This window comes from Streptomyces sp. NPDC008086, assembly GCF_042957325.1.
In the GTDB taxonomy this organism is placed as follows: Bacteria; Actinomycetota; Actinomycetes; order Streptomycetales; family Streptomycetaceae; genus Streptomyces.
This window is the reverse complement of sequence record NZ_JBIBIA010000004.1, coordinates 160263-217235: the sequence shown is the minus strand read 5'-3', so window position 1 is coordinate 217235 and position 56973 is coordinate 160263. Positions and strand designations below refer to the sequence as shown.

Sequence of the window (56973 nt, the reverse complement as noted above, 5' to 3'; positions counted from 1 at the left end):
GCGCACCGCCTCCGCCTGCTCCTGCGCCTCCCCCTGCTCCCCCGCCGGAGGCAACCCGTACCGGCACCGCGTCCTCGCCCGCGCGCCGGGCGCGTTCGTGGAGGACGGCGGTGACGCCGCGTACGAAGGTGTCCGGCGCGGCGGCGACCGTGCGGCCGCCCAGCAGGACGAGGTCGACGTCGAGCAGCGCGACCAGGTTGCCGACGGCCGTGCCGAGCACGCGGGCCGCCTCCGCCAGGTCGCCGCGCGCCACGGCGGCCAGGCACAGCGCCTCGACGCAGCCGCGGTTGCCGCACTCGCAGGGCGGGCCGTCCAGCTGGACGACCTGGTGCCCGAACTCCCCGGCGCCCGTACGGGCCCCCCGGTGCACCGCTCCCCCGATCACGAGCCCTCCGCCGACGCCCGCGCCGAAGTGCAGATACGCGAAGGACGTGCCGGACGCGGTCTCCCCGCCGACCGCGAGCCCGAGGGCGGCGGCGTTGGTGTCCTTGTCGACGACGACCGGCAGCGAGAGGCGCCGCGCGAGCACGTCCCGCAGCGGGAAGCCGTTCCACTCCGGGAACCCCGTGACGCGGTGCAGCACCCCGCGCCGATGGTCGAGGGGCCCGGGCAGCGCGACGCCGACGCCGAGCACGGCGCCCGGCCGAGGCCCACCACCGGCCACTCCCGCCTCGTCTGCCGCCCGAGCTCCGCCTATCGCCCCAGCCCTGTCTACCGCCCCAGCCCCGTCTGCCGCCCCCGTCACCTCGGTCGCCCCAGCCGTCCTCGCCGCGTCGGCCGTCAGCTCCCCCACCGCCCGCACCGCCCGCTCCACGACCGTCTCCGCGCCCGCCCCCAGGTCCAGCGGGGCCCGGCGCCGAGCCACCACGGCCCCGGTCAAATCGCAGAGCACGGCCGTCAGCTCGTCCCGGTCCAGATGCACGCCGACCGCGTGCCCGGCCTCCGGCACCAGCCGCAGCACGGTGCGCGGCTTGCCGCCCGTGGACGCGCGGTGCCCCGCCTCCGCCGCGAGTCCGTCCTCCCGCAGCCGCGCGGTGATCTTGCTGACCGCCTGCGGGGTGAGGCCGGTGCGCTCGGCGAGTTCGAGCCGGCTGATGCCCTCGGGACCGGCCGTGCGCAGCAGGTCGAGCACGAGCGCGGTGTTGTGACTGCGCAGGGCGCCCAGCCGCATCGAGTCGCGGCTCCGCAGGGCTGCGCCACCGACTCCGGCCACGCCGCCCACGCTGTCCACGCTGTCCACGCCGTCCTTCGTCCTGTTCACGCCGTCCATTGTCCCCGGCGCTTGCACTTTGGCAACAGCGTTGCGAAAGTGGGCGGTATGAGTGCTACTCCCCTCCGCGTCGGCCTGGTCGGCTACGGCCTGGCCGGTTCCGTCTTCCACGCCCCGCTGATCGCCACCACCGAGGGGCTCGCCCTGGACACGGTGGTCACGTCGAACCCCGAGCGGCAGAAGCAGGCCACCGCCGAGCACCCGGACGTACGCGTCGTCGCCACGCCCGACGAGCTGCTCGCCCGCGCCGCCGACCTCGACCTGGTCGTCATCGCGTCCCCCAACAAGACGCACGTACCGCTCGCGACGGCCGCCCTGAAGGCGGGCCTCCCTGTCGTCGTCGACAAGCCGATCGCCGGCACGGCGGCCGAGGCACGTGAGCTGGCGGCACTCGCGCAGGAGCGCGGGCTGCTCCTGTCCGTCTTCCAGAACCGCCGTTGGGACAACGACTTCCTGACCCTGCGTCGACTCCTGGCCGAGGGCGAACTGGGCGACGTATGGCGCTTCGAGTCCCGTTTCGAACGCTGGCGTCCGCAGACCAAGGGCGGCTGGCGGGAGTCCGGCGACCCGGCAGAGATCGGAGGTCTGCTCTACGACCTCGGCAGCCATGTCGTCGACCAGGCCTTGGTGCTCTTCGGCCCGGTCACCCAGGTGTACGCGGAGGCGGCCGTCCGCCGGGCCGGGGCGGAGACGGACGACGACACGTTCATCGCGCTGACGCACGCGAACGGCGTCCGCTCCCATCTGTACGCCTCCGCGACGACCGCCCAGCTCGGCCCGCGTTTCCGGGTGCTGGGCTCGAAGGCGGGCTATGTGAAGTACGGCCTCGATCCGCAGGAGGCGGCGCTGCGGGAGGGGCTGCGGCCCGGCGCGGGCACGGAGTGGGGCACGGAACCCGAGTCGATGTGGGGCCGGGTGGGCGCCGGCGAGTCCCCGCTGACGGGCGGCGGCCGCGCCGAACCCACCCTCCCCGGCGACTACCCCGCCTACTATGCGGCCGTGGCGGAGGCACTGCTGGCCGGCGGCCCCAACCCGGTGTCCGCCCTGGAGGCGGCCGCCGCCCTCGACGTGCTGGAGGCGGCGCGTCGTTCGGCCCACGACGGAGTGGCGGTGACCCTGTGACGACGCACAAGACGAGCAAGCCGGGCAAGACCCACAGCCCGGAACTCACCCCGAAGTTCCACCCGGAGCTCACCCCGCCCCTGGAGGAGCTGGAGGCGCAGGAACGCCGGCTGGTCTTCGGCCGGTTCACCCACGACGACGCCTGGGCCCTGGGCTCCCTGCTGGTCGAGCTGGCCCGCGAGCGCCAGGCCCCGGTCGCCATCGACATCCACCGTGCCGGCCAGCAGCTCTTCCACGCTGCCCTGCCCGGGTCCACCCCGGACAACGACGCCTGGATCGCCCGCAAGCGCCGGGTCGTGGAGCGCTACGGCGCCTCGTCCTACGTCGTCGGCGCCCGCTTCCGTGCCAAGGGCACGACGTTCGAGGACTCCTCCCGTCTGGACCCCGACGTCTACGCGGCGCACGGGGGTTCGTTCCCGATCAACGTGGAGGGCGTCGGGGTCGTCGGGTCGGTCACGGTGAGCGGGTTGCCGCAGTTGGAGGACCACCGGCTCGTCGTGGAGGCCCTCGAGGAGTTCCTGAAGCGCTGACGGGAAGAACCGGCGGCGCCCTCCGGTTGGTACCCCCGTACGGGAACCGACCGGAGGGACAGCGTCGTGAGTGACCGGATAGTGGCCGACAGCCCGGTGAACGACAGCCGCGTGACCGACAGCCCGGCCGATGGCGCCTTGCAGAGGTCCGTCGGACGCCACGGCATCTGGAGCGTCGGCCTGCGCTCGGAGGACCCGGCCCGACGTGGCGAACTCGCCGAGGCGGCCGCCGAGTTGGAGCAGCTGGGCTACGGCGCCGTCTGGCTGGGCGGCAGCAGCGCCGCCCGTCACGCCGTGCCGCTCCTGGAGGCCACGTCGACGCTCGCCGTCGGCACCAGCATCCAGAGCATCTGGCAGTACGACGCCGCCGCGAGCGCGGCCGGCTTCGCCGAGGTGGAGGCGGCGTATCCGGGCCGGTTCGTGCTCGGCCTCGGCGTCAGCCACGCGAAGTTCGCCGAGCAGTACCGGCGCCCCTACTCGGCGCTCGTCGCCTATCTCGACGAGCTGGACGAGGCCGGCGTCCCCTCGGACCGCCGCCTCCTGGCGGCCCTGGGTCCCAGGACGCTGGACCTGGCCCGCGATCGGGCGGCCGGTTCGATCCCGTACCTGGTCACCCCCGAGCACACCGCCCGGGCCCGCGAGATTCTGGGCGAAGTCCCGCTCCTGGCACCGGAGTTGAAGGTGATCCTGGAAACGGATCCGGACCGGGCCCGGACCCTTGCCCGCGACTCCCTGGCCATCTACCTCACCCTGCCGAACTACACCGACAACTTCCTGCGGCACGGCTTCACCGAGGACGACCTGCGGGACGGCGGCAGCGACCGTCTCATCGACGCGGTGTTCGCGTGGGGCGACGAGGCCGCGATCCGGAAGCGGATCGACTCCTTCGTCGCGGCGGGGGCGGACCACGTGGCCCTGCAGGTGGTGGACGGAGGTTCGCGCGAGGCACTTCCGCGGGAGGCTTGGCGCCGGATCACTTCACTGCTGACGTGACCGGCCGCCCCGGCGGGCTGACGCACGCAGGAGGTGCAGGGTTGATGCACCGGGGGCGCAGGGTTGATGCACCGGGAAGCGCGGGGCTGATGCACCGGGAGGCGCAGGGCTGGGCCGGCGTACGGCTCCGCGCCTCTCGGGGCATGGGCGCGGAGCCGGCGCGGACGCGGACGGCGGACGGCGGACGGCGGACGGCGGACGGCGGACGGCGGACGGCGGATACTGGGCCCGGCTCGACACCGGGCGCAGACTCCCGACTTCCCGGCCCCCAGCCCCCCCGGCTCTCCCAGCGGAGCGCCTACGCGTCCTTGAACTCCTGCCGCTGCCGCCCGAGCCCCTCGATCTCCAGCTCCACGACGTCCCCGGCCCGCAGGAACGGCTTCGGCTCGGGCTGGCCGAGGGCCACCCCCGCCGGCGTACCGGTGTTGATGACGTCACCGGGGTACAGCGTCATGAACTGGCTGACGTAGCGCACGACCTCCGCGACCGGGAAGATCTGCTCGGCCGTGGTGCCGTCCTGCTTCAACTCCCCGTTGACCCACAGCCGCAGCGCGAGGTTCTGCGGGTCCGGCACCTCGTCCGCCGTCACCAGCCACGGCCCGAGCGGGTTGAACGTCTCGCAGTTCTTCCCCTTGTCCCAGGTCCCGCCCCGCTCGATCTGGAACTCCCGCTCGGACACGTCGTGCGCCACCGCGTACCCGGCGACATGCGCGAGCGCCTCCTCGGCGGACTCCAGATAGCGGGCCGTACGTCCGATGACGACCGCGAGCTCGACCTCCCAGTCGGTCTTCGTCGACCGCCGCGGCACGAGCACCGTGTCGTCCGGGCCCACGACGGTGTCCGCGGCCTTGAAGAAGACGACCGGCTCGGCGGGCGGCTCGGCGCCGGTCTCGCGGGCGTGGTCGTGGTAGTTCAGCCCGATGCACACGACCTTGCCGATCCGGGCGAGCGGCGGCCCGATCCGCAGCCCGGCCGCGTCCAGCGCGGGCAGCTCCCCGGCCTCCGCGGCGGCCCGGATCCGGCCGAGCGCCGCGTCGTCGGCGAGCAGCGGCCCGTCGATGTCCGGCACCACACCGGAGAGGTCCCGCAGAACCCCCTCGGCGTCGAGCAACGCAGGCGTCTCCGCTCCCGCCGTACCGACTCGCAGCAGCTTCATGATCACAATCTCCCTCGATCGCGTGCGCCCATCCGACGGGTGCAGCCATCGGAGGACTGGTCGATCCTCCAAGGTCGACGGCCACTCCGCAATACCCGGTTCACGTACTGGACCGTAGGCCGGAGGACCGTGGGCCCGGAGGACCGTAGGCCCGGGACCGTAGGGCACGTGCCCGCGGCTCAGCGATAGAGGGCGGCCCGTTCCACCGCGCTCCACGTCGTACTGGTCACCACGTACAGCGCGGCCGCCAGCGGCACCACCGCCACGGTGAAGAGCGTGAAGAAGGACATGAACGGCATGACCTTGCTCATGGCCCCCATCCCCGGCACCGGCTGCTGCCCATCGGCCACGGGCACGGCCGGGTTCGCGGCCATCATCCGCTTCGTCCGGCGGTAGTTGAACACGGCGACGCAGGCGACGACCACGAAGAGCCCGAGGTACACGAGCCCCGCTCCCCCGAGCACCCCGCCGTCGCCGAGCGCGTCGGCCCACCGGTCCCCGAGGGGCGCGGCGAACAGCTGGTGGCTGAGCAGTTCGTTCGCCTTTCCACCGATCGTCGTGTTCGAGAAGAGGTGGTAGAGGAGGAAGAAGGCCGGCAGCTGGAACAGCCCCGGCAGGCATCCGGCCAGCGGCGACACCTTTTCCTCGGCGTGCAGCTCCAGTACGGCCCGCTGGAGCTTCTCGGGGTTCTTGGCGTGCTTCTTGCGCAGCTCGGCGATCTTCGGCTGCAACTCGGTCCGCGCCTTCTGGCCGCGCGCGGAGGCCCGGGACAGCGGATGCACGAGCAGTCGTACGAACGCGGTGAACAGGACGATCGCGGCGGCGGCCGCGGACGCGCCGAACAGCGGCTGGAGCAGATCGGCGAGCCGCTGAACAAGGTCGGCGAAAACGGACATGGGTGAGCCCTCCGAGGGTCTCGTCGTGCCGGAACGGACCATGCCGGAAGCGGCATGGCGGAATGGCGGCATGACGACCCGCGCGGGTCACAGGCTGGGGTGCTGTCGCTGATACGCCGTGGGTGGCACGCTGCTACTGGCGCGCTGTAGCCGACGCGCTGCTACTGGCGCGCTGTAGCCGACGCGCTGCTCCTGGTCGCTGGTTGCTGGTTACTGCTTCTGTGCGTGCTTGCGTGCCCTGCCTGCCCTACGCGACGGTCGCCGGGAGGGCGTGTCCGGGCGCCCTGGGCCGTGGCCGGCCCGAGGCGTCGGGGTCGCGTTGGGGCAGGAATGCCGTACGGCGGGCCCGGTCGCGGATGGCCGTACGCACCCGGGTCGGCGCCACGGCGGGCGCGGCGCGCGAGGCGAGCAGCGAGCAGACGGCGAACGCCGAACTCGCGGCCGCGGTCGCCGCGAGCGCGACGGTCGCGGAGAGGCTGCCCGAGTCGAGCAGCACGACCTCGAGGAAGAGGAGCACCAGCGCGGCGGCGGGACGCAGACCGGCCCGACTGCGGATCATCGGCTGCCCCTCCCGTCCGTACCGTGTTCAGCTCGTCCTGATGTTCGTACGTTACACGCACCTCAGCGTGGCCTCATGGAGACCAGCTTGCCCCACACCACCAGCCGGTACTTCGACGTGTACTCGGGGGTGCAGGTGGTGAGGGTGAGGTAGTAGCCGGGGTCGCGGTAGCCGTGGCCCGGCCGGGCGGTGGAGCGCGGCACGGCCCGCAGGACGCTCCCGTCGTGCGCGGTGGTCTGCGGCAGGACCTTGTCGACGGCGTACGTGTACGTCGCACTCCGCGTCTCGACCCGCACGGTGTCCTTGGGCGCGAGCCGGTTGAGGTACCGGAAGGGCTCGCCGTGGGTGTTGCGGTGCCCGGCGAGGGCGAAGTTGCCTGGCTGGCCGGGCTGTTGGGTGCCGGGGTAGTGGCCGACGTAGCCCTTGTTGAGGACCTGGCTCTTGCTGACGCCCTCGGCGACGGGGACGCGGAGGTGGAGGCGGGGGATGGTGAGGATGGCGTAGGCCCGGGACCAGTCGGGCGAGGGCGTGGCGGCACCGGTGGAGCGGTCGGGCGAGCCGGCGGCCGGGGCCGTGGGCGCGGAGGTGGCCGTAGCCGTGGCCCCAGCCGAATCGGGCGGCGCCGCACCGGCCGTAGGGAAGTCGCCGCCCGCGCCACCCCCGCCGTCCCAGGTCCGCTCCAGCGCCCGGACCTCGCGCTCGGCCCCCTCCCTGGCCTCCCGGTTGGTCCACCACACCTGGTGCACGACCAGCAGCAGAAGCACCACCCCGACGGTGACGAGCGCCTCCCCGCCACTCCACAGCACCCGCCGCCGCAGCGCACGCCGCCGAAGCCCGCTGTGCCGCACGACGCGAACCCGCACCATCCGTGAGCCTCCTCCACCGGGGCGACGGGGCCGCCCGCACGATAGGCGCTGGGGCGCAAGCTCTCCAGACCCGTGCGCGGCCGGCGCGCGTCTGGGTCCGCGCCGGGCCGCCGTCCGGTACCCCGAACACTTCCTCCACAGGTTGGAGAAAGGGCTGTTGAAACCCTCGACAACCTCACCTGCCACACCCGATGCTGCCTGTCGGCATCAGCGGGACAGGCCACGACGCCGGTTCGACGACGACCGGCCGTTGAGCGAAAGCGGAGAAGTCATGATCCGACGCAGAACTCTGCTGGCGGCGACCGGTGGCGCCCTCGTCGGCGGCGCCCTGGCGACAGGCACCGCACACGCGGACGCGACCATCGCCGTCAACCCCGGCACGTCGTACGGCACCTGGGAGGGCTGGGGCACCTCCCTGGCCTGGTGGGCCAACGTCTTCGGCAACCGGAACGACTTCGCCGACCTCTTCTTCACCACCAACTCGGTGACCTACAACGGCACCACCCTCCCCGGCCTCGGCCTCAACATCGCCCGCTACAACCTCGGCGCGTGCAGTTGGAACTCGGTGAACGGCGAGTCGATGGTCGCCTCGCCCAACATCCCCGGCTTCAAGCAGATCGAGGGCTTCTGGCAGGACTGGAACAACGAGGACCCCACCTCCTCGGCCTGGGACTGGACGGCCGACGCCAACCAGCGCGCGATGCTCCAGAAGGCGACGGCGCGCGGCGCGACCACGGAACTCTTCGCCAACTCCCCCATGTGGTGGATGTGCTCCAACCACAACCCCTCCGGCGCCGCAGGCGGCGGCAACAACCTCCAGACCTGGAACTACCGCCAGCACGCCTCGCACCTGGCGGCGACGGCCCTGTACGCGCGGTCGAACTGGGGCGTGAACTTCGCGACGGTCGACCCCTTCAACGAGCCGGCCTCCACCTGGTGGACAGCCACCGGCACCCAGGAGGGCTGCCACATGGACCCGGCGGTCCAGGCGGCCGTACTCCCGTACATGCGCAGCGAGCTGGACAAGCGGGGCCTGACGGGCGTACGCATCGCGGCGTCGGACGAGACGAACATCGACACGGCCCGCTCGACCTGGTCGTCCTTCAACTCCGCCACCAAGTCCCTGGTCAGCCAGGTCAACGTGCACGGCTACCAGGGCTCGGGCGGCCGCCGCGACCTCCTCTACACGGACGTCGTCACGACCTCCGGCAAGAAGCTGTGGAACTCGGAGACGGGCGACAGCGACGGCACGGGCCTGACGCTGGCGTCGAACCTCTGCTACGACTTCCGCTGGCTGCACCCGACGGCCTGGTGCTACTGGCAGGTCATGGACCCGTCGACGGGCTGGGCGATGATCGCCTACGACGCGAACACGCTCCAGCCGACCACCATCCAGACCAAGTACTACGTGATGGCCCAGTTCAGCCGCCACATCCGCCCCGGCATGCGCATCCTCGACACGGGCGTGAGCTACGCGGCGGCGGCCTACGACGCGGCGGCGCGCCGCCTGGTGATCGTCGCGGTGAACACGTCGACGTCGGCCCAGACCCTGACCTTCGACCTCTCCCGCTTCACCACGGTGAGCGGCGGCTCGGGCGGCCTGGTCCCCCGCTGGAACACGGTGACGACGGGCGGCGACCAGTACCGGTCGTACTCGAACACGTTCCTGAGCGGGAAGTCGGTGGCGGTGCCGTTCGCGGCGAAGGCGGTGCAGACGTTGCAGATCGACGGGGTGGTGATCTGAGAGTGGTGATCTGAGGGTGGTGATCTGAGGGTGCGGGTGCGGGTCGGAGGGTGCGGGTGTGACGCAACCGGAGGCGTTCCCGGAACGTCGTGCGTCACATGACGAAAGCAGCCGTGGAAGCGGCAGGTGGGAGCAGGGGCGAGAGCAAGCATGAGAGCAGGAGCCCGGACGAGCGTGGGCGCCGCCGCCCCGGCCTGGTGGCGCCCGCGTTGGCGAACCTGGCCATCGGGGTGCCCGCGGTCATCCCCCTGTACCTGGCGTACTGGCTGCTGACCGACTACCTGCCCTCGACCTGCGACGCCTTCGCGACCAGGCCGGACATGTCGAACTGCGACTACCACACCCTCGATCACGCACCGGTGATGATGTTCCTGCTGGCGGTGACGGGAGCGATCCTGCTGTTCGCGGTGCTGACGGTGGACGTCCTGGGCCCACGCCGCCGAGCCGACGACCGCCCCGGGAGATGGCTGGCGATGGCGACGCTGGTCCCGGTGCCGTTCCTGGTGCTGCTGTGCCTGGCGCAGACGTGACCAGGGGTTCCATGGTCCGCGCCCGCCTCGACCAGGCAATATCTGCACCCTCTTCCCCCCTCTGTTCTCCGCACCGCCACCCCCAGCCAGTACGGTGTCTGCCATGCGCCCCGACACGCCTGCCGAAAACGTCGACCACGCCGCCGAAGCGGCACGCCTGGAGCGAACCGCCGGCCTCTACCCCGAGGACGCCGAGGCCCTGCTCCTCCAGGCCGCGGCCCACCTGGAACTGTCCGGCGACCGCCCCGCCGCGACCGCGCTCTACGACCGCCTGCTGTCGTCGTCGACCCCCCTGGACGACCCCCATCTGGTACGGGCCCTGAAGGCCTCGAACCTCTGGGAGTACGGCCACGAGGCAGAGGCCAGGGCCATCATCGAGGGCGTCCGGGCAGCCGCGCCGCGGGACCCGGCCCCGTGGGTGATCGTCGCGGAGGCCCTGGAGTCCCACGACGAGCTGGAGCAGGCGCAGGAGACGTTCACCCAGGGAGTGACCCTCCTCCTGACCGACGTACCGGAACCTCCGTACGCCACCCATCCCCTCCTCTTCGGCCGCCACCGCGTCCGCCGCATGCTGGGCGTACCCCACGACGAGTGGGACACCTTCGCGGACACCCTCCACTCCATGCCGATCTCTCTGGACGAACTCCACGACCCCAAGCGCGTCTGGTCCCTCGGCTCGGACAACCCGGCGGAACTGGAGGCCGAGATCACCCGCCTCCGCGCCGAACTGGGCGCCTACCGGGAGGCCCTGTCCCGCCCGTTCCCGGTGGCGGTCCTGCACTGGACGGCGGGGGAACTGGCGGAACTGGTCACCGCGTATCCCTCGCTGGCGGCGGAGTACCCCTCGCACGAGGAGCACCTGGGCACGATAGAGGCCTCCCTCCGAGAACTGGCCTCCTCGGGCACCCCCAACCTGGGCATCGTCACGGGAACGGTCCCGTCATACGAGGCCTTCGCAGCCTCCGAACTGTCCTCCCCGGAGGACCCGACGCTGCTGCCGCAGTACGCGACGACGTTGGCGGCACGGGGGCGGGCTGTGGCTTGGCCGCCGCAGCGGGGGGCGGTTTGCTGGTGCGGGTCGGGGGAGTCGTATGGCGACTGCCACGGAACGGGGCCACAGAGCTGACGGAACCACGGCCGCAGCCAGTTCCCTCACCCACCCAACATCCGGCAGCGACAACCCCCGGCCCACCCGGCCCACCCCGCGCAGACAGGGGAGACTGCCATGCACACCCTTCCGCGCCGGCAGAATGTTCCTGTGCCTGGCGCCCTCCCCTCGTCCCCCGAAGTATCAGCACGCATGTCCCGGCAACTCAGCAAGGACACGAGGGCCGAGCTGGCCGTGCGACGCCTCCTCCATGCGGCGGGCTTGCGTTACCGCGTGGAGTACCCGGTACCGGGCATGGCTCGGCGCCGGATCGACGTGGCCTTCACCGGAGCGAAGGTGGCCGTCCTGATCGACGGCTGCTTCTGGCACGGGTGCCCGCAGCACGCGACGCAGCCGAAGGCCAACGCACAGTGGTGGCGTGACAAGCTCGACCGGAACATGGCCCGCGACCGGGAGACGACGGAGCACCTCATCGCCGAGGGCTGGACGGTGCTGCGGTTCTGGGAGCACGAGGCCCCCGAGGACGTGGCCGTTCGGGTGGGGGCGGCCGTGGAGCGGCGTCGAGCGGAAAGGACCAAGGGGAGGAAGACATGAGGGGCCTGACCTTCGTGGACGTGTGCTCGGGGGCGGGCGGACTCGCCCTTGGGCTGGAGCGAGCGGGGTTCGAGCCGCGCCTGCTGCTGGACGACGACGAGGACGCCGTCCAGACTCTGCGGACCAACCGACCGCACTGGAACGTGCTCCACACCGACCTGTTGGGCTTCGATCCGAACGATCACCGCGAAAGCCATGACGTGGACCTCCTCGCGGCGGGACTGCCCCGGGTGAAGTCGAGTGCGACGGTGAAGCGGGCGGATTCGGATGTGGAGGTGCGGTTGCTGGAAGCCACCGTGTACCTCGTCCACGCGATCCGCCCCCGGGCGGTACTGATCGAGAACGTTCCCGGACTCGCCCACTCGGACGACTATCAGCAGTTCCGTGACTTCGCCCGAGCCGAACTGGCCCACTTGGGGTACGAGTTCAGTTGGTTCGTCGTCAACGCCGTCGACTTCGGCGTGCCCCAGAACCGCAAGCAAGGCGTCTTGGTAGCCATCGAACGGCGATGTGCCGGGGCATTTCGACCGCCGACACCCACCGTTCAAGAGCCGCTGACGGTCGGTGCCGCGTTGGGTCCGACCATGGCGTCACGGGGATGGACGGACGCTTCCCGCTGGGCCGCCCAAGCGGATCAGCCCGCTCCGACACTGGTCGGAGGCTCGAAGAACCGAGGTGGCGCCGACCTGGGACCGACCGGAGCCAAGCGCAAGTGGGCGACCATGGGTGTCAACGCACACACCGTGGGTAACGCCGTCCCTGGCCCGGACTTCATATGGAATCCCGAACTCGGCAGGGACAACATGGTGAAGATCACGGTTGAGCAGGCGGCTCTGTTGCAGGGCTTTCCCGCCACGTGGGAAATCGCCGGACTCAAGACCGCTCGATACCGTCAGGTCGGACATGCGACGCCGCCGCCCGTCGGAGAGGCCCTGGGTCGAGCCATAGCCGAAGCGCTGGTTGGGGATCCACGAGTCCCCGTGGCCGGCTAGACTTCCGCCACATGACCAGCACGGCGTCCCACCATCCCATCCTCGACAAGCCTTTTGTCCTGGACCTCTTCGCAGGTCCCGGAGGGCTGGACGTCGCCGGGCATGCGCTCGACATCCCGAGTCTCGGCATCGAGTGGGACAAGAGTGCGTGTCTCACGCGGTACGCGGCAGGGCTGGACACCCTCCACGCCGACGTGAGCGCGGTACGCAGGGACGCCTTCGAGTCGCTGCCGCCAGAGATCAACGTGCTCGCGGGTGGCCCACCGTGCCAGACGTACTCGGTGGCCGGGCACGGCGCCGGGCGCCAGGCCCTGGACAGGGTCAAGGAGTACATGGAACGGCTGATGGCGGGGGAGTCCGACGAGGAGATCGACAAGGATCTGAAGACCCTCAGCGATCCACGCACCGCGCTGGTCCTCGAGCCCCTGCGATATGCCATTCAGGCGACCCGGAGCCCGAACCGGGAGAAGCGCCCGTACGACGTCATCGTCCTGGAACAGGTCCGCGAGGTCGAGGAGCTCTGGAAGCACTACGCCAAGGTGCTGGAGGAGACAGGGCTCCCCGACGGGACCAAGTACAAGGTCGTCGTCGATGTCCTCGCCACCGAGACCTACGGGGTTCCGCAGACGCGGTCCCGCGCAGTACTGATCGCCAGGCGTGAAGGGCTGGGTGAGCCCTCGCTTCCCGCGCCGACGCACCATTCCTACGAAGCCAAGGAATGGAACCGAAGGAACGGGAAGAACGAACACGATCAGGCCCCGGGCGAGGTACATCAGCCGACTCTCTACGACGCCACTGAACCGGAGACCGATGAGCACCGGGCGACAGGCGACGAGGATCTCCTGCCCTGGAGGTCGATGGGAGACGTCCTCGCGAACCCGGTGGGCTCACATCCGGGGCGACGCACTCCCTTCCTGGTTCGCTCGAACTACGGCAGCTCCAGTCACCCCGGGCGACGAGGCGTGCGAGGCGACCGGCAACCCGCCTTCACCGTGACCGGAAAGATCAGCCGCTTCGTGGTCTTTCAGCACCTCAACGAGGGCATCGTCTACGAGGGCGCACGGTTCAGCATGAATGAGGCGGGGATGCTCCAGAGTTTCCCACCGGACTATCCGTGGTCCGGTACGGCGCAGGCCCAGCAGGTGGGCAACGCGGTGCCGCCCCTGTTCGGTGCGCACCTGTTGAGCGCCGCGCTCGGTCTTCCCAGGCCGGGCCCGAAGGACCTGCGGAAGCCGTGGCAGCCAGCCACGGAGGAGCAGCGGGCCAAGCTGCGAAGCAACGGCTGCGGGGCCGCCGACGCCTGCACCGACAGGTGTCCGCGGCCCAAGGACCAGGTGCCGCCACCCTCTTCCATGCGCCCGCGCAAGACCAAGAAGGTCCCGGTGGAGTAGGCGGCCGGGCACTGCCGGAGGGCGCTGCGGCAGCTCGCCGCAGCGCCAGGTCAGTCCCCGCTCTTCCTGCCTCTGACCGGCGCAGTCTCGAACAGCTCAGCGAAGTAGCTGGTGAGTGCGGCCACGGACTCCTCCGGAACAGGATCCTCGTCGGGTCCCGTCGGCAGTTCGTACCGCTCGACCGGTGGTGCCGATTCCGCCTCTGCGATCCAGTCCCGCAACAGGGAGGGGTCCCTGCGCTCGTCCGGTGCGAGGACGTCGTAGATCAGGGTCGCCCCGGCCGCGTTGATCGCGATGCTGAGGCCGACGACGTCTCGCCCGGTGGTGACCTGTCCGCCCTTCAGTAGGCGGACCAGGGCCTGGGCGGTGGGACGGTGGTCGACCAAGCCACTCCGGAGAACGGTGTGGATGAGGTCCTGGTTTCCGCAGGCGACCTCGACCGGCTCATAGTCCGGCCCGTTCCGGAAGAGTTCAGCCGCCCACCACAGGCGGGAGAAGCACTGACGGTCCGCGGGGCCGCGGAAGCGCTCCGCAGCGACGCGTCTTTCCGGCCTGTTCGCCGTCGGCTCCGACCGGTGACGCCAGACGACGTAGTCAGGAGCCACCGCGAGGGCGATGTGGTTCCACAGACGTTTGTCCGCAGCCTCTCGCCGCGTCAGGCGCAGCGTGGCGTGGAGCCTGGGCGCCAACCACGCATCAGCTCGGGTGCGGTCCTCCCGGAACTCGAACATGGCGTCTTCCATCAGGCTTCGGACCGGCTCGACCCACCACCTGGCGTCGTCCTCGGGGAGCGGCTCGACGACCTTGGCGAGATCGATACCGCCGTGGACCTGTTCGCCTTTGAGCAGTTCCTCGGTGAGGAACGGATCGACGGCCGAGGTGGCGAGCAGTCCCAGGCGCTCCGGTACGTGGTTCGGTTGCGTGATCACGTCTCACTCTCGCGGTTCATCTGTTCCAGGCTGCGGATGACATGGGCGAGCGCCTTGGAGGCATCGGCTCGGCGGACCGCCGCGTAGTGGATACGCGTCTGGAGTTCCACCCAGCCGGAGTCGCCGGTACGTCGGCGGTGGACCTGTCGTAGGGCCTCCTCGACGTGCACGCCGGGAATCACGTCCGGGAGCATCTCCCGCAGTACCTCGCCCTGCCAGTCGGTCGGGAAGACCGGGCCGGCGCCGGGCTCCACCTCCAGATCGCCGATGGCACCGTGGAACACCGCGGTCCAGACATCGGTGGCCATCTGGGCGACCAAGAGGTCACGCACCTTGCTCTCCACACCCGAGCCGTTGCTGTCCAACAGGCTGATGACGCCCTCGACATCGGTGTTCACGAACACGGTGGGGACTCTGGCCGAGGCGTCCACGATCCAGGGCGCATCGGCGTAGGCCTGGAGCCACTCCCGGGAGCTTCTCTTGAACGATGCTGTCTGGACGTCGAGTTGGAGTCCACGGACCGGCTCGTCGGAGGCCGTGTCGATGAGCCAGCTCCGGTCGGTCTCGGCGATCGACCGTCCGTGCACTCCGTCCACCGTCCCGACGGCGTGCACGGCGAGGGAGGCTCGCCCCAAGTGGTCGTCTCGGAGCACTTCCACGGAGCCCGACCAGTCCCGACCGTCCGGCGCGTCACGCGTGAGCTCCGCGGAGGTGCGGATATTGGTCTCACCGTCCGTCAGCACGGCCAGGACACGCAGATCGGACCAGGCCGCGTCCGGCGCGTTCGCCCCGGGCGGCAGTGTCACCGAGAGGCCGACGGTGGCGCTGACCCAGTCGGTGTGGCCAGCGAGGCCTAGCGCGACGGCCTGCTGCTGGGTCGAGTACGCCGTGGTCTCCAACTGGTCGCGGGTGCCGTCGGCGAGCCTGAGAGAGACTGAGGTCACCCTGAGCGTGACCGGCCGGTTGAGCCGCTTGTACGGGTAGATCTTCACGCGTCACTCCCCCTTGCCGGCACGGAGTTCGACGACGAGGCGGGTGAGCGTCGTTCTGACGGGGTGGCTGGTGACATCGGTGGAACCTTGGAACTTCGCACGACGGGTGCCGGGCGGGAAGCGCAGGGTCCCGTCCTCCACCTCGCAGCCCTCTACTGCCACGAGCTCCGCCCAGTCCAGTTTCGGGCGGCCTCCGGAGCGCACGTCCAGCTGGGCGACCGGCACCATCGGGACGATCTCGTCGCCACGCGGGATGCTCACTTCGGCGGTGATCCGCCATTCCCCGTCATCGCCGACCGTCGCGTCGAGCCTGTCCAGCACCGGAATCACCGGCCCGGTGGGTGCCTTGGCCTTGGGCCTCGCTCTCACGGTCAACGCCTTGCGTACGGCCTCACCGCCTTCGCGGCTGCTGCGCTTGGGCCGTGCGACGAGTTCCCTGACCGCGCTGTTGACCTCGGTGGTCAGCGCGCTGATCCGCCGGTATGCGGACGGAGACCACCGCAGGGTCAGCTCCTCCGTCTGTCCCCAGCGGTCGTGCTCAGGCGGTTCCGCAGCGCGCAGGAATTCCTCGGCCTCCTTCGCGAAGGGGGCCGCTTCTCCGGCTGCCTCGCCCACCAGCAGAACGGCTTGGAAGGGGTTGGTCCCGAGCGGCAACCTCTGAACCCCGCTGCTCTTGACGGTCATGCGGTTGCCGCGCAATGAGTGCACCTGGTTCTTGCCCCCGTCCCCATCCCTGTCGCCTTCGGCCTCGGTGACCAGCAGGACCGCCTGGTGTGTACCGAGCGTCCCGTGGGTGCCACCGGAGAGCGGCAGCTTCAGCGGAACGTTCCGCGCCGCCACCTGCCCGGCCTCGGTAAGGCGATCCACCGTGGTGCCCTCATAGTGCGCCTTGAGGGCACGAGTCCGGGCGGGTTGCTCGGCAGACGGGTCCACCTGCTTCTCCGGCACGACCTCCTTGCCGTTCCGCAAGGCACGGACAGAGACCTCCAACAGAGGGAGCCTGCTCCCGCCGCCGGTCATCGCTGCCCAGAAGTCACGCCCCAGCGCCTCTACCAGACGCCCGTGCATCTTGCGGATGTCACGCGTGTCCTCGTCGCCCTCCTCATCACCGATGGATTCGTCGTCGGCGTCGGACTTCCCCTCAAGGCTGGCCACGTCGTGCGCGCCGACGATGAGGAAGGACGTACCGGGTTCGTCGCTCTCTCTCGTCAGATGCAGCCGTGCCACGGTCTCCTCGTCCGCCCACCAGGAGCGGGCCACCATGGCACCGGGCGAATCGGGGTCGGGCCGGCCGAACCACGCGGGGCCCGCGTACGGCTCGCCGTCCACCTCACGCCAGGGCAGCTCGAGACGGCCGATGACCCGTCGCTCGGTACGTCCCTCGTGCGGCACGGACAAAGTGGAGTTGATGAGCACGAGTCCCAGGGCGCTGGTGGCCCAGAGCGTCGCCTTGCCCAGGCCGTACGAACCACCCGCGCCAGGACCGGACTTGAGGCTCTCCAGCTGACGTCTGACCACGGCGGCGAACTTGCCGTCAGCGTAGTCGTCGCCGATGAGCCCGGAAGCGTTGTAGTCGTCGACGCGGAGCAGGACCAGGCGGCCCTTCTCGTACATGTCGCGCACCCCGGCATCCACGACCCGGCCGACCTTCTGATTTCCGGCGGCCTCCGAGACGGCGGAGTAGTGCGGAAAGAGGTCGTTCCAGAGGATCGCCTCGCGGAAGGCGTCCAGGGCCTCACCGGTCAGCTCGTGCAGGGTGTAACGGACACGGACCGGGCGGCCGTTCTCGGTCAACCGCTCGTCGAGGCTGTTCTGGCAGGTTTCGCGGGCCAGGACCTGCACGTCGGCGTCGAAGGCGAAGGCGGCGGCGTTGCCCAGGTCACGGCCGCCGTCGGGGTAGCCGGGGCGGTGGTACCAGGTGACCGGGAGGCCGGCCTGGGTGTCGGTGGTGCGGGTGTGGACCGTACCCACGTCCGTGCCCAGCGCTTTGGCGATGTCCGTCATGACCGTCGGTCGCGGAGTCGACCTGCCGGTGATCCAGGCGGACACCGCGGCCCGGGTCAGGTTCAGCTCGTCGGCCAGTTCGGCCTGTGTCTTCCCCGCGAGCTTGAGCTGCCGGGCCAACCAGGGCCCGAACTCCTCACCTGTCTCCACGTGCCGCCTGCTCTTTCCTCGGAGTCCCCATGCTGATCGCAGGGTGTGCCACGAGAGTAATTTGACACGTGCAGCAGCGTCAACCAACAGTTGATCGGGCTCGATCAGCCAGACGATCCCAGCCTGATGCCCGACTTGTCACAAATGGTCAAGTTCATCACCGTTACGTGACACTTCTTGCGACGGAGCCTCCAAGTCCCCCTGGAGGGGCGGGAGTTGGGGTTGCGCGTTCGAGTGACTGCCGATATGTTCGTTGACGATGGGGGAATCCATCTCGCTCACGAAATCCGAAGTCGGGAAGCACGGGCGACCGGGGGAGAGCTCCGTCCAAAATCTAGCCATACGCCCAGCCGACGCCTCCACCACGGCCCTTGCAGAGAAACGTTTCTCGAAAAGGACTGGCAGCACCAGACCTTCACCCGCTAGCTTAATTTGGGGAAAAGAAACCTGAATCAAGGCATCAACTCTGCCTATTCCGTTCCACACGGGGGACGTGTGCCGAATGCACCCCTGTGCAACTGCAGGATGCGACCAACAGGGGTGGACCACCCATGAATGAACAGGACAATGAATCGCTGGACTCGCTTCGGGAGTCGAGCTCATTCGAGTTGGTAATCAAGACAGCAGAAAGCAAGGCCGAGGTCGAGGAGATTCTTTACGAGCACGACCTGTCCGGTGAGGATCTCACCACCAGGTTCCCGGTCCTGGCCAAGCTGGTTCAAGAGCTTCCGGACGTCCCGGACGAGGCCGCTCCCCCGGCCTGATTCAGCACGTCGCAGGCCCCAAGTCTCGGTCTCGCAACAACCAACGCCTTCACCGTGAGCCCTCCGCTCCACGAAGGCACTGTGGAAATTCACGCCCAGCCGCCACGCCAAACACGGGCCGGCCGACGAAGCCGGTGGGCCGGCCCGCTGTTCACTCTTTCGTCCGGACCTTTGATACCCCAGGAGCGCAGAAGCAGTGCCGTCATCGTCCTCTTCGGTTATTCAAACCGTTCTCGAACAGTCTTCGCGTGTCCTGCAGACTTATGCCGTGGACCCCGGTCTCATAGCTGAGCACGCCAATGGCGAGCGCCGTATCACTCAGGGCGGATATGGCGACCGGCAGCTTTTCGAGCTCGTTCAGAACGCGGCAGACGAAATGGCCGAAGAGTCGGGCGGGCGGGTTTATGTCGTCCTCACAGACACCCACTTGTACTGCGCGAACGAGGGCAATCCGGTAACCTCGGAAGGCGCGGAGACAATCCTCCGGATGAGTATGTCGAAGAAGCGTGGCGGCCAGATCGGTCGTTTCGGGGTGGGCGTAAAATCGGTTCTCGTGGTGACCGACGCGCCGGAATTCTTCAGCAGCACCGGAAGTTTCGGATTCGACCGCGCGTGGTCGTACGAGCAGATCAAGGCCGTGCCCGGTGTGACGGCGCGCTACGGCCCGGAGTTCGACGCTCCCGTGCTGCGGATGGCCCGACCTCTGGACGTGCAGGCCGAGCGCGCTTCCGATCACGTCCTGAACGAGCTGCTGAACTGGGCGACCACGGTCGTTCGGCTGCCCCTGCTCCCCAAGGCGGATGACCGACTGGGCCGGGACATGCACGGCGGACGCGCCAAGGACCACGGCGAGCCCCGCGAAGAATTCCCGGTCGGCTTCCAGCTCTTCTCGCCACACGTCGCGAAGGTCGTGCTGGAGGACCGCCGGCCACGGCCGATGGCCCGTCGGACACTGACCGCCCAGCAGACCGGCGACCTGCACACTGTGGTCGAGGAGCGGACAGGAAAGGCCGTCGCCACCGAACGGTGGCGTGTGTTCACCACAACCCACGAACCCGGTCCGAGCGCCCGCGCGGATGCCGGAGAACTGCACGACCGACTCTCGCTCGAACTCGCCTGGGGTGTCCCTGCCCTGGAGAAGGATCCGGAGAGCGGTCTGTACGTCAGCCCGCGATCGCGCGGACGGGGCAAGTTCTGGTCCTTCTTCCCGACCAAGTACGAGATGTCGCTGAGCGGCATCCTCAACGGCGCCTGGAAGACGAACGAGGACCGACAGAACCTGCTGGACTCGTCGCCCTTCAACCAGGAGATGATCCGAGCCGCGGCACAACTGGTCGCCGAGTCGCTCCCATCCTTGGCGCCTGTCGAGGACCCGGCCGCCTATCTCCCCCTGTTGCCCGGCCGCGTGAAGGAGGCGATCAGCTGGGCGGACGCGTTTCTGACCGAGGAGATCTGGAAGCGCACCGCGGTGCACGCATCGCTTCCCGACCAGAACGGCGTGCTGCGCGTGCCGGCCGAACTGCGTGTGCACCCTCGTCCGAAGGACCCGAAGAGGGAATCGAAGTCTCTCCTCCGTTGGCTGCGGTGGTGGCACGAGTGCCCGGACCGTCCGTCGAACTGGCTGCATCCGAGCGTCGAAGAGGACTCCCTGCGCTCCGGCAAGGTCGAGCACGTCCTTGGTGCGGCCAAGCACCAACGAGCGGACGTTCGCGACTGGTTGGAGGCACTCGTCGAGAGCGGCACCGCCGAGGCGTCCGCGACGGCAGTCCGCATTCTCGCCGACATGATCGAGGTCGGTTCCCCGTTCGTCGACGAGGCACGCAAAGCCCACATCATCCTCACCGAGGAGCACGGCCTCGTCGCCCCCGTGCACGGCAAGGTGTACCGCCGCGCCGACCAGGGCGGACTGCGCGAGTCCCTGGTGTACGTGGTCGACAAGCTCTCCCAGGATCCCTCGCTGGCGCACGCGCTCGACGTCCTGGGCATTCGGGAGGCCGATGTCGAGGGCCGGTTCGACAGCGTGCTCGATCAGGGCTTCGATCACTACGGCGAATCCGATTGGGAGCGGTTCTGGGAGCTGTTCCGTCAGGCCGGGATCCGACGGCTGGCCCACAAAGTCCTGGAGCGGGTGCCCACGCCGCGCTCGACGCTCCGGGTGCGGACCGCCGACGGTCGGTTCCGGCCGGTCGAGGACTGCATGCTGCCGGGTGTCGTGGCCGATGCGAAGCGCGACCCGAGCATCGCTGTCGACATGAAGTTCCACTCCGACGACACCCCCTTCTTCTCACAGGTCGGCCTGCGAGAACGACCCTCCGGTGGGGTCAGGCCCCAGGAGGACGAGGCGTGGTTCGTGGAGTACCGCGAAGCCCTCCACGCCGCCTACCTGCGCAGCCTGGACAGTCGCGCCCCGCGCCCCGCGCTGAACCGTATGAAGGTCGAGGGTGCCGCGATCGGTGGCCCGCTCCATCTCTTCCGCGCCCTCTCCGACGAATCCCGCGCCGCCTTCCTGAAGGTGCTGCCCGACGACGCCGTGGTGGACAACTGGACGCGCCAGATGGGTGTGCAGACCAACACCCGACAGGCAGTGCCCTCGCCGATCCGGTGGATGCTGTGGAAGTTCGGCACCGTCGCCACGTCCCAGGGGATCAAGCCACTGAAGGAGGCTGTCGGCCCCCAGCTCGGCGACTACCGAGACGTGCTGCCGGTCGCCGACATCTCTCCCGAGAAGGCCCGTAGGCTACGGCTCCCGACCACCGTGGACGATGTTCCCGCCGACCGTTGGGACGCCCTTCTCGACGAGGTGACCCGCAGCGAGGACGACTCCTTCGTGGGCGCCACCTACGTGATGCTGACCCGGTTCGGTGCGGACTTCCCCGAGGACTCCCTGACCCGTTGCCGGATCGGCGACGTCTGGGGAACCCGGCCCGACGGCGAGATCACCGTCGCCGTCGGAGCAGCTCAGTACCAGGCGCTGCGTGCCGAGCAGCTCCCGGCGTTGCTGGTACCGACCGCCTCCGACGCCGAGCTGATGATCGAGAAGTGGGGCATGCTCCGGTATGCCGACGTGATCAGCCTGGAAACCCGTGAAGTCGCGGAGGGCGACCCTGTGCCTCTGGTCGAGCTGTTCCCTGCCCTGCGGCAGCGCCTGAACAGCGGGAACCGGAACAGCATGGTGCAACGGTGCAGCGAACTGGAGGAGGTCACCCGTACACCCAACGGCACACATGCCTCTCCCCTGGACGCCGTGCGCCAGGACAGCACCGTCAAGGTCCGAGTTCCTCTGGACCCCGAGCCGATGCTGCGCCTGATCGACCGCGAACTCGGCTTGGGCCTCGGCGCCGCTGGTTGCCGTACGGTGCTGGAGCACCAGGACCGTATGGCTCGGGACAGCGAGCTGAAGGCAGCGCAGAAGGCAGTACGCGAGGCCGAGGACGTGGTGGCCAAGATCGAGCTGCTGATCGGTGCCGACGCGCTCCGGACCGGGCTCCCCGAAGGGCTGATGGAGGCCGAACTGCAGGCGAGCGACGGCGTGGAGCCGTCCGGGCGCCGGATCGCGCAGATGGCGTTCAACGCACACGGTGACGGAGTGCTCCAGCAGCACGCCCGGGACATCCAGGCTCGTTTTCCCAACGCCCCGGTCGCATACGGAGGTTCGTCGGCGGCCATCGCGTTCGTCTCGGAACTGAAGCTGCCTGTCGCGTTCGCCGGTTCGAGGACTCCTTCCCCGCCGCCGTTCGAGACCGTCGAGGGCCCCCGGGACTTCCCGAGCCTCCACGAGTACCAGGAGGACCTGGTCCGGAACATCTCCACCATGCTCGACCGACTGGCGCCCCAGCGCGGCATGCTGTCGTTGCCGACCGGTGCCGGAAAGACCCGGGTCACCGCAGAGGCCGTGATCCGTTGGGTCAAACGGGTCGGTGACCTCAAGGGTCCGCTGTTGTGGATCGCCCAGACCGAGGAGCTGTGCGAACAGGCAGTCCAGAGCTGGAAGTTCGTCTGGAGCAAGGTCGGCGCAGAACGACCGCTGACCATCAGCCGGCTGTGGAGCACGAACGAGGTCGGGAACGTGGTCGACCACCCGCATCTGGTGGTCGCCACCGACGCCAAGCTGGAACGGTGTCTGGGCACCGACCAGTACGCCTGGCTGCGGCAGGCCGTGCTGGTGATCGTGGACGAGGCGCACACCGCCATCTCCAAGCGGTACACCGAGATCCTTGGCTGGCTGGGACTCACCCAGTACGAGACCGGCCGGCACCTCCTGGGCCTGACCGCCACCCCGTTCCGGAACCGCAACGAGGAGGAGACCCGCCGTCTGGCCGGCCGCTTCGGCAATCGGCGACTCGACGAAGGAGTCTTCCCGTCGGGCGACCCGTATCGCGACCTCCAGGACTGGGGGATGCTCGCCCAGGTCGAGCACCGAACCCTCGAGGGCGGCCGTATCGAACTCACCCGGGACGAGAAGACGCACGCGGAACGCATGGCCATGCTCTCCCGCTCGGCCGAACAGCGGCTCGCGGACGACCACGCGCGCAGTCGACGCATCGTCGACTCGGTGGCCGAACTACCCAGCGACTGGCCGACGTTGCTCTTCGCCACCTCTGTCGACCACGCCAAGTACCTGGCCGCCATGCTCAACGACCGGGGTGTTCGGTCCGCCGCCGTGGACTCGACGACCAGTGCGCAGGACCGTCGTACTCGCATCGAGAACTTCCGAAGCGGACGTATCCGGGTTCTCACCAACTACGGTGTGCTCACCCAGGGATTCGACGCTCCCGCCACTCGTGCCGTGGTCGTGGCCCGGCCGGTCTACAGCACCAACGTGTACCAGCAGATGATCGGTCGCGGACTGCGCGGACGGCGGAACGGCGGCAAGGACAGCTGCCTGATCCTCAACATCAGCGACAACATCACCAACTTCGACACCGACCTCGCCTTCAATGAGTTCGAGCACCTCTGGAGCCGGAAGTGACCGACGCCTACCAGGACAGCCCTCCGCTCACCGAAGAGCAACTGGCCGTTGTCGAGCAGCCCTGGGACGCCCGGGTTCTGGTCACCGCGGGCGCCGGGGCGGGCAAGACCCACACCCTGGTGCGCCGGCTCGACGCTCTGTGCGGTCACGAGGATCCCGAAGAGGCGCTGGAGGCCGCCGAGATCCTGGTGCTCACCTTCTCCCGGGCAGCCGCCCGGGAGCTGCGGGAACGAATCGCCCTGCACGGGGAACGAGCCCACCGGGTGCGTGCCCGGACCTTCGACGCGTGGGCCTACGAGGTGCTTCTCCAGGCCTATCCGGACGGTGAGTGGGCAGCGGTGGGTTTCGACGAGCGGATCGCCGCCGCCACCCGCGCGATCGAGAAGGGTGCCTTGGAGATCGGCGATGCCGTCCCACCCGCCCATGTCGTGATCGACGAGGTGCAGGATCTGCTGGGTGGGCGCCGAGAGTTGGTGGAAGCACTTCTCGACCGGTACCAGGAAAGCTGCGGCTTCACCGTCGTCGGAGACGCCGCCCAGTCCGTCTACGGCTTCCAGATCGAGGACCTCAGCGAACGCGCGGACGAGACCGGCCGGTTCTTCGACTGGCTGCGCTGCTCCTATCCCGACGACCTGGTGGAGCTGCATCTCACACGGAACTTCCGAGCCGTCACCGCCGAGGCCCGGATCGCGCTGGCGCTCGGCCCCCGTCTCCAGCAGCTGAGCGATCCGGACGAGGCGGGAACGCTCTACGACGAACTGCGCGACCGGCTCCTGGACCCGGCGAACGGCATGGACGACCTGGACGACGCGTTCACCCTGGACGGCCTGCGGGACCTCTCCGACACATGTGCCGTCCTCACCCGCGACAACCAGCAGGCCCTCGTGGTCTCCGGCCTGCTGCACACACACGGCATCGACCACCGGCTGCGGCGCCCGCTGGAGGAGCGCCCGGTGCCGTACTGGGTGGCCGAGTTGCTGCGCCGCACGGAGGCGACCGGCCTCACCGAGGACCGGTTCCGTGTGCTCCTCTCGGAGATACCTCTCTCCTACGAGCCGAATGTCGACGCCCTGTGGACGGTAATGCGTCGGGTCGCACGTGGACCGGGGCGCGATGTGCTCGATCTGGACCGGCTGCGCCGTGCGGTCGCCGATGGCAGATTCCCCGACGAGGCGGCCGATCCGGAGACGTCCCGGATCGTGGTCTCGACCGTGCATCGGGCCAAGGGCCTGGAGTTCGACCGGGTGATCGTCCTGACACCACCACCCCTCGCCGAACTCCACAAGCGGTACCAGGACGAGTTGGACCTGCCCGCCGAGGCCCGCGCGCTCTACGTGGCGATGACACGCGCCCGCCAGGATCTGTACCACGTGGCCCCTCCCGAACTCCCGCTCTTCAGGAGGGCGGGGAGCCGACGCCACGGCCGTCGCTATCTCGGGTCGTGGCGGTCGTACGACAGGTACGGGATCGTCGCCGAGCCGGGCGACGTGAACCGGGACGACCCGCCCGGCCAGGAGGCAGAGACCATCGCCACGCAGGCGTATCTCCTGGAACAGGTCCGTCCCGGCCACGAGGTGCTGCTGCGCAGGCGCCACGACCTGCCGATGGGCGAGGCGGAGAGCCCGCCGTACGCCCTGGTGCACGAAGGGCGGGAGATCGGCGAGGTGTCGCAACGGTTCCGCCAGGAGTTGTTCCAGGTGCAGAAGGTGAATCGCACCTGGGACCCTTGGTGGCCCGACGAGATCCACGGCCTGCGGATCGACACCCTGGAGACCATGACGGGCAGCACAGCCGCCGGCGCGAATGCCGGACTCGGTGAGCGAGGTGTGTGGATCGCACCGCGGATCACCGGCATCGGCCGATACCGGAGAGCCGACAACCACGAGGAGCAGGGCGCATGACGCAGGTGGCAGGCCGACACTCCGAGCACTACCGGGTCCGGGACGAGGAACTCCTGGTGGGGCTCCGTCGTGAACTCCTTGGCCCGTCCGAGGAGTCGGCGCCGGACGATCGAGGCGAGGTCCTCACCCAGGACGCGCCGATCGACCGTTATCTGACCGGCGTGCTGTATCCGCGTGCCACGAAGGAACGGCAGCAGGAAGAGGTCTCCAAACAGGACGGTCTGGACGACGCACCCGTCAGCAACCGCGGCGACGGCGAGGAGTCCGGCGCCCCGCCGGAGGTCGGTGCCTCGGGAGACAGGCGCCCCTCCTCGATGGGCCTGACCTTCGCGATCAAGCCAGCCATATGCGACACGATCGTGATCTCGGCACGAGCCGCCGTCTACGACCCCACCGACGCCGACGGCAAGCGCATCCCGGCCCGCCGTGCCGAAGCCCGCACCATCGCCGACCAGCGGGAACGATGGCGTCGGAGGGAACTCTCCTTCCCCGACAAGCGGTTCGTCGTGACCGAGGCCGCTCCGAAAGAGCCGATCGAACTCAGCGACGAAGCGTCACTGCACGTCAAAATCCGCCCCCTCGATCGGACCACCGACACGGTCACGATCACGGTCACGTTGATCAACACTCAGAAGATCGGCGAGTGGGATCTACAGGACGCGTTCTCCCTCTTCCAGTGCGGCCTGGCGGTCCGGGCAGCCGACGGCTCCGACGCGTTCGTCGAACGCCCGGCTCCGGACGCCACCCACGACCGGGAGGTCGCCACGAGTCGGCTGCTCCACCGCCACGCCCCGACCTTCGCCGTCGGGCACGGGTGTGCCGCTGAATGGGACTGGAATCCATGGCCGATCGGTGTGACCGAAACGGCCCCGGACATCGCCGTCCCCGAGGTGCGGAGCCAGTTCGTGCCAACGGTGGAGGTACTGCTCACGGACTCCAACCCCGAGATCGACAGCTCGGCGCTATCCATGCTGGGACTGGCCGAGAAGTCGAACGCCGAGATCCTCACGGCTCTGGAGGGCCTCGCCGGGGGGTACGAAAGCTGGATCGACCGCAAGGCGGCCGAGGCCGAGGACCTGGCCGGCCAGACCCACGAGGAACCCGCACGGGAGCAGGTCAAGGCCTGCCGCGAGGCACTCGACCGTATCCGCGAGGGTATCGAGCTGTTGCGGACCAAGCCCGATTTGATGACGGCTTTCCGCTTGGCCAACCGCGCCATGGCCGACCAGCGTGCCCGCAGCGACTGGGTGAAGGGCGGTCGCGTCGGCGTCCCCGACACGGCCGCCGGTCGCTGGCGTCCGTTCCAGATCGCCTTCATGCTTCTGTGTCTGGCCGGCGTCGACGATCCCGACCATCGTGATCGGAAGATCTCCGATCTGCTGTGGTTCCCCACCGGTGGCGGCAAGACGGAGGCCTACCTCGGACTGATCGCCCTCACCTCGTTCCTGCGCCGTATCCGCAAGGGTGCGAATGGCGGCGGTGTCACCGTCCTCATGCGCTACACGCTGCGGCTGCTCACGCTCCAGCAGTTCGAGCGCGCGGCGATCCTTCTCTGCGCCATGGAACACATGCGGCGTCGAACACCCGAGTTGGGGCACGAGGAGTTCTCCGTCGGCATGTGGGTGGGACGCTCGGCCACCCCGAACACACTGGCCGAGGCAGGCCTGAAGCTCGACGAACTCCGCGCGAACCTCGACAAGCGCCTCGCCACCGAGAATCCCGTCCAGCTGCACGCTTGTCCTTGGTGCGGAACCCGCCTCGACGCACGGAACTACCTGGCCGACGAGGACGCCAAGCGGATGCACGTCCGATGCCCCGGCACGGACTGCGACTTCGCCGACGGCCTGCCCGTCCACCTGATCGACGAGGCGGTGTACGACGCCCGACCGACGCTGGTGATCGCCACCGTCGACAAGTTCGCGTCGATGCCGTGGCGTCCGGCGACCTCCGCGCTCTTCAACCGCGACGACGACCCGGACGGCGGCACCCCTCCCCCGGAACTGATCGTCCAGGACGAACTCCATCTGATCTCCGGTCCGTTGGGAACCCTGACCGGCCTCTACGAGACCGCCGTGGACGCACTCGCCGGCCGGCCCAAGGTGATCGCCTCCACGGCGACCATCCGTCGCGCCGCCGACCAGGGACGCCACCTCTTCGCCCGCGAAGTGCGACAGTTCCCGCCCGCCGGTCTCGACGCCCGCGACTCCTGGTTCGCCGTGGAGACACCACGCGAGGAAAAGGCGAGCCGCCGCTACGTCGGCCTCTTGGCCCCCGGCACCAGCCAGGCCACCCTGCTCATCCGCACCTATGCCACCCTGCTGCACCGGGCCGAGCAAGCGAAGACCGAGAACGAGGTACGCGACGCGTACTGGAGTCTCGTCGGCTATTTCAACAGCCTCCGACTGCTGTCAGCAGCCGAACTCCAGGTCCACGACGACGTCGTGGCCTATCTGGAGGTGCTTGCCGAGCGCGAGGGCGTAAAGGTCCGCTCGGTCGCCAACTACTCGGAGCTGACGAGTCGTATCGACGCCAGCGAGATCCCCACCCGCCTCAAGGGCATCGAGAAGCGGCTGCCCGACGAGGACACCGTGGACGTCCTCCTGGCCACCAACATGATCGCGGTCGGCGTGGACGTGGACCGCCTCGGTCTCATGGCCGTGATGGGCCAGCCGCAGACGACGGCCGAGTACATCCAGGCCACCAGCCGGGTCGGCCGCGCTCACCCCGGCCTGGTAGCAGTCATGCTCAACTCGGCCCGGTCCCGCGACCGTTCCCACTACGAAAGCTTCCAGCACTTCCACTCGGCCCTGTACCGCGAGGTGGAGTCCACCTCCGTCACCCCGTTCTCCGCCCGAGCCCGCTACCGGGGCCTGCACGCGGTGATCGTCGCTCTCGCCCGCATCATGATCCCCGCCGCCCGACCCAACGATGGCGCCGGGAAGGTCGAGTCCTACGAGGATGTGCTCCGGGGCCGCATCAAGTCGATCCTCCTGGAACGCGTGGAAGCGGTCACCCCGGCGGAGACCGGTGCGGTGTCCCACGCCTTCGACGAGTTCGTCGAGTGGTGGTGCGCCGAGGCCGACATTGACAGCGGCCTGCTGTTCGAGCCTCAGAGGGGCAGTCGTGCTCCCTCGGTCCTGAAGGCGTACGACGACGAGTCCGAGCACATCGAGGCATGGCCCACCTTGTGGAGCCTGCGTGACGTCGACGCCGAGACCGCCCTGTTCATGGAAGGAACGCGATGACCCCGCCCCCTGCCCGCCGTCGCCGGACCGGTGCGAGCGGCGTTGCACCCGCCCACAACTTTCCGCGGCGTGGCGCTGTGCGTCGCGCCCAAGCGATCACCACGTACGGCGTCGGGTCGCTCATCGCCGTCGACCATGAGTCCTTCATCGTCTCGGGACTCGACGAGGCCGAGCAGAGTTGGAGTCGTGATGAGTCCCCGCGGATCCACGAACGGCGACTGGCCCGAGTGCTCGGCGTCGACTACTTCCGGCTGCCGCCCGCTTCCGACGACACCAGCAAGGACGGTCTCCGGGTTCGACGCTTTCCGCTGATGCACAACTGCCCCGAGTGCAACGACCTGCAACGACATCGCGACTTCAACCCGCCTGCCGGTCGAAGTGTCTGCGGCACCTGCGAGGTCGACCTGGTCCCCTCCCGCTTCGTCGTCGCCTGCGAGGCCGGGCACCTCGACGAGTTCCCGTACTGGCAGTGGGTGCACCGTTCCACGGGCCGTGGTGCCTCGACGACGGCACAATGCGGGGGGAAGCTCAAGATGCGCACGTCCGGGCGCACTTCCTCGCTGCGCTCCATCCTCGTCTCCTGTACCTGTGGGCAGGTTCCCGAGGCCTCGATGGAGGGCTCCTTCCGGAGGAGAGCGCTCAAGGACCTGGGCCTCAAGTGCCGAGGCTCCCGTCCGTGGCTCGGTGCGTCCGCCGCCGCGGACGGGTGCGGACTCCCCCTGCGCACTCTGCAGCGCGGTTCGTCCGCGGTGTGGCAGCCGGTGTTGAAGTCGGCGCTCTCCATTCCGCCGTGGAGTAGTGGCCGCGCGGACCCATTGGCCGAACACTGGGACACGCTGCGTGAGTACGACAAGCGCGAACACGTGGAGATCTACCTCAGAGGTGTTTTCAAGGGACAGTGTCCGGTACCGCTGGACGAGGTGATGGCGTTCCTCGACGCCGAGCGCGAGGAGGACCCCGACGGCGAGACGGCCCCCACCTTCGACCACCACTACCGCGCCCTGCGCAACAAGGAGTACGAGCGTCTCCGCTCAGGCAACGACGAGAGCGAGCACGCCCGCGAGGAGGAGTTCGTCTGTGAGACGCCATCGGGCGACCAGAGCATCCTCGAACCGCTCGGCGTCACCGGCCCGATGCTGGTCAAGAAGCTTCGCGAGGTGCGCGCCCTGAAGGCATTCACGCGGCTCGTCGACGCCGAGTCGACGACCGATCCCAAGGAGATGCCGCTGTCCGAACGCCTCCTGCGCTGGCTCCCGGCCATGGAGGTCCGGGGCGAGGGCGTCTTCCTCCGCCTGGACGAGGACCGACTCGGCATCTGGGAGAAGACCGTGGCGGTCGCAGCCCGGGTCGAGCGTATGCGTACCGCCCACCAACGAATGCTGGACCAACGGGCCGATGACCCGAGCCGGGTCATCTCCTCTCCCGCCACAGCGCGCATGGTGCTGCTGCACACGCTGGCCCATGTACTCATCGACGAGTGGAGTCTGGATGCCGGTTACCCGGCCGCAGCCTTGCGCGAGCGCCTGTACGCAGCCGACGACATGGCCGGAGTGCTCGTCTACACGGCCACGAGCGATTCGGCGGGCAGTCTCGGCGGTCTGGTCGCCCAGGGCGAACCTGATCGCCTCGACCAGGCGCTCCGTTCAGCCGTCCACAGAGCCGAATGGTGCTCTTCCGACCCGCTCTGCGTCGAGACCGAAGTATCCGGTACCGGCGGGACCAATCTCGCCGCCTGCCACGCCTGCGTGATGCTCCCGGAGACGAGCTGCGAGCACAACAACATCCTGTTGGACCGCGCGCTGCTCGTCGGTACCCCGGACGATCCTCATGTGGGCTTCTTCGCGACGATGCTGGGGCACTGACGTCCGACCGGCCGTAGGGCGCAGCCGCCGATCCGCACCAGTCACCTGGCCGTTGGGGCCGCCGGCTTTGCGGGGCCAGATGCCGCCGGCATCGTCATGAGGCGGTTCGGCGGGACCGGGGCCTTCAACCCCGCGGCCTGAGCCAGTGGAGGAGATCGGCGATGACGTCGATCTCCGCCTCCTCTCCTCGGTCGCCGAGGTTCCCTTCAACACCTTGCCCAGTACGACCGGATCCTCGGTTCTCTTGCGGAGCGCGCGCCTGTCGGGGACGTAGCGAGGCCCTCCTGTTCGGCGCTCGCTTGCCGGGTGGGCGGAGCCTTTCGGCAGGCGTCGCAGCTGATGGCCTCTCATGGCCGCTCCGGCCAGCTGACGGGGGATCACGGCTCCCGGACCTGATTGGGCCTCACGGGCGTGGCCCGTATGGCAGCTTCGATGAGCGCTGTCGGGCATATCGGATTAGCCTCCGAAATGAGCGCAATGTGGATCTTTAGGTGTGCGCTCTACTCGACCCAAGGAGGAGAAATGCGCAAGCTTCAGAAGGCCGCTGTTGCGGCCGCGATGGTCGGGACCCTGAGCCTCATAGCCACCGGCACCGCCACCGCGCAGCCCATGTATGGCGGGCATGGGTGCCACTCTCACGACATGAACGTCGACATTCTCGGTCAGGTCGGGGTGCTCAACGGCCTTGCGGGCAACCTGCTCAATGGCGAGGGCAACCCTGGCGCGCAGTACGGCGGTGTCGGCTCCAATTGCTGAGCGACAGCGCATCCGCCGTGTGGTCGTAGTTCATCGAGAGGCCCCGGTGGCCGGGCGGCAGTCCGGCCACCGGGGCCTTCCCGAGCCGTCGGCAAACGGGAAGATCCGGGAGGGGTCCCGGCCCGGGCGGGGTTCCATGGGTCGCCATGATGCGTATACCGTCAACCACCGCCGTCGTCGCCGTCGTTGTCCCCGTCCTGCTCGCCGCCCTCACGTCGTGTTCCTCGGATGGTTCGGACAGGGCCCCTGCCGAGGGCCGGCCCGACGGCCCCCGCTCCGGGCCACCGGCGTCCGACCCGACGCCGACTCCCACACGTAACGCCATGCCATCGCCCTCGCCGACGGGGCCGTGCGCTGACGGGACGTGCGAGATCGAGGTCGCCGTCGGTGACGTCGTGGCGGTGCCGGAAGCGTACGACCTCGGGCCGATCGAGGTGACGGCGATCAACGGCGGCGAGGTCGAGATGACCGCGCAGCTGACGGGGTCCGCCTTCAGCGTTTCGGGCTGTTCCGGAGGCGGCGGAGTGTCTTCCGAGGGTGGCGGCGTCGTGCTGCGCTGCGGCGAGGGACCAGCCGCGACGATCAACGACGCCATGAGCCTTCAGGTCGTCGAGATCCACGACAACGCCGCGGTCCTCCGCATCGAACCGGCCCGGTGACGTACGCATCGAACCAGCGGGTGACGTACGAGTCGGAACATCCGGGTGGCCTCACCTCCCCAGGCCGCGAAACGCCTGACCGGTGGTCTCCGTCCGCGAGCCTCGTTTCAAAGACGGAAAAGCGGTGATTCGTCATAAAAGAGAAGAAAGTGTAAGGCCGCACGTCAGGGGGTCTGCCCCATGTCAACAGCGACACTTCTGGCGATCATCATTCCCATCGCGGTGGTGGTCGTCCTGGCAGTCGTGGCAGCCTCGCTGATCATGCGTCGCCGGGGTCTGCGTGAGCGCTTCGGCCCGGAGTATGAACGAACGATCGAGGATGCCGACAGCCGCATGGCCGGCGAGCGTGAGCTCAGGGAACGCGAGAAGCGGCACGACGCCTTGGACATCAAGCCGCTGGACAGCGGGGCCAGGGAGCGTTACACCCGGGACTGGACCAGCGTGCAGGACGAATTCGTGGACCGGCCGGATGACGCCGTGCACCACGCCGACCGCCTGGTGACGTCTCTGATGCATGAGCGTGGCTACCCGACCCAGGACTTCGAGCAACAGCTCAAGGACCTCTCGGTCCAGCACAGCCGCACACTCGAGCATTACCGGGCCGCCCACGAAGTCGACGTGCTCAGCACCCGGCATGAGGCGACCACCGAACAATTGCGGGGGGCCATGGTGCACTACCGGGCCCTGTTCGACGAGCTGCTCGGCGACGGCGGCGGACCCCGCCGCGCGGCACCGGCCTGACGGCTCGACGGACAACCCGCCGCGCAGGTCCGGGAGACCGGCCTCGGCCTCCCGGGAGCGGAGGAGAAATGCGACACAAGGACATACCGGACACCGCTGCCGCGAGCGGCCTGTCCACGGACGACATCGCCCAACCACGCGAAAGGCCCACGCCGGAAAGCGGGGCGCGCACACCGGCCGACGTACCGACTTTCCCTGGTGAGAGCACGCCCACGCCGAGCGAATCCGTCGAGCCCGTCGAGCCCGCTGAGGACGAGGCTGTGGAGGACGAGGCTGTGGAGGACGAGGCTGTGGAGGACGAGGCTGTGGAGGCGAATGCGGCAGCTCAGGAGGATGAGGTGCCCCAGCTTCTCACCCCGGAAGACGAGGAGGGCTTCCGCACACGGTGGGAGCAGGTACAGAACAAGTTCGTGGACGACCCCCGCGACGCCGTGCACACCGCCGACGCGCTCGTCGCCGACGTGATGCAAAAGCTCGCCACCACCTTCGCAGACCACAAGCAGGAACTGGAAGGGCAGTGGAACCGCGGTGAACAGGCGAACACCGAGGACCTGCGCCAGGCCCTGCGACACTACCGCTCGTTCTTCAACCGCTTGCTGGTCACCTGACACACAGGGGCGCCCGCGGTCACCACACGTGCGAGGCGGATCGGGCTGGCTGGTCGCCCTGCCGGCGCACTGACTCGTGACGTTGTCGCGGGCGCCGTTGCGTTGTCATGGGCGCCCTTGCGTTGCGGAAGGGTGACCTGCCCAGCCGCCCTTTTCAGTTCCCGCAGCCGTCGCCGGGGTTCCCGGGCGCGGGCTGCGGGGCAGGGTCGGGTTCCGTCGTCGCCGGAGGGATGGGGGTGTCCGGCGACTGCGGGACTTCCGGGACCTCCTCAACAGGCCCTGGCTCTACGGGAGTTGGAGTCGACGGCTCCGGCGAAGGCGGCGCAGGCGTCTCGGCCCCCGGGGCGTACGGCGTGGTCGGCGCAGCCGGGGCTTCCGGTTGCTCCGGGGACGGCACCACCTGCGCCGGCGCCTCCGGCACCTCGGGTGTCTCCGGCGGCTCAGAGGTCTCCGGCACCTCGGGTGTCCCCGGCACCTCAGAGGTCTCCGGCACCTCAGGAGCATCTGCCGGAGGGCCGGTCACCGGCCCGGCAGGGCTCGGGGCAGGCTCAGCGACGGCCGGAGGCTCATCGACGGTCGGCAACTCCTCGCCAGGCGGTTGCTCGCCCGGCACCTCGACCACCACCGCCGGAGGCGGCAGGACGACAGCCACCGGACCGGGGCCGGGCACGACCTCCGGACCGGGCCCGGGCACGACCTCCGGACCGGGCTCCCCGTCAACCACCGCCCCGGTTCCAGTTCCAGTTCCCGTTCCCGTTTCGGCCCCGGCCCCGTCTCCGTTCCCGTCACCCTGGCTCAACCTCGGCCCCGAACTCGCCCACAGCCCCGCCCCCGCCGTACCGGAACCGCCGACCTCGGCACCCACAACCTCGGCCCCGCCGTCCGCCCGACGCTGCTCGGCCTGCTTCACCTCGGGTACCCCGGCCGGTCCACCCGGGCCCTTGGGCACTCCCGACTCCCCCACCCCGGCCTCCTCCGACGGCTGCGCCACCGGCGCCTCCGCCAGCGGTACCCGGGGCGGCGCAGGCGTCGGCGTGGAGCCGCCCGTGCCGAAGGCGAGGACCATCGCGAGGGCCATGCCGGTGACCGTCGCGCCGGCCGCGACGGCGGCAGGCACCTTCGCCGTGCCCGCCCCACCGCCGGTCACCGCCTGACGGACCCCGTGCAGCACGCTTCCCACCTGACCGCCGAGCGCAGCCGTCGCGCCCGCCGACCCGGCGGCCAGCGGGAGCAGGAACTTGCCCGCGGTGCCCAGGCCGAGGACCAGCAGGGCCGGGCCGACCAGCGCGGGGAGCCGGTCGTTGGCGCGCATGAGTACCGCGAGCCGGCCGCGGCAGTCGGCGCAGGCGTCCACGTGGGCGAGGAGGCGTTCCGACTGGCGCGGGGTCGCGTTGCCGCGGACGTAGGCAGGCATGCGTACCCAGTGGACCTCGCACGCGGGGTCGTCGGGGGCGCCTGTCTGGGAGCGGAGGAAGGCCTGCCGCATGCCTTCGCGGGCGCGGTGCAGCAGTACGGCCGTCGCACCCTCCTTGGCGCCGATGCGCCGCCCGACCGTCTCCAGCGGCTGCCCCTCCGCCTCCGCGAGCCACAGGGCCTGTACCCAGCGTTCGGGCAGTTGGCCCAGCACCCGTACCAACAGGTCGACCGAGGAGACCTGTTCGGCGGGGTCCGTCATGCTCTCGACGTGGGTGGCGGCCCCGGCCCGCTCGGCGGTCTGCGGGTCGTGGTGCGGGGTCTCGCGCGTCTCGCCACCGGCCGTCGCCGCCAGGTGCCGCACCGTCGTCATCAGGTACGCCGGTACGTTCTCGATCTCGTGCCCCGCCGACAGCCGCCGCCAGACGCGGAAGTGCGCCTCGGCGACCAGGTCCTCGGCCGCCCAGGAGTTGTTGCGGGTGAGCGAGCGCGCGAACGCGACCAGGCGCGGCTGCTGTTCCTCGTAGATACGGGCGTACGAGGCGGTGGTGGACACGGGAGGTGTCGCCTGGGCGGGCACCTTGGCGGAACCGTCGGACATGGTTGGAACGCTCCGGTTGCCTGCTGGGCCAATGGGCTGAAGGGTGCGGACGAGTTTGTCAGCGTAGATGACTAAAATCTCAAGCAAATAGTTCGGGTGAGTTAGATCACAGGTGCGTGCGGTTGTTGTGCGTAATCGCAGGGCTGGCGCCTGGTCGAGAAGGCGCACGGAGACCAGCAGTGGACCGACAGCAGACCGGCAGGACACCCCGACCGTGGAGAAGAACGTCCATGCGCCCCACACCGGGAACGCCGACGGCGTCGACGCCCCCAACCCCTCTGGCGCCAACTGGACTGTTACGGAACGCAGTTACCGCAAGCCGCGGCTCTCCCACGCCTGGGTGCTGGACCAGCTCCGGACGGCCGGGCTGCGGGTGCGGGTGCGGGTGCGGCACGAGGAGAGCGGGCCGGGGGATGCGGACGGTCGTCCTCGAACGCGGGTCCTCCCGGGGCTCAGGGCCGAGGTACTCGCCGGAGCCGTAGGCCTGCCCGTGCCAGGTGGCGGATCCGCTTCGTTCGGCCCTCGTCGGCGAGGAGGGTGAGGGCGGGGGTCGGTGTGTCCGGGGCCTCGGCGAGCTTGAGCTGGAGCCAGTCGGACGACGATCCGGTCAGGGCATCGGGGTCCCACGGGTGGTTCAGGAGTACGGCTCTGAAGAGCGCCCACTCGCGGAGGCGGCCGGCCAGGAAGGCGTGACCGGTCGTCGCCGCGGCCATCGACTGGGCCCAGGCGGTGTACCCGGGGGCCGCGTGGCTCGCGGCGGCCCGGCGGTCCAGGTGACGGGTCACGGCGGACTCTGCCATCGTCCGGTCCGGGTCGGTGAGGACACGGCGGACCAGGGCCGCTTCCTCGCCGGGCGTGGAGTTCTCCAGCTGAAGGGTGTAGGCGGCGAACCGGGCGTGCTCGGGAGGCTGCTCGTCGGGGAGTTCGCCGACCGGCTCATCGGGGAGTTCATCGACCGGCTCTTCGGGGAGTTCGTCGACGGGTTCCTCGGGGAGTTCGCCGACCGGCTCCTCAGAGCGTTCGCCGACCGGCTCCTCAGAGCGTTCGCCGACCGGCTCCTCAGAGCGTTCGCCGACCGGCTCCTCAGAGCGTTCGCCGACGGGCTCCTCAGGGCGTTCGTCATCGGCTTCCTGGGTGGGGCGCATCCGGCGATGGTGGCCCATCCGTGCCCTGCCCGCCGCACAAAATGGTTTGTGGCGCCAAAACGGGCCGCTCTACAGTGAGTTCACTTCGAAGAGACGTTTCCCCGGAAAGAAGCCGCAGAGCGGGAGCGTCCCACCTCGTGGAGGTGCAGGAGGGGCGGCAGTCCTTGTCGACCCCTCTTTCGAAAGGCCCCTTCATGAACGTCCGTACAGACGTGGGCATCGGTCTGCCCATCGGCGACCCGGCCGCCCTTCTCACCTGGGCCCGGCGCGCCGACGCCGGCCCCTTCAGCACACTCGGACTCCTCGACCGGCTCGTCTACGACAACCCGGAGCCGCTGGTCGCCCTGGCCGTCCTCGCGGGCGCGACCGCGCGCATCCGCGTCCAGACCGAGGTGCTGCTCGCCCCGCTGCGGGACACCGCCCTGCTGGCCAAGCAGGCGGCCACGCTGGACCGGATGACCGGGGGGCGGTTCGTCCTCGGTCTCGGTGTCGGCGGCCGGGACGACGACCACCTGGCCACCGGCACCGACCTGCGCACCCGGGGGCGGCGCCTCGACGAGCAGATGGCCGCCATGAGCCGCCTGTGGCACGGCGAGCCGTACGGCGACGGCGTCGGTCCCATCGGCCCGGTGCCCGCGCGTATCGGCGGCCCGGAGATCCTCTTCGGCGGCTTCAAGCCCGTCGCGCTCGAACGCGTCGCTCGCTGGGGCGACGGCTTCCTCTGCGCGGCGGCGCCCTCCTGGGCGGGCGGTCTGTTCGACACCGTGCGCGGGTTCTGGAAGGACTACGGCCGCGAGGGGCAGCCCCGTCTCGTGGCCCAGGTGAACGTCGCGCTCGGTCCGCCGGACGTGGTGGACGACGCGCGCGCCCGGATGCACGCGTACTACACCTTCACCGGCATGGCCGACCGTATGGTCGCCGGGCTCCTCACCACTCCCGGCGAGATCCGGGCCGCGTTGGCCGCGTTCGCCGACCTGGGTGCCGACGAGGTCATGCTCTACTGCTACGGCGTCGACCCGGACCAGGTGGGCCGGCTGGCCGACCTGCTGTGAGGTCCTGGACCCACCTGAACCCGCTTCTGTGACAGCGCTGTTGCCGGAACTATGGCGTCCGTCACAGCCGGGTGCGTCGGGTCCTGTTGGACTCGGCGCACCCGTCGTCGTCCACCCTGTCCGGAGGCCACGTGTTCCTGCTGATCCTGCTGTTCGTGGTGGTCGCGGTGATCGTCGCCGTGGGGCTGTGCGGCTACGGCGGCCGCACGCTGGCCGACCACGGGCTGCGGCGCGCGCACGCTGCCGCCGTGCTGCGTGGTCTCGCCGCCCTCGCGGGCGGTGGGGCGTGTGCTCTGTACGCGTGGGGGCTGCTCGCCGTGTGCGGCGCGGTCATGACGGCGGAGGACGGCGGGACGGACTCGTCGCCTGCCCGGTCGTGCCGTACGGCGGGGTGGCAGGAGCGGAGCCGGGAGGGCGTCGAGATCGTTGACCACTGGGTGACGTATGTTCCGCTCGGGTTCGTCTGCGAGACCAGTGACGGTGGGAGCTACGACAACGGTGACGTGCCGGGGTACGTCAATCCGGCCGTGTTCGGGCTTGCTCTCCTCGGGGCCGGGGGTGTGATCGGGTCGGTGCTCGTCTCGGAGCGGCGCTGGGTGCGGGCGGGCGGATAAGGGGGTGCCGTGGTTGGATTGTTGGCGGCTGCGGCGTCGTTGTGGCTGGTCGCGCAGTTCCCCGCGCCCCTTTAGGGCGTTGCCGTCGCGCCGATGAAACAGCCCCGCACTGAAACAGCACCGAGCCCCTTCAACGGCGTAGCGGCCAGGGGGCTCCTAGGGCTCTAGGAGCGGTGGGTCAGTACGTTGATCACTCGGCCGGTCGGGTCGCGGGTGAAGAAGCGTCGGACGCCCCAGTCCTCGTCACGGATCTCCCGTACGATCTCGGCGCCCGATGCCACCACCTGCGCGTAGACGGCGTCGACGTCCTCGACCTCCACGCTCAGGTCGGGGACGACGGGGGCGGTGCGTTCCTCGGTGAAGAAGCTGATCTGGGCGGTGGGGTTGGTGGGGGACGCCATGGTTGTCACCCAGCCCATGTCCATCACTTGCTCGAAGCCGAGCAGGGCGTAGAAGTCACGGCTGGTCTCCAGCTGCTGCGCGGACGTGACCTGGTGGTTGGGGACGATCCTGCGGACGGTCATCGGATGCGGCTCCTCGTCGGCGTCGGACTTTCTGTTATCGCCCCCAGTCTTCCCCCGTCTCCTCACCGTCCCCAGCCGCAGGCACGCGAGGAATGACGACGTGACACGACAGATCAGCCGCCGGAGCATGCTCAAGGCCGCGGGCGCGGCAGCCGGAGCCGTCGGGATCGGTACGGCCGTGCTGCCGAGCCCCGCCGTGGCGGCCGGCGCCTACGCCCACCCCGGCCTTCTGCACACCGGCGCCGACCTCGACCGTATGGCGGCCAAGGTGAAGGCGGGCGCCGCTCCCCACACCGCCGGGTTCGCCAGGCTGACCGCCAACCGGCACGCGCAGAGCGGCTGGGCGGCCAACCCGCAGGAGGTCGTGTACCGGGGCGCGGGGTCGCCGCAGAACTACGCCACCCTCTACAACGACGTCCACGCCGCCTACCAGAACGCCCTGCGGCACCACGTCAGCGGCGACAGCGCGCACGCCGACACGGCCGTCGCCATCCTCAACGCCTGGTCGGCGAAGCTGACGAGCGTGCAGGGCAGCGCCGACCGGTTCCTGGCCGCCGGGCTGTACGGCTACCAGATCGCCAACGCCGCCGAACTGGTCCGCGACCACCCCGACTTCGAGCTCGACCGGTTCAAGGAGATGCTGAGCACCTGCTTCGCCTCGCTCAGCGACGACTTCCTGGTCCGGCACAACGGCGCCGTCATCTCCAACTACTGGACCAACTGGGACCTGGCCGCCATGGCCTGCGTCCTGGCCGCCGGCATCTTCTGCGACGACCGGGCCCAGGTCGCCCGGGCCGTCGAGTACTTCAAGCACGGCGAGGGGCTCGGGTCGATCCGGAACGCCATCCCCGTCGTGCACGACGACGGACTCGCCGAATGGCTGGAGGCGGGCCGCGACCAGGGGCACGCGCTGCTCGGCGTCGGCCTGATGGGCACCTTCTGCGAGATGGCCTGGAACCAGGGCATCGACCTGTACGGCTACGACGACAGCCGCTTCCTCAAGGGCGCCCAGTACGTCGCCAAGTGGGCCCTGGGCGGGGACGTGCCGTTCACCGCGAACACCCGTAAGAAGGGCGCGATCAACGGCTGGTCGGGGTCGGAGACCGTCACCGAGGCCGCTCCCGTGGACCCGGCGATGACCCGTCCCATCTGGGCGATGATCGCCAACCACTACACCAGGCGCCGGGGCCTGTCGGCGACGTACCTCACGCGGATCGCCGCGAAGGCGGCGCCGGAGGGCGGCGGCGGGGACTACGGGCCCAACAGCGGCGGCTACGACCAACTGGGCTTCGGCACGCTGGCGTTCACGCGGGAGAAGGCCGCTGGGGCGGGCACGGGCACGGGTGGTTCGCCGAGTCCGGCGGCTTCGGCTTCAGCCGGTGCGTCGGCCGGTGCGGGCTCGGACGCTCGGCCGCAGGGCGGAGTCATCGCATCGCCCTCGGCATCCGCCTCCTCCGCCGCCACGGGCGGGGACCTCGCCGCGACCGGCTCGAACGACGTCGTCGGCTGGACCGCCGCCGCGGGCGTCACCGCCCTCGCCGGTGGGCTGCTGCTGATGCGGCGCCGGGGCCGGGGTCAGGGCGAGTCCGGATCCTCCCAGCCCCAGTAATCCTCCCAGCCCAGTAATCCTCCCAGTCCCAGTTATGGGGCGCGCGGAGGGACGCGGTCTCCGGTCCCGGTTCCCACCACGAGGGGCGCCGGGACCGGTCCTTCACTCTCCGGTCACCCGGTCACCCGGTCGCCCCCGTCGCCTTCGCCGCCGACGGCTTCGTCACCGCCGTGAGCGGCCGGGCGATGTCCTCCAGCGAGCGGCGTTCCGCGCGGACCGCGAGGAAGGCCGCGACCAGGCCGGCCAGGCACATCAGGGTCGCGCCGATCTGGAAGGCGAGGACGGTGTCGCCGACCTTGCCCGTCTCGGTGAGGTCGGCGAAGAGCAGGGGGCCGCTGATGCCGCCGGCCGCGGTGCCGAGGGCGTAGAAGAAGGCGATGGACATCGCGCGGGTCTCCATCGGGAAGACCTCGGAGACCGTGAGGTAGGCGCTGGACGCGCCGGCCGAGGCGAAGAACAGCACCGCGCACCAGCAGGCCGTCATCGTGGTCGCGCTGAGCGAGCCCCGGTCGAACAGCCAGGCGGTGCCGAAGAGCAGCAGGCCCGAGAGCAGGTAGGTCGAGGAGATCATGATCCGGCGGCCGACGGTGTCGAACAGCTTGCCCAGCAGCAGCGGGCCGAGGAAGTTGCCGACGGCGATGACGGCGAAGTAGTAGCCGGTGTTGCCGCTCGGCACGTCGAAGAACGTGGTGAGGATGGCACCGAAGCCGAAGGTGATGGCGTTGTAGAGGAACGCCTGGCCGATGAAGAGGGAGAACCCGAGGGTCGCCCGGCTGCGGTACTTGGCGAAGATCGTGCGGCCGATCTCCAGGAAGGACACGCTCCGGCGCTGGCGGATGGTGATCTCGCCCTCGGCGCGCGGCAGCGGCTCCGTCCGCTCGGCCTCGACCTTGTGCTCGATGTCGGACACGATCCGTTCCGCCTCGTCGTCGCGGCCGTGGATCAGCAGCCAGCGCGGGCTCTCCGGGACGTGCCGGCGCACCAGCAGGATCACCAGGGCGAGGACGGCGCCGAGCGCGAACGTCAGCCGCCAGCCGAGGTTCGCGGGCAGGACAGCGGTGTTGAGCGCGACGATCGACAGCAGCGAGCCGCCGACCGCGCCGAGCCAGAAGCTGCCGTTGATCATCAGGTCGACGCGGCCGCGGTACTGGGCCGGGATCAGCTCGTCGATCGCGGAGTTGATCGCCGCGTACTCGCCGCCGATGCCGAAGCCGGTCAGGAAGCGGAAGAGGAAGAACCACCAGGTCTCGAAGGAGAGGGCGGTCAGGGCCGTCGCCGCCAGATACACCGCGAGCGTGATCATGAAGAGCTTCTTGCGGCCCCATTTGTCGGTCAGCCGGCCCCAGAACAGCGCGCCGAGGCAGGCACCGGCCACGTACAGCGCGGCGGCCAGGCCGGTGACCTGGCCGGAGGTGATCGGCAGTCCGCTGCCGGGTTCGGAGAGGCGGGGCGCGATGTTGCCGACGACCGTGACCTCCAGTCCGTCGAGGATCCAGACGGTGCCGAGGCCGATCACGATCGTCCAGTGCCAGCGCGACCACGGCAGGCGGTCGAGCCGGGCGGGGATGTCGGTGGTGACGGTACGGCCGGTCTCGGCGTCTGCGGTGGTCATGGGCCCCCTCCTCGGCGATCCTCAGCGAGCGGAACCCGTGCCGAGTGCCCTGAGAACGCCGGTTCTACCCCCCGGGGCCTACGCCCCCAGCGCCCGCGACACCGTGTAGATCAGCAGTCCGGCGAGCGAGCCGACCACCGTGCCGTTGATCCGGATGAACTGGAGGTCGCGGCCGATGTGCGCCTCGATCTTCCGGGTCGTGTGCTCGGCGTCCCAGCCGGCCACGGTGTCGGTGATCAGGGAGGTGATCTCCTTGCGGTAGGTGGTGACGACGTACACCGCGGCGCCCTCCACCCAGCTGTCGACCTTGGCCTGGAGCCGTGGCTCGACCGCCATTCGCGCGCCCAGCGACAGCAGTGAGGCCCGTACGCGCAGCCGCAGCTCGCTGCGCTCGTCCTCGGCGGCGGAGACGATCATCGAGCGTACGGCGGTCCACGCGGAGGCGATGAGGTCCTGGACCTCGCCGCGGCCCAGCACCTCGCCCTTGAGCCGCTCGACCCGCGCGCGGGTGTCGGTGTCGGACTGGAGGTCGGAGGCGAAGTCGGTGAGGAAGCGGTCCAGGGCGCCGCGGGCCGGGTGGGAGGGCATGTCGCGCATCTCGGTGACGAAGCGGAGCAGCTCCTTGTAGACGCGCTCGCCGACCCTCTTGTCGACGAATTTCGGGGTCCAGCCTGGGGCGCCGCCCTGGACCGCGTGCATGATCTCCTCGTCGTGCAGGATCAGCCAGTGCTGGGCCCGCGCGACGATCAGGTCCACGGCCCGCTTGTGGCCGCCGTCCGCGACGACCTTCTCCAGCATCTTCCCTATGCCGGGCGCGATCTCCTGGGCGTCGGCGCGCCGGGTGATCGCCTCGCCGACGACCGCCTGGACGTCCGAGTCCCGCATGACCGTCAGGGCGCCCCGGAGCGCCGCCGACAGCTCGGCGGTCACGCGGTCGGCGTGCTCGGGGTCGGCCAGCCAGGTGCCGAGGCGGCTGCCGATGCCGACGGCGCGCAGGCGTTGTCGTACGACGTCCTCGGAGAGGAAGTTCTCGCCGACGAACTCGCCCAGGGAGACGCCCAGCTGGTCCTTCTTGTTGGGGATGATCGCGGTGTGCGGGATGGGCAGGCCGAGGGGGTGGCGGAACAGGGCGGTGACCGCGAACCAGTCGGCGAGCGCGCCGACCATGCCTGCCTCGGCGGCCGCGGCGACGTAGTGCGCCCAGTCGCCGGCGCCCTGGTTCGAGGCGACCTTGGCGAGGACGTACACGAGCGCCACGAAGAGCAGCAGCCCGGTCGCCGTGATCTTCATGCGCCGTACGCCGCGCCGCTTCTCCTCGTCGGCGGCGGTGAACGTGTTCATCGCACGAACGGCCGAGGCGGTCACACGCCGGTTATCGGCGGCGTCCGACCGGGCATGCATGTCTACGCCAGGCGTTCCCGTTTCATCCGGATTCGTACGTTCCATTCCGCTCCACCCGTCCAGGATCCCCCGCACACATTGTCCCTTCCTGACCGACTCCTGGAACGAATCAAGAGTTCCCGGCGTCTGTTCGGTGGGGGGAGGTCGATGGCGAAGTCCGGGTGAACTCCGGCGGCCCAATGGGGGGTCTGTGCAACTCCTCTCTGCCTTATGACGCATCATGAGGTGATCACATCGGAGCCTCGGGCTCCCATCCGCCCGAGGAGATACGCACCGCATGACCAGGCATTACGGTTATGCCCTGCTTTCGGGGGTAATCGCCCTGATCGTGGCGGTTTCGACCGCCATATATGTCGGAGTCGCGTCCGACGAGGGCAGCGCCACCAACCGGAGCGCTCCCGTCCGTGAAGGCGCGCCGCGCGACCCCGCGGCGCCCGCCTCCACCGGCATCTGGGTCGGCGCCTGGTCCGCCTCGCCGGTCGGCGCCGAGCCCGGCACCGAGGTCGAGGGCCTGGCGGGCCGTTCGGTGCGCAACGTCGTCCACACGAGTGTCGGCGGCACGAGCGTGCGGATCACGCTGTCCAACCTCTACGGCCAGTCCGCGCTGACCCTCACCCACGCCTCGATCGCGGTCGCCGCGGGCACGGGGACGGCGGCGGCCATCGTGGACACGATGCGGCGGCTGACCTTCGGCGGCAACGCCAGTGTCGTCATCCCGCCCGGGCGGCAGGTGCTGAGCGACGCCGTGCGCCTCGCGATCCCCGCGGACACCGACGTCCTCGTCACCACCTTCTCCCCCACCCCGTCCGGCCCGGTGACCTTCCACCCGCACGCCCGCCAGACCAGTTACGTCGCCGAGGGAGACCTCACCGAGGACACGACCGGCGTGGCGTACACCGGGAAGACCGGCTCCTGGCGCTACCTCACCGCGCTGGACGTCCTCAGCCACGAGTCCGACGGCACGGTGGTGGTCTTCGGCGACTCCCTGACCGACGGCATCACCTCCACCGAGAACGCCAACCGCCGCTGGACGGACGTCCTCTCGCGCCGGCTGCGCGCGGCGGTCGCCGCCGGCCAGGACGTGCCGCGCTACAGCGTCGTCAACCAGGGCATCAGCGGCAACCAGATCCTGGCCAGTGGCGCCGGGCGCCCCGCCGACAACCAGGCGGGCGTCGGCCGCTTCCACCGGGACGTCCTGTCCCGGACGAACGTCAAGGTCGTCGTCATCGACCTCGGCGTCAACGACATCCTGCGCAACCCCAAGCTCGCCGACCCGAACCGCATCCTGAACGGCCTGCGCACCCTGGTCCGCCAGTCCCACGCCCGCGGCCTGAAGGTCATCGGCGCCACCCTGATGCCGTTCCAGGGCCACCGCGGCTACACCGACGCCCGCGAGAACGTGCGCCAGCGGATCAACGCCCAGATCCGCACCGGCAAGGTCTTCGACGCGGTCGTCGACTTCGACCAGGCCCTGCGGGACCCGTACAACCCCCGCAAGTTCCGCCCCGACTACGACTCCGGCGACCATCTCCACCCGAGCGACAAGGGCTACGAGAAGATGGCGGCGACCTTCGACCTCAAGGACCTGAAGGGCGCGGCCCCGGCCGAGCTGTGACCCCCGCCTCAGCCGCGGGCAGTCGTGCCGCAGGGCGGCACGGGTGGGCGCGGCGGCACCCCGCCAACGCCGGGCCGCGTGACCTGCCCGTGCCCAGCCCGACGCCGAGTGCCGGACAACCCGCGCTCAGTCCTCGTCCCGCGCCCCACGGGTCCTGCGGTCACCGTGCCCGTGCCGCCACATGTCCCGGTGCTCCTCCAGCATCTCCCGGTGCGTCTCGTACTGCTCGTCGCGGAGGGACTCGCGCAGTTCCCGGCGCTGTTCGCGCCGTTCCAGCCGCTCCCGGCGGCGTTCCTCGCGGAGCGCCTGCCGCTGGGCCCGCGTCGGCTTGCGCTGGACCTCGACACCGCCCCAGAAGGCGAGGCCGGTCACGATCACCCGCGGCGCTCCCGGGTCCCCCGGCACGCTCTCGTCACGTTCGTCGAAGCCGCCCATGATCCCGACCCCGCGCACCACGACCTCGACGCCGGGCGGCACGATCACCTCGATGCCGCCCATGATCGCGACGCAGTTGATCACGATCTCCCGGTCGGCGAAGTTCGCCTCCCGCAGATCGATCTCCCCGCCGCCCATGAAGGCGACCCCGGTGAACCGCCTCGGCGCCGTCCACCGCCCCTTGCGCTGGAAGCCCGCCATCACGGCGACGCCCCACGTCGACGACCCCTCACCGCCGACGATCCGCTCGGCCCAACCGGCCTCCCCCTCGGGCCGCTTGACCATGTCGACCTTGGGCACGGCCACCGCGCCGACGGGCAGGTCCCGGGTGATCGGCGCCAGCTCCCCGTAGGTACGGGCCTTGTACGTGGCGTCCAGGCGTTCCTCGAACTCCTCCATGTCGAGACGTCCCTCGGCGAGGGCGTCCCGCAGGACCTCGGCGACTCGTTCACGATCTGCGTCGGAGGCACGAAGCTCCGGGGCGTCGTCGGTCATGTACGGCAGCCTACGAGCAACCCCGCCACAGGGCTACGAGATCGCCTTCCCGGCGTTCCCCGCCTGCTCCGCCTGCTCCGCGTACATCTTGGCGATCACGGTCTCGATGTCCGGCTCCCGCACCGACAGGTCCACCAGCGGATTCTCCGCCGCGACCCGCGCCACCAGCACCGCCGCCGACTCGGCCGCCGGGAACGCCAGCCACTGTCGCGGCCCGTCCACCTTCACCACGCGCGCGGGCGGCACCTCGATCGGCGGCAGCTCGCGCTCCAGGTCGACGACCAGGACGCGCTCGCTCTCCCCCACCTCGTGCAGGCCGGCCAGCGGGCCGTCATACATCAGCCGCCCGTGGTCGATGACCATCACCCGTGAGCAGAGCTGCTCGATGTCCTGGAGGTCGTGCGTGGTCAGCAGCACGGTGGTGCCGCGCTCCGCGTTCAACTCCCGCAGGAACTCCCGGACCCTGGCCTTCGAGATGACGTCCAGACCGATCGTCGGCTCGTCGAGGTACAGCACCTCCGGGTCGTGCAGCAGCGCCGCCGCGATGTCGCCGCGCATCCGCTGCCCGAGGGAGAGCTGGCGCACCGGGACGTCCAACAGGGCGGACAGGTCGAGGAGTTCGACCAGGCGGTCCAGGTTCTCCCGGTAACGGGCGTCCGGGATGCGGTACATGCGGTGCATCAGCTTGTACGAGTCGAGCAGCGGGAGGTCCCACCACAAGGTGGTGCGCTGGCCGAAGACGACGCCGATGCGGTGCGCGAGCCGGGTGCGCTCGCGGGACGGGTCGATGCCGGCCACGCGCAGCCGGCCGCCGCTCGGGGTCAGGATGCCGGTGAGCATCTTGATCGTCGTGGACTTCCCGGCGCCGTTCGGCCCGATGTAGCCCACCATCTCGCCGCGCGGCACGGTGAAGGAGATCGAGTCGACGGCCCGTACCTGCCGCCGCTCTCGCTTCAGGAAACCGGTCTTCTTGCGTACGTCGAAGACCTTCTCGAGACCGTCGAGTTCGATGAACGCCTCGTCCGACATGACCTGCCCCTAACTTCCCGTACTCCGATACGACCGCAGCCCGGCCCGCCACGCCCAGCCGGCCAGTACACAGCACACCGCCGCCACCAGCGGCGACGCGAAGGCCGCCCACTGGGGCAGGTCGAGCGGATACGGCCGCCCCAGCACATGGGCGGCCGGCACCCAGTTGACGAAGGCGAGCGGCAGCAGGAACGTCACCCCGCGCACGAAGTCCTTGCCGAACACGGTCGGCGGGTACTGCAGCAGCGTGGTGCCGCCGTACGTGAACGCGTTCTGCACCTCCGCGGCGTCCTGCGCCAGGAACTGGAAGGCGGCGCCCGCCACGAACAGCGCGCAGAAGATCACCCCGCCGCTGACCAGCATCATCGGCACCAGCAGCACCTTCGCCGCGGTCCAGTCGACGTCGACCGTGAGCAGTGCCCAGCCCAGCACCAGCACGCCCTGGGTGATGCGGCCCAGCCGGCGCAGCGCGAAGTGGTCGGCAGCGACCTGGGCGAGCACCGGGGCGGGCCGCACGAGCAGGATGTCGAAGGAGCCGTCGCGCATCCGGCCGCCCAGGACGTCCATCGACCCGAAGGTCAGGTCGGCCAGCCCGAACGCGGTCGCCGACAGCCCGTACAGGAAGGCGACCTCGGGCAGCGACCAGCCGCCCAGGGAGTCGACCTGCGAGAACATCAGCAGGATCGCCACGAAGTCCAGGCCGGTCACCAGCAGGTTGCCGAGGACCGTGACGGCGAAGGAGGCGCGGTAGGTCATGGAGGACCGGATCCACATCCCGGCGATCAGCCGGTAGGCCCGCAGCGCCTCGCCCGCCCTGGACCCTCCGAAGGTCTCGCCCACCTGGCTTCCGGGTTTCTGCGCCGTCCTGCTTCCGGACGTCTCAACCACCCTGCACCACCACCCGCCGCGTCGCCGCCGACTGCATCAGCCGTCCGGCCGCCAGCAGCACCACCGCCCACGCCGCCTGGAAGGCGTACGCCCGCCAGGGATCGGTCTCCCCCATCAGCACGTCCGCCGGCATCTGGATCTGCGCCGCCCACGGCAGCACCCGGACGATCTCGCCGAGGGCGCCCGGGAAGGCGTTCAGGGGGAGCACCATGCCGGAGAAGAAGATCCCGGTGATCATCAGGGCCTGGTTGACGCCCATGCCGTCCATGAGCCAGAACACGCTCAGGGCCGCCAGATAGCGGATGGCGAAGCTGACGAGCGTCGCGAGCAGCAGGGTCACCACGAAGGCCAGCCACGGGGTGATCTCCGTCGGCAGCGCCATCGGGAAGAACACGGCACCGAACACGAACGGGATCACACCGCGTCCCAGCATCTGGAACAACGCCCGCCCCACGTCGCCCGCCAGCCACCACAGTTGGAGATCGGCCGGCCGGTACAGGTCGACGGCGATCTCGCCCGTGCGGATGCGCTCCATCAGGTCCTTCTCGGCACCGCCGCCCTGGATGGCCAGGGTGGCGTAGAGGCACTGTCCGAGCCAGACGTAGGTGACGGCCTGCGCCTGGTCGTAGCCGCCGAGATGCGGCTTCTCGTCCCACAGCGCCAGGTAGGTGTAGACGAGGATCACGCCGAAGACGGTGTTGGTGAACACCCCGGCCGCCGTCGCCGCCCGATAGGTCGCGTATCTTCTGAATCCGCCCACAGCGACGGCTAAGTACAACCGCCCCGATCCCACATCCACAGCCCTCCTCGCCCCGCACCGGCACCGAAGCGCAGGAGCCTAGTGCGCGCGAGGCACGGGCTGCCAGGGGATTTCCGGGCGGCGCGGCACGAGAGTCTGCTCACTTTCCGCGGACACGCTCCGGTTTCCGGGAACGGAACGCCCGGTGCGAGAGTCTTCAGCAATGGGGGCGCATTAGGCGTACGAGGCGTACGGGAACGTACGACGCGAAACAGGAGTCCGTGCACGAGATGAGCGACGAGCCGCAGCCGCAGGCGCAGCAGCCGAACGTAAAGCCCAAGCGGCCGAAGAGGACGGGCTGGCGGCGGATCATCCCGACCTGGCGGATGGTGCTGGGCACCTTCGTCATCGGCGTCACGCTGCTCGCGGGCCTGTTCTTCCTCGGCTACTCCATGGTCAAGATCCCGCCTGCCAACGCCCTCGCGACCAAGCAGGCCAACGTCTATCTGTACGCGGACGGGTCGGTGATCGCCCGTGACGGCGAGGTCAACCGGGAGAACGTGACGCTCGCGCAGATGTCCAAGGCCTCCCAGCACGCGATCCTGGCCGCCGAGGACCGCGACTTCTACACCGAGTCCGCGATCGACCCGAAGGCCATGCTGCGCGCCGCCTGGAACACGGCGACCGGCAAGGGCAAGCAGTCCGGCTCGACGATCACCCAGCAGTACGTGAAGAACTACTACCTGCGTCAGGAACAGACGGTCACCCGCAAGGTGAAGGAGTTCTTCATCTCGATCAAGCTGGACCGCGAGAAGAGCAAGGACGAGATCCTCGAGGGCTACCTCAACACCAGCTTCTTCGGCCGTAACGCCTACGGCATCCAGGCCGCCGCCCAGGCCTACTACGGCATCGACGCGGGGGACCTCGACCCGGCCCGCGCCGCCTATCTGGCCGCGCTGGTCAACGCGCCCAGCGAGTACGACGTCATCGCCCACCCGGAGAACAAGTCCGCGGCGGTGGCCCGCTGGAACTACGTCCTGGACGGCATGGTCACCAAGGGCTGGCTGAGCGAGTCCGAGCGGACGGGCATGAAGTTCCCGATGCCGAAGGAGGCCTCGACCTCCACCAACCTCTCCGGTCAGCGCGGCTACATCGTGCAGATCGTGAAGGACTACCTGACCCAGAACAAGATCGTCGACAAGGACTCCCTGGAGGCCGGTGGCTACCGCATCACCACCACGCTCCAGAAGGACAAGCAGAACGCCTTCGTCGACGCCGTCAACGACCAGCTGATGTCCAAGCTGGACAAGAAGAACAACAAGGTCGACAACTACGTCCGCGCGGGCGGCGCCTCCGTCGACCCGAAGACCGGCAAGGTCGTCGCGATGTACAACGGCATCGACTACGTGAAGCAGTACACCCCGAACGCGACCCGACGGGACTTCCAGGTCGGCTCCACCTTCAAGCCGTTCGTGTTCACCTCGGCCGTGGAGAACGAGTCGACCACCCAGGACGGCCGCCGGATCACCCCGAACACGATCTACGACGGCACCAACAAGCGCCCGGTGCAGGGCTGGAGCGGCGGGACCTACGACCCCGAGAACGAGGACCAGCACTCCTACGGCGACATCACCGTCCGCTCGGCCACCAACAGCTCCGTCAACGCGGTGTACGCGCAGATGGCCGTGGACGTGGGCCCGGAGAAGGTGAAGGACACCGCGGTCGAGCTCGGCCTGCCCACCAGCACCCCGGAGCTGTACCCGTCCCCGTCGATCGCGCTGGGCGTGGCCACGGCCAGCGTCCTCGACATGGCGGAGGCCTACGCGACGCTCGCCAACCACGGCAAGCACGGCACGTACACCATGATCGACCGGGTGACCAAGGACGGTGCCGACGTCATCGAGCTGCCGGAGCGCAAGACCTCCCAGGTCATCAGCCGCGAGGCCGCCGACACCACGACGTCCGTGCTGCAGAGCGTCGTCGACAGCGGCACCGCCACCGCGGCCCTCGCCGCCGGCCGTCCGGCCGCGGGCAAGACCGGTACGGCGGAGGAGGACACCGCCGCCTGGTTCGCCGGCTACACCCCCGACCTGGCCACCGTCGTCTCCGTCATGGGCCAGGACCCGGTCACGGCGAAGCACAAGTCGCTGTACGGCGTGATGGGCCTCGACCGCATCAACGGCGGTGGCGCGCCCACCGACATCTGGGCGCAGTACACGAAGACGGCGCTGAAGGGCCAGCCGGTCCGCGACTTCGACCTGGAGCTCCAGGAGGGCGCCGACGAGCCCCAGTTCCCGACGACGGACCCGACGCAGGGCGACCAGAGCACCGGCGGCCAGAACGACGGCGGTACCACCGGGGACCCGACGACCGGGGGTCAGGACACCGAGGGCCAGACCGGGGGCGGTGAGACGCCGGGCCAGACGGACGGCGGCACCACGGGCGACACGACGACCGGCGGCACCGACAACGGCGGTACGACCACCGACGGCGGTACGACGGGCGACACGACGACCGGGGGCACCGACACCGGGGGCACGGACACCGGTGGCGGCACGGGCGGAGACACCTCCACCGGGGGCACCGACACGGGCGGCGGCACGGGCGGAGACACCTCCACCGGCGGTACGGACACCGGCGGCGGAGGGACGACGGGAACGACGGCCGGGACGCTGGGCACGCCCCGCAGACAGTGAGCGCGGGGCGGCCGGCTCAGTGACCGCTGGTCGCCTTCAGCCCCACGACGGCGACCAGCAGCAGACAGACGAAGAAGATCCGCGCGGCGGTGACCGGCTCCCCCAGCACCACCATGCCGACCACCGCCGCGCCGGCCGCGCCGATGCCCACCCACACGCCGTAGGCGGTACCGATGGGCAGGGACTTCGCGGCGTACGACAGCAGCACCATGCTGGCGACGATGCCGGCGCCGGTGACCACGCTCGGGACGAGGCGGGTGAAACCGTCGGTGTACTTCATGCCGACCGACCAGCCGACCTCGAGCAGACCGGCGACGACGAGCAGGACCCAGGCCATGACGGGCACCTTTCGCAAAGACGGAAACCTGGCGGTGCGTCGTCTTTGCCTTCACCCGGTACGGCGCGTCTCGTCGGGGTCCTTCAAAGCTAGCAAAGAAACGGAGAAGGGGCTGGTGACGAGAGCCACCAGCCCCTTCCGACCGTCGCTCGAGCGACAGAGCTCAGAGATACAGCCCCGTCGAGTCCTCGGCTCCCTCGAACCGGTCCGCGGCCACGGCGTGCAGGTCGCGCTCGCGCATGAGCACGTAGGCGACCCCGCGCACCTCGACCTCGGCGCGGTCCTCCGGGTCGTACAGGACCCGGTCGCCGGTCTCCACGGTCCGTACGTTCTGCCCCACCGCGACGACCTCGGCCCAGGCCAGCCGGCGGCCGACGGCCGCGGTGGCGGGGATCAGGATGCCGCCACCGGAACGCCGCTCGCCCTCGCTGGTGTCCTGCCGCACGAGTACACGGTCGTGCAGCATCCGGATGGGCAGCTTGTCGTGGTGGCTGCTGTGCTCGTTTCTGTTGGCGCTCACGCCTTGAACCTACCTGCCTTTGCCACCCTTGTACGCCGCCGGGTCCGCCGTGGCTCAGCCCTTGCGGCGCCGGGTGCCGAGGGCCAGCAGGCCCACGAGACCGACGGCGACGAGGGCCACGGGCACGATCCGCTCCAGCCGGGGCGCGCCCTCCTCGTCGGTGAACTTGGCCCGCACGTCGCTCACGGCCCGGTTGACCCCGACGTAGGCACGTCCGAGCGTGTGATCGATGTTCGAGACGACCTTGGCCTTGGCGTCGCCGACGATCGTCTTCGGGTGCACCCGCACCCCGATCTCGTCGAGCGTCTCGGCCAGGGCTGCGCGACGGGCCTTGATGTCCGCCTCGATCTGCGCCGGGGTTCTGGTGTCCGACGTGTCCGCCACGGTTCGGCCTCCGAAGTGAAGCTGATGCTGTTTCCGGACAGTCTGTCAGCTCCACGCCGGACCGCACTGTCAGGCTCCCCGGTTACGCTGGTTCGATGAGCGAGCGACTCCAGCCGGGGGACGTGGCCCCCGCCTTCACCCTGCCCGACGCCGACGGCAACGAGGTGTCCCTGTCGGACCACAAGGGCCGCAAGGTCATCGTGTACTTCTACCCGGCGGCCCTGACGCCCGGCTGCACCAAGCAGGCCTGCGACTTCACGGACAACCTGGAGCTGCTGGCCGGCGCGGGCTACGACGTCATCGGCGTCTCCCCCGACAAGCCGGAGAAGCTCGCCAAGTTCCGCGAGCAGGAGTCCCTGAAGGTCACGCTGCTCGCCGACCCGGAGAAGACGGTCACCGAGTCCTACGGCGCCTACGGCGAGAAGAAGAACTACGGCAAGACCTACATGGGTGTCATCCGCTCCACGATCGTCGTGGACGAGGAGGGCAAGGTCGAGCGGGCGCTGTACAACGTGCGGGCGACCGGCCACGTGGCGAAGATCATCAAGGATCTGGGCATCTGACCACCCGGCCCGGCCAGTAGCATGGCCGGGCAAGGTCACGCGGCCGTGGTGGAATTGGCAGTCACGCTGGGTTTAGGTCCCAGTGGGGTAACACCCGTGAGGGTTCGAGTCCCTCCGGCCGCACCACTTTCTGCATCGCTGCATCGCCGCTTACCGCGCGAGCAGTTCCCGTACGACCGGCACGAGCGCCCGGAAGGCCTTGCCCCGGTGGCTGATGGCGTTCTTCTCCTCGGCGCTCAGCTCGGCACAGGTCCGGCTCTCGCCCTCCGGCTGGAGGATCGGGTCGTACCCGAACCCGTTGCCACCGACGGGAGCGTGCCGCAGGGTGCCCCTGAGCTGACCCTCCACCACCCGCTCCGTACCGTCCGGCAGAGCGAGCGCCGCCGCGCACGCGAAGTGGGCGCCCCGGTGGACGTCGTCGATGTCGCCCAGCTGGGCGAGCAGCAGCTCCAGGTTCGCCTTGTCGTCGCCGTGCCGCCCGGCCCAGCGCGCCGAGAAGATCCCGGGGGCGCCGTTCAGCACGTCGACGCACAGCCCCGAGTCGTCGGCGACGGCGGGCAGGCCCGTCGCCTGGGCCAGCGCATGGGCCTTCAGCAGCGCGTTCTCGGCGAAGGTGACGCCGGTTTCCTTGACGTCGGGGATCTCCGGGTAGGCGTCCGCGCCGACGAGGTCGTGATCGAGACCTGCGTCGGCGAGGATCGCGCGGAGCTCGGTGATCTTTCCGGCGTTCCGGGTGGCAAGGATGAGACGAGTCATGGGGCCCAGTATCCCGGGGGCGCCAGGCGCCCCCCTCAGGGGCGCGGGGAACTGCGCGACCAGCAACAACGAACCCGCAGCCGCCCACCACGAGGACCCGGCACACGAGACGCCCCGGCCGGCCAGCGCGGCTACGGCGTACAGACCTTGGTCAGCTCGCCCGCCGCATCCGTCACCGGGCTGATGTCCGGCGTCTCGTCCCCGTTCTTCACCGCGTCCCGGACATTGGTGACCGCCGTCTGAAGGTCGTCCACCGCCTTGTTGACGTCGGCGTTGTCCGTCTTGTCACCGATCTTGTCGAGGTTCTTGTCGATGGAGGTCAGCGACTCCTCGAGCTGCGTCGGATCGTTCGCGGCGCCCTCCACGGCCTGCTGGAGTTCGGTGACGCTGTCGGCGATGGCGTCGGCGGTCTGGACGCAGTCCATCGCCTTGCTGACGGCGTCACAGCCGGTGGTCAGCCCCGCCGTCAGTCCGACCGCCGCGATGGCTGCGGCGATGGTGGTGATACGGCTCCGGCGGCGTCGGCTCGTGGCCATGGTTGACGTTCCCTCCCTGCTCCCAGGCCTCGCAGGGCCCCCGTCGGTCACTGGCCGGGCGTACAGCGGTGTGCCGTACGCCCGTACCCGTTATGACGCCACGCGGGGCCGCGCGGTTGCCCGGAGCTGCGGCTGTTCTTGGTGCGTCCTTTACTTTTCGAGGACGGTATCAAGTGCCTTGCGCTGGAGTTCCGCCAGCTCCCCGCAGCCGGAAACGGCAAGGTCCAGCAGGGCGTTGAGCTCCTCGCGGGCGAAGGGCTCGGCCTCCGCGGTGCCCTGGACCTCGACGAAGCGGCCGTCGCCGGTGCAGACGACGTTCATGTCGGTGTCGGCCTTCACGTCCTCCTCGTAGCAGAGGTCGAGGAGCGGGACGCCGCCGACGATGCCGACCGAGACGGCGCTGACGGTGCCGGTGAGCGGCTTGCGGCCGGCCTTGATCAGCTTCCTGCCCTGCGCCCAGGCGACGGCGTCCGCCAACGCCACGTAGGCGCCGGTGATGGCCGCCGTACGCGTGCCGCCGTCGGCCTGGAGGACGTCGCAGTCGAGGACGATCGTGTTCTCGCCGAGCGCCTTGTAGTCGATGACCGCGCGCAGGGAGCGGCCGATGAGGCGGCTGATCTCGTGAGTGCGGCCGCCGATCTTGCCGCGTACGGACTCGCGGTCGCCGCGGGTGTTGGTGGCGCGGGGCAGCATGGCGTACTCCGCGGTGACCCAGCCCTCGCCGCTGCCCTTGCGCCAGCGCGGGACGCCTTCGGTGAAGGAGGCGGTGCACAGGACCTTCGTGTCGCCGAAGGAGACGAGGACGGAGCCCTCCGCGTGCTTGCTCCAGGCGCGTTCGATGGTGACCGGGCGGAGCTGTCCGGGGATGCGGCCGTCGATTCGGGAAACTGAGGAGGTAGCTGCCATGGCGCTGAGCCTAGCCCCCCGCGGGGAAGGGCCCCTCCCGTGGTCGGAAGGGGCCCTCAGGTCTGCGGCCGGGGGGGCGTCAGGGGCCGGAGCCCGGGACGATGCCCGCGCTTCACATCATGTCTTCGATCTCCGCCGCGATCGGGTCGGCGTCGGTGCCGATGACGACCTGGATGGCGGTGCCCATCTTTACGACGCCGTGGGCGCCGGCGGCCTTCAGGGCGGTCTCGTCGACCAGCGAGGCGTCGCTGACCTCGGTGCGGAGCCGGGTGATGCAGCCCTCGATCTCCTCGATGTTGTCGATGCCGCCGAGCCCGGCGACGATCTTCTCAGCCTTGCTGGCCATTTCGGTCTCCTCACGCACTGTTGGCCCAACTGTACGAGCGGTTGCGTGGTGCGTACCGAAGGATGACGTCACAGCAACCCAATCGTCGGTAACTGGTCTACACCACCTGACAGGCGGTCGCCAACCCATGAGTGCCGAGACCGAGACCTCCCCCGCCCGCCGGCGGTGGCAGGCCGCGTTCCAGGGGCTGCAGAAGATGGGTCGCAGCCTCCAGCTCCCCATCGCCGTCCTGCCCGCCGCCGGCATCCTGAACCGCCTCGGCCAGCCGGACGTGTTCGGGGCGGACGGCCTGGGCTGGGACAACCTCTCGAAGGTGATGGACGGCGCGGGCGGCGGGCTGCTCGACAGCTCGCTCGGACTGCCGCTGCTGTTCTGCGTCGGCGTCGCCATCGGCATGGCGAAGAAGGCGGACGGCTCGACGGCACTGGCGGCGGTGACGGGGTTCCTCGTCTACTACAGCGTGCTCCAGGAGTTCCCGGAGGACTGCCCGCCCGGGACGAAGGAGATCGTCCCCCTCGGATGCGCCGCGAACGAGGTGACAGGGCTGGAGTACGAGTACCAGAACCCCGGCGTCTTCGGCGGCATCGTCATCGGTCTGCTCGCGGCCTTCTTCTGGCAGCGCTACCACCGGACCAAGCTGGTGGACTGGCTCGGCTTCTTCAACGGGCGGCGGCTCGTGCCGATCATCATGGCGTTCGTGGCGATCGTGTTCGCGGTGCTGTGCCTGTGGGTGTGGCCGCCGATCGGTGACGCGCTGGAGAGCTTCAGCGACTGGATGCGGGACCTGGGCGCCTGGGGCGCGGGCGTGTTCGGCGTCGCGAACCGCGCGCTGCTGGTGATCGGGCTGCACCAGTTCCTGAACGTGCCCATCTGGTTCCAGTTCGGCAGCTACACCACGCCCGACGGCGAGGTCGTGCACGGCGACATCAACATGTTCCTCCAGGGCGACCCGAACGCCGGCCTGTTCACCACGGGCTTCTTCCCGATCATGATGTTCGCGCTGCCGGCCGCGGCCCTCGCCATCACCCACTGCGCCAAGCCGCACCGCCGCAAGGAGATCGCCGGCCTGATGACGTCGGTGGCGCTGACGTCGTTCGTCACGGGCATCACGGAACCGATCGAGTACTCGTTCTTGTTCATCGCCCCGCTGCTGTACGCGGTGCACGCCCTGCTGACGGGCGTCTCCATGGCCGTGACCTGGGGGCTGGGGGTCCACGACGGGTTCAGCTTCTCGGCCGGACTGATCGACTACATCATCAACTGGCAACTGGCCACGAAACCCTGGGCCATCATCCCGATCGGCCTCTGCTTCGCCGTCGTCTATTACGCGGTCTTCCGTTTCGCGATCACGAAGTTCGATCTCAAGACCCCGGGCAGGGAACCGGAGGAAGAGGTCGAGGACGTCACGAAGGGCTGACCGAGGTCC

At 69.7% G+C, this 56973-nt stretch carries 49 protein-coding genes, 1 tRNA gene and 1 riboswitch (1 of these 51 cut by a window edge); of the genes, 26 read left to right on the top strand and 24 right to left on the bottom strand.

The genetic code is table 11. From position 1 onward, the window contains the following. Positions 1–1171, bottom strand: the 5' portion of a protein-coding gene (locus tag ACFZBP_RS15200; RefSeq protein ID WP_391414097.1) for an ROK family protein. The gene continues 74 nt to the left of window position 1, outside the view; the window shows 1171 of its 1245 coding nt (coding positions 1–1171); its start codon is at positions 1169–1171; its stop codon lies off the left edge, out of view. A 147-nt stretch (positions 1172–1318) separates the two neighbouring features. On the opposite strand from ACFZBP_RS15200, the gene ACFZBP_RS15195 reads away from it, so the two are divergent. The 3 genes from ACFZBP_RS15195 to ACFZBP_RS15185 all read left to right on the top strand — a co-directional run bounded on the left by ACFZBP_RS15195 (position 1319) and on the right by ACFZBP_RS15185 (position 3915). Further along, positions 1319–2392, top strand: a complete 1074-nt coding sequence (locus ACFZBP_RS15195) for a Gfo/Idh/MocA family oxidoreductase (protein WP_391413342.1) — start codon at positions 1319–1321, stop codon at positions 2390–2392. Next, entirely contained in the window at positions 2389–2922 is a 534-nt protein-coding gene (locus tag ACFZBP_RS15190) for a heme-degrading domain-containing protein (protein WP_391413341.1), read from the top strand. Before ACFZBP_RS15195 ends, ACFZBP_RS15190 begins: the two co-directional genes overlap by 4 nt. A gap of 138 nt (positions 2923–3060) precedes the next feature. Continuing rightward, the gene (locus ACFZBP_RS15185; protein ID WP_391414095.1) at positions 3061–3915 is read left to right on the top strand and encodes a TIGR03620 family F420-dependent LLM class oxidoreductase; all 855 of its coding nucleotides are present in this window, start codon (positions 3061–3063) and stop codon (positions 3913–3915) included. Positions 3916–4213: 298 nt separating this feature from the next. Here ACFZBP_RS15185 and ACFZBP_RS15180 read toward each other — a convergent pair whose 3' ends face one another. From ACFZBP_RS15180 to ACFZBP_RS15165, 4 genes are all read right to left on the bottom strand, one after another. Then, entirely contained in the window at positions 4214–5071 is an 858-nt protein-coding gene (locus ACFZBP_RS15180; protein ID WP_383454741.1) for a fumarylacetoacetate hydrolase family protein, read from the bottom strand. A 179-nt stretch (positions 5072–5250) separates the two neighbouring features. Then, positions 5251–5967, bottom strand: a complete 717-nt coding sequence (locus ACFZBP_RS15175; RefSeq protein WP_383454744.1) for a YidC/Oxa1 family membrane protein insertase — start codon at positions 5965–5967, stop codon at positions 5251–5253. A 247-nt stretch (positions 5968–6214) separates the two neighbouring features. Further along, positions 6215–6526 carry a DUF6412 domain-containing protein gene (locus tag ACFZBP_RS15170; RefSeq protein ID WP_391413338.1) on the bottom strand — a complete coding sequence of 104 codons (312 nt, stop codon included), beginning with the start codon at positions 6524–6526 and terminating at the stop codon, positions 6215–6217. Positions 6527–6588: 62 nt separating this feature from the next. Next, complete coding sequence (locus ACFZBP_RS15165; protein ID WP_391413336.1) at positions 6589–7392, bottom strand: class E sortase; 804 nt, start codon at positions 7390–7392, stop codon at positions 6589–6591. A 271-nt stretch (positions 7393–7663) separates the two neighbouring features. Here ACFZBP_RS15165 and ACFZBP_RS15160 point away from each other — a divergent pair, with 271 nt between their 5' ends. From ACFZBP_RS15160 to ACFZBP_RS15135, 6 genes are all read left to right on the top strand, one after another. Continuing rightward, complete coding sequence (locus ACFZBP_RS15160; protein ID WP_383454752.1) at positions 7664–9136, top strand: glycoside hydrolase; 1473 nt, start codon at positions 7664–7666, stop codon at positions 9134–9136. 98 nt (positions 9137–9234) lie between these two features. Beyond that, complete coding sequence (locus ACFZBP_RS15155) at positions 9235–9666, top strand: hypothetical protein (RefSeq protein WP_391413333.1); 432 nt, start codon at positions 9235–9237, stop codon at positions 9664–9666. Positions 9667–9769: 103 nt separating this feature from the next. Beyond that, complete coding sequence (locus ACFZBP_RS15150) at positions 9770–10792, top strand: SEC-C metal-binding domain-containing protein (protein ID WP_391413331.1); 1023 nt, start codon at positions 9770–9772, stop codon at positions 10790–10792. Between the two features lie 174 nt (positions 10793–10966). Next, entirely contained in the window at positions 10967–11368 is a 402-nt protein-coding gene (locus ACFZBP_RS15145) for a DNA mismatch endonuclease Vsr (RefSeq protein WP_391413329.1), read from the top strand. Next, entirely contained in the window at positions 11365–12360 is a 996-nt protein-coding gene (locus ACFZBP_RS15140) for a DNA cytosine methyltransferase (RefSeq protein WP_391413327.1), read from the top strand. The genes ACFZBP_RS15145 and ACFZBP_RS15140 overlap by 4 nt, the downstream gene beginning before the upstream one ends. A gap of 11 nt (positions 12361–12371) precedes the next feature. Then, complete coding sequence (locus ACFZBP_RS15135; protein ID WP_391413325.1) at positions 12372–13751, top strand: DNA cytosine methyltransferase; 1380 nt, start codon at positions 12372–12374, stop codon at positions 13749–13751. 50 nt (positions 13752–13801) lie between these two features. Here ACFZBP_RS15135 and ACFZBP_RS15130 read toward each other — a convergent pair whose 3' ends face one another. From ACFZBP_RS15130 to ACFZBP_RS15120, 3 genes are read right to left on the bottom strand one after another with little or no spacing between them, the layout of a single operon-like run. Further along, complete coding sequence (locus tag ACFZBP_RS15130; protein WP_391413323.1) at positions 13802–14680, bottom strand: DUF6339 family protein; 879 nt, start codon at positions 14678–14680, stop codon at positions 13802–13804. After that, positions 14677–15672 (bottom strand): hypothetical protein, encoded by a 996-nt coding sequence (locus ACFZBP_RS15125; RefSeq protein WP_391413321.1) that lies wholly within the window; start codon positions 15670–15672, stop codon positions 14677–14679. Before ACFZBP_RS15125 ends, ACFZBP_RS15130 begins: the two co-directional genes overlap by 4 nt. A 3-nt stretch (positions 15673–15675) precedes the next feature. After that, positions 15676–17826, bottom strand: coding sequence for a helix-turn-helix domain-containing protein (locus ACFZBP_RS15120; RefSeq protein ID WP_391413319.1), 2151 nt, complete (start codon positions 17824–17826; stop codon positions 15676–15678). Positions 17827–18377: 551 nt separating this feature from the next. On the opposite strand from ACFZBP_RS15120, the gene ACFZBP_RS15115 reads away from it, so the two are divergent. From ACFZBP_RS15115 to ACFZBP_RS15075, 9 genes are all read left to right on the top strand, one after another. Then, positions 18378–18590 (top strand): hypothetical protein, encoded by a 213-nt coding sequence (locus ACFZBP_RS15115; protein WP_391413317.1) that lies wholly within the window; start codon positions 18378–18380, stop codon positions 18588–18590. Between the two features lie 196 nt (positions 18591–18786). Then, positions 18787–23559: a sacsin N-terminal ATP-binding-like domain-containing protein gene (locus ACFZBP_RS15110; protein WP_391413315.1), complete on the top strand. Its 4773-nt coding sequence runs from the start codon at positions 18787–18789 to the stop codon at positions 23557–23559. Then, a complete protein-coding gene (locus ACFZBP_RS15105) occupies positions 23556–25460 on the top strand; it encodes a UvrD-helicase domain-containing protein (RefSeq protein ID WP_391413312.1) in 1905 nt (634 codons plus the stop codon). Before ACFZBP_RS15110 ends, ACFZBP_RS15105 begins: the two co-directional genes overlap by 4 nt. Then, positions 25457–28705, top strand: coding sequence for a helicase-related protein (locus ACFZBP_RS15100; protein ID WP_391413310.1), 3249 nt, complete (start codon positions 25457–25459; stop codon positions 28703–28705). Before ACFZBP_RS15105 ends, ACFZBP_RS15100 begins: the two co-directional genes overlap by 4 nt. Continuing rightward, a complete protein-coding gene (gene drmB / locus ACFZBP_RS15095) occupies positions 28702–30567 on the top strand; it encodes a DrmB family protein (RefSeq protein WP_391413308.1) in 1866 nt (621 codons plus the stop codon). Before ACFZBP_RS15100 ends, drmB begins: the two co-directional genes overlap by 4 nt. Positions 30568–31089: 522 nt before the next feature. Next, positions 31090–31323: a hypothetical protein gene (locus ACFZBP_RS15090; RefSeq protein ID WP_383454770.1), complete on the top strand. Its 234-nt coding sequence runs from the start codon at positions 31090–31092 to the stop codon at positions 31321–31323. A 323-nt stretch (positions 31324–31646) separates the two neighbouring features. Beyond that, positions 31647–31982, top strand: coding sequence for a hypothetical protein (locus tag ACFZBP_RS15085; protein WP_391413305.1), 336 nt, complete (start codon positions 31647–31649; stop codon positions 31980–31982). A 180-nt stretch (positions 31983–32162) separates the two neighbouring features. Then, a complete protein-coding gene (locus ACFZBP_RS15080) occupies positions 32163–32723 on the top strand; it encodes a hypothetical protein (protein ID WP_391413303.1) in 561 nt (186 codons plus the stop codon). 68 nt (positions 32724–32791) lie between these two features. Further along, complete coding sequence (locus tag ACFZBP_RS15075; protein ID WP_391413301.1) at positions 32792–33331, top strand: hypothetical protein; 540 nt, start codon at positions 32792–32794, stop codon at positions 33329–33331. 154 nt (positions 33332–33485) lie between these two features. On the opposite strand, the gene ACFZBP_RS15070 is transcribed toward ACFZBP_RS15075, so the two are convergent. Both ACFZBP_RS15070 and ACFZBP_RS15065 read right to left on the bottom strand, forming a co-directional pair. After that, positions 33486–35345, bottom strand: coding sequence for a sigma-70 family RNA polymerase sigma factor (locus ACFZBP_RS15070; protein WP_391413299.1), 1860 nt, complete (start codon positions 35343–35345; stop codon positions 33486–33488). A 452-nt stretch (positions 35346–35797) separates the two neighbouring features. Beyond that, complete coding sequence (locus tag ACFZBP_RS15065) at positions 35798–36490, bottom strand: hypothetical protein (protein ID WP_391413297.1); 693 nt, start codon at positions 36488–36490, stop codon at positions 35798–35800. 194 nt (positions 36491–36684) lie between these two features. Between ACFZBP_RS15065 and ACFZBP_RS15060 the strand changes: the two genes are divergently transcribed. Further along, positions 36685–37542: an LLM class flavin-dependent oxidoreductase gene (locus ACFZBP_RS15060; protein WP_391413295.1), complete on the top strand. Its 858-nt coding sequence runs from the start codon at positions 36685–36687 to the stop codon at positions 37540–37542. Between the two features lie 131 nt (positions 37543–37673). Then, positions 37674–38156 (top strand): hypothetical protein, encoded by a 483-nt coding sequence (locus ACFZBP_RS15055; protein WP_391413292.1) that lies wholly within the window; start codon positions 37674–37676, stop codon positions 38154–38156. Between the two features lie 164 nt (positions 38157–38320). Here the strand turns inward: ACFZBP_RS15055 and ACFZBP_RS15050 are convergent, their stop codons facing one another. After that, positions 38321–38680: a VOC family protein gene (locus ACFZBP_RS15050; protein WP_383454792.1), complete on the bottom strand. Its 360-nt coding sequence runs from the start codon at positions 38678–38680 to the stop codon at positions 38321–38323. A 127-nt stretch (positions 38681–38807) separates the two neighbouring features. Here ACFZBP_RS15050 and ACFZBP_RS15045 point away from each other — a divergent pair, with 127 nt between their 5' ends. Further along, complete coding sequence (locus ACFZBP_RS15045; protein ID WP_391414093.1) at positions 38808–40289, top strand: alginate lyase family protein; 1482 nt, start codon at positions 38808–38810, stop codon at positions 40287–40289. A gap of 121 nt (positions 40290–40410) precedes the next feature. On the opposite strand, the gene ACFZBP_RS15040 is transcribed toward ACFZBP_RS15045, so the two are convergent. Continuing rightward, entirely contained in the window at positions 40411–41901 is a 1491-nt protein-coding gene (locus tag ACFZBP_RS15040; protein ID WP_391413290.1) for an MFS transporter, read from the bottom strand. A gap of 78 nt (positions 41902–41979) precedes the next feature. Next, entirely contained in the window at positions 41980–43242 is a 1263-nt protein-coding gene (locus ACFZBP_RS15035; protein WP_391413288.1) for a DUF445 family protein, read from the bottom strand. A 337-nt stretch (positions 43243–43579) separates the two neighbouring features. Between ACFZBP_RS15035 and ACFZBP_RS15030 the strand changes: the two genes are divergently transcribed. Then, positions 43580–44917, top strand: coding sequence for an SGNH/GDSL hydrolase family protein (locus tag ACFZBP_RS15030; RefSeq protein ID WP_383454802.1), 1338 nt, complete (start codon positions 43580–43582; stop codon positions 44915–44917). 126 nt (positions 44918–45043) lie between these two features. Here ACFZBP_RS15030 and ACFZBP_RS15025 read toward each other — a convergent pair whose 3' ends face one another. The 4 genes from ACFZBP_RS15025 to ACFZBP_RS15010 form a co-directional block, all read right to left on the bottom strand. Then, complete coding sequence (locus ACFZBP_RS15025) at positions 45044–45847, bottom strand: DUF1707 domain-containing protein (RefSeq protein ID WP_391413284.1); 804 nt, start codon at positions 45845–45847, stop codon at positions 45044–45046. A 33-nt stretch (positions 45848–45880) separates the two neighbouring features. After that, the gene (locus ACFZBP_RS15020; protein ID WP_391413282.1) at positions 45881–46876 is read right to left on the bottom strand and encodes an ATP-binding cassette domain-containing protein; all 996 of its coding nucleotides are present in this window, start codon (positions 46874–46876) and stop codon (positions 45881–45883) included. Between the two features lie 9 nt (positions 46877–46885). Then, entirely contained in the window at positions 46886–47650 is a 765-nt protein-coding gene (locus tag ACFZBP_RS15015) for an ABC-2 family transporter protein (RefSeq protein WP_391414091.1), read from the bottom strand. Between the two features lie 106 nt (positions 47651–47756). Then, complete coding sequence (locus ACFZBP_RS15010; RefSeq protein ID WP_391414089.1) at positions 47757–48557, bottom strand: ABC-2 family transporter protein; 801 nt, start codon at positions 48555–48557, stop codon at positions 47757–47759. A 236-nt stretch (positions 48558–48793) separates the two neighbouring features. Here ACFZBP_RS15010 and ACFZBP_RS15005 point away from each other — a divergent pair, with 236 nt between their 5' ends. Continuing rightward, complete coding sequence (locus ACFZBP_RS15005) at positions 48794–51199, top strand: transglycosylase domain-containing protein (RefSeq protein ID WP_391413280.1); 2406 nt, start codon at positions 48794–48796, stop codon at positions 51197–51199. A gap of 16 nt (positions 51200–51215) precedes the next feature. On the opposite strand, the gene ACFZBP_RS15000 is transcribed toward ACFZBP_RS15005, so the two are convergent. The 3 genes from ACFZBP_RS15000 to ACFZBP_RS14990 form a co-directional block, all read right to left on the bottom strand. Then, entirely contained in the window at positions 51216–51536 is a 321-nt protein-coding gene (locus tag ACFZBP_RS15000) for an SMR family transporter (RefSeq protein ID WP_391413277.1), read from the bottom strand. A gap of 33 nt (positions 51537–51569) precedes the next feature. Beyond that, positions 51570–51639: riboswitch (guanidine-III (ykkC-III) riboswitch) on the bottom strand. Between the two features lie 60 nt (positions 51640–51699). Beyond that, a complete protein-coding gene (locus tag ACFZBP_RS14995) occupies positions 51700–52056 on the bottom strand; it encodes a co-chaperone GroES (protein ID WP_062703335.1) in 357 nt (118 codons plus the stop codon). A 54-nt stretch (positions 52057–52110) separates the two neighbouring features. Beyond that, complete coding sequence (locus ACFZBP_RS14990; RefSeq protein ID WP_217214687.1) at positions 52111–52440, bottom strand: DUF3618 domain-containing protein; 330 nt, start codon at positions 52438–52440, stop codon at positions 52111–52113. A 95-nt stretch (positions 52441–52535) separates the two neighbouring features. Between ACFZBP_RS14990 and bcp the strand changes: the two genes are divergently transcribed. Next, positions 52536–53003, top strand: coding sequence for a thioredoxin-dependent thiol peroxidase (gene bcp, locus ACFZBP_RS14985; RefSeq protein WP_383454818.1), 468 nt, complete (start codon positions 52536–52538; stop codon positions 53001–53003). 39 nt (positions 53004–53042) lie between these two features. Continuing rightward, positions 53043–53129: transfer RNA gene (locus ACFZBP_RS14980), tRNA-Leu, on the top strand. Positions 53130–53153: 24 nt separating this feature from the next. Here the strand turns inward: ACFZBP_RS14980 and rdgB are convergent. The 4 genes from rdgB to ACFZBP_RS14960 all read right to left on the bottom strand — a co-directional run bounded on the left by rdgB (position 53154) and on the right by ACFZBP_RS14960 (position 55547). After that, positions 53154–53759: an RdgB/HAM1 family non-canonical purine NTP pyrophosphatase gene (gene rdgB / locus ACFZBP_RS14975; protein WP_383454821.1), complete on the bottom strand. Its 606-nt coding sequence runs from the start codon at positions 53757–53759 to the stop codon at positions 53154–53156. A 131-nt stretch (positions 53760–53890) separates the two neighbouring features. Next, positions 53891–54295: a hypothetical protein gene (locus ACFZBP_RS14970; RefSeq protein ID WP_383454823.1), complete on the bottom strand. Its 405-nt coding sequence runs from the start codon at positions 54293–54295 to the stop codon at positions 53891–53893. Between the two features lie 150 nt (positions 54296–54445). Then, positions 54446–55201: a ribonuclease PH gene (rph, locus tag ACFZBP_RS14965; protein ID WP_383454826.1), complete on the bottom strand. Its 756-nt coding sequence runs from the start codon at positions 55199–55201 to the stop codon at positions 54446–54448. Between the two features lie 112 nt (positions 55202–55313). Continuing rightward, a complete protein-coding gene (locus ACFZBP_RS14960; protein ID WP_030943649.1) occupies positions 55314–55547 on the bottom strand; it encodes a glucose PTS transporter subunit EIIB in 234 nt (77 codons plus the stop codon). A 127-nt stretch (positions 55548–55674) separates the two neighbouring features. Here ACFZBP_RS14960 and ACFZBP_RS14955 point away from each other — a divergent pair, with 127 nt between their 5' ends. Further along, positions 55675–56964, top strand: a complete 1290-nt coding sequence (locus ACFZBP_RS14955) for a PTS transporter subunit EIIC (RefSeq protein ID WP_383454828.1) — start codon at positions 55675–55677, stop codon at positions 56962–56964. The last annotated feature ends 9 nt before the right edge of the window (positions 56965–56973 follow it).

What these genes read in the sequence shown, in the direction of transcription:
- ACFZBP_RS15195 (WP_391413342.1), top strand. Translation starts at nt 1,319, where the DNA reads ATGAGTGCTACTCCCCTCCGCGTCGGCCTGGTCGGCTACGGCCTGGCC.
- ACFZBP_RS15180 (WP_383454741.1), bottom strand. Translation starts at nt 5,071, where the DNA reads ATGAAGCTGCTGCGAGTCGGTACGGCGGGAGCGGAGACGCCTGCGTTG.
- ACFZBP_RS15175 (WP_383454744.1), bottom strand. Translation starts at nt 5,967, where the DNA reads ATGTCCGTTTTCGCCGACCTTGTTCAGCGGCTCGCCGATCTGCTCCAG.
- ACFZBP_RS15170 (WP_391413338.1), bottom strand. Translation starts at nt 6,526, where the DNA reads ATGATCCGCAGTCGGGCCGGTCTGCGTCCCGCCGCCGCGCTGGTGCTC.
- ACFZBP_RS15165 (WP_391413336.1), bottom strand. Translation starts at nt 7,392, where the DNA reads ATGGTGCGGGTTCGCGTCGTGCGGCACAGCGGGCTTCGGCGGCGTGCG.
- ACFZBP_RS15160 (WP_383454752.1), top strand. Translation starts at nt 7,664, where the DNA reads ATGATCCGACGCAGAACTCTGCTGGCGGCGACCGGTGGCGCCCTCGTC.
- ACFZBP_RS15155 (WP_391413333.1), top strand. Translation starts at nt 9,235, where the DNA reads ATGACGAAAGCAGCCGTGGAAGCGGCAGGTGGGAGCAGGGGCGAGAGC.
- ACFZBP_RS15150 (WP_391413331.1), top strand. Translation starts at nt 9,770, where the DNA reads ATGCGCCCCGACACGCCTGCCGAAAACGTCGACCACGCCGCCGAAGCG.
- ACFZBP_RS15145 (WP_391413329.1), top strand. Translation starts at nt 10,967, where the DNA reads ATGTCCCGGCAACTCAGCAAGGACACGAGGGCCGAGCTGGCCGTGCGA.
- ACFZBP_RS15140 (WP_391413327.1), top strand. Translation starts at nt 11,365, where the DNA reads ATGAGGGGCCTGACCTTCGTGGACGTGTGCTCGGGGGCGGGCGGACTC.
- ACFZBP_RS15135 (WP_391413325.1), top strand. Translation starts at nt 12,372, where the DNA reads ATGACCAGCACGGCGTCCCACCATCCCATCCTCGACAAGCCTTTTGTC.
- ACFZBP_RS15115 (WP_391413317.1), top strand. Translation starts at nt 18,378, where the DNA reads ATGAATGAACAGGACAATGAATCGCTGGACTCGCTTCGGGAGTCGAGC.
- ACFZBP_RS15100 (WP_391413310.1), top strand. Translation starts at nt 25,457, where the DNA reads ATGACGCAGGTGGCAGGCCGACACTCCGAGCACTACCGGGTCCGGGAC.
- drmB (WP_391413308.1), top strand. Translation starts at nt 28,702, where the DNA reads ATGACCCCGCCCCCTGCCCGCCGTCGCCGGACCGGTGCGAGCGGCGTT.
- ACFZBP_RS15090 (WP_383454770.1), top strand. Translation starts at nt 31,090, where the DNA reads ATGCGCAAGCTTCAGAAGGCCGCTGTTGCGGCCGCGATGGTCGGGACC.
- ACFZBP_RS15085 (WP_391413305.1), top strand. Translation starts at nt 31,647, where the DNA reads ATGCCATCGCCCTCGCCGACGGGGCCGTGCGCTGACGGGACGTGCGAG.
- ACFZBP_RS15080 (WP_391413303.1), top strand. Translation starts at nt 32,163, where the DNA reads ATGTCAACAGCGACACTTCTGGCGATCATCATTCCCATCGCGGTGGTG.
- ACFZBP_RS15075 (WP_391413301.1), top strand. Translation starts at nt 32,792, where the DNA reads ATGCGACACAAGGACATACCGGACACCGCTGCCGCGAGCGGCCTGTCC.
- ACFZBP_RS15070 (WP_391413299.1), bottom strand. Translation starts at nt 35,345, where the DNA reads ATGTCCGACGGTTCCGCCAAGGTGCCCGCCCAGGCGACACCTCCCGTG.
- ACFZBP_RS15065 (WP_391413297.1), bottom strand. Translation starts at nt 36,490, where the DNA reads ATGCGCCCCACCCAGGAAGCCGATGACGAACGCCCTGAGGAGCCCGTC.
- ACFZBP_RS15060 (WP_391413295.1), top strand. Translation starts at nt 36,685, where the DNA reads ATGAACGTCCGTACAGACGTGGGCATCGGTCTGCCCATCGGCGACCCG.
- ACFZBP_RS15050 (WP_383454792.1), bottom strand. Translation starts at nt 38,680, where the DNA reads ATGACCGTCCGCAGGATCGTCCCCAACCACCAGGTCACGTCCGCGCAG.
- ACFZBP_RS15045 (WP_391414093.1), top strand. Translation starts at nt 38,808, where the DNA reads ATGCTCAAGGCCGCGGGCGCGGCAGCCGGAGCCGTCGGGATCGGTACG.
- ACFZBP_RS15040 (WP_391413290.1), bottom strand. Translation starts at nt 41,901, where the DNA reads ATGACCACCGCAGACGCCGAGACCGGCCGTACCGTCACCACCGACATC.
- ACFZBP_RS15035 (WP_391413288.1), bottom strand. Translation starts at nt 43,242, where the DNA reads ATGAACACGTTCACCGCCGCCGACGAGGAGAAGCGGCGCGGCGTACGG.
- ACFZBP_RS15030 (WP_383454802.1), top strand. Translation starts at nt 43,580, where the DNA reads ATGACCAGGCATTACGGTTATGCCCTGCTTTCGGGGGTAATCGCCCTG.
- ACFZBP_RS15025 (WP_391413284.1), bottom strand. Translation starts at nt 45,847, where the DNA reads ATGACCGACGACGCCCCGGAGCTTCGTGCCTCCGACGCAGATCGTGAA.
- ACFZBP_RS15020 (WP_391413282.1), bottom strand. Translation starts at nt 46,876, where the DNA reads ATGTCGGACGAGGCGTTCATCGAACTCGACGGTCTCGAGAAGGTCTTC.
- ACFZBP_RS15015 (WP_391414091.1), bottom strand. Translation starts at nt 47,650, where the DNA reads ATGTGGATCCGGTCCTCCATGACCTACCGCGCCTCCTTCGCCGTCACG.
- ACFZBP_RS15005 (WP_391413280.1), top strand. Translation starts at nt 48,794, where the DNA reads ATGAGCGACGAGCCGCAGCCGCAGGCGCAGCAGCCGAACGTAAAGCCC.
- ACFZBP_RS15000 (WP_391413277.1), bottom strand. Translation starts at nt 51,536, where the DNA reads ATGGCCTGGGTCCTGCTCGTCGTCGCCGGTCTGCTCGAGGTCGGCTGG.
- bcp (WP_383454818.1), top strand. Translation starts at nt 52,536, where the DNA reads ATGAGCGAGCGACTCCAGCCGGGGGACGTGGCCCCCGCCTTCACCCTG.
- rdgB (WP_383454821.1), bottom strand. Translation starts at nt 53,759, where the DNA reads ATGACTCGTCTCATCCTTGCCACCCGGAACGCCGGAAAGATCACCGAG.
- ACFZBP_RS14970 (WP_383454823.1), bottom strand. Translation starts at nt 54,295, where the DNA reads ATGGCCACGAGCCGACGCCGCCGGAGCCGTATCACCACCATCGCCGCA.
- rph (WP_383454826.1), bottom strand. Translation starts at nt 55,201, where the DNA reads ATGGCAGCTACCTCCTCAGTTTCCCGAATCGACGGCCGCATCCCCGGA.
- ACFZBP_RS14960 (WP_030943649.1), bottom strand. Translation starts at nt 55,547, where the DNA reads ATGGCCAGCAAGGCTGAGAAGATCGTCGCCGGGCTCGGCGGCATCGAC.
- ACFZBP_RS14955 (WP_383454828.1), top strand. Translation starts at nt 55,675, where the DNA reads ATGAGTGCCGAGACCGAGACCTCCCCCGCCCGCCGGCGGTGGCAGGCC.